At 64.1% G+C, this 49,858-nt stretch carries 48 protein-coding genes and 5 pseudogenes; 22 read left to right on the forward strand and 31 right to left on the reverse strand.

The window, feature by feature from the left end:
- A pseudogene (locus A5634_RS27735) lies at positions 1-346 on the reverse strand (zinc-binding dehydrogenase); the annotation flags it as partial.
- Positions 347-561: 215 nt separating this feature from the next.
- Positions 562-1,167: a TetR/AcrR family transcriptional regulator gene (locus A5634_RS23690; protein WP_065146517.1), complete on the reverse strand. Its 606-nt coding sequence runs from the start codon at positions 1,165-1,167 to the stop codon at positions 562-564.
- An 85-nt stretch (positions 1,168-1,252) separates the two neighbouring features.
- On the opposite strand from A5634_RS23690, the gene A5634_RS23695 reads away from it, so the two are divergent.
- From A5634_RS23695 to A5634_RS23705, 3 genes are all read left to right on the forward strand, one after another.
- Positions 1,253-2,161 (forward strand): haloalkane dehalogenase, encoded by a 909-nt coding sequence (locus A5634_RS23695; protein ID WP_065146474.1) that lies wholly within the window; start codon positions 1,253-1,255, stop codon positions 2,159-2,161.
- Between the two features lie 101 nt (positions 2,162-2,262).
- Positions 2,263-3,735, forward strand: a complete 1,473-nt coding sequence (locus tag A5634_RS23700) for an amino acid permease (protein WP_065146475.1) — start codon at positions 2,263-2,265, stop codon at positions 3,733-3,735.
- A gap of 143 nt (positions 3,736-3,878) precedes the next feature.
- The gene (locus A5634_RS23705; RefSeq protein ID WP_065146476.1) at positions 3,879-4,130 is read left to right on the forward strand and encodes a hypothetical protein; all 252 of its coding nucleotides are present in this window, start codon (positions 3,879-3,881) and stop codon (positions 4,128-4,130) included.
- A 72-nt stretch (positions 4,131-4,202) separates the two neighbouring features.
- Here A5634_RS23705 and A5634_RS23710 read toward each other — a convergent pair whose 3' ends face one another.
- Entirely contained in the window at positions 4,203-4,940 is a 738-nt protein-coding gene (locus A5634_RS23710) for a hypothetical protein (RefSeq protein WP_065146477.1), read from the reverse strand.
- The gene (locus A5634_RS23715) at positions 4,937-5,773 is read right to left on the reverse strand and encodes a hypothetical protein (RefSeq protein WP_065146478.1); all 837 of its coding nucleotides are present in this window, start codon (positions 5,771-5,773) and stop codon (positions 4,937-4,939) included. Before A5634_RS23715 ends, A5634_RS23710 begins: the two co-directional genes overlap by 4 nt.
- Positions 5,774-6,109: 336 nt before the next feature.
- Between A5634_RS23715 and A5634_RS23720 the strand changes: the two genes are divergently transcribed.
- Positions 6,110-6,739 carry a hypothetical protein gene (locus A5634_RS23720; RefSeq protein WP_155769691.1) on the forward strand — a complete coding sequence of 210 codons (630 nt, stop codon included), beginning with the start codon at positions 6,110-6,112 and terminating at the stop codon, positions 6,737-6,739.
- Positions 6,740-6,755: 16 nt separating this feature from the next.
- Positions 6,756-7,502, forward strand: coding sequence for an SDR family NAD(P)-dependent oxidoreductase (locus A5634_RS23725; RefSeq protein ID WP_065146479.1), 747 nt, complete (start codon positions 6,756-6,758; stop codon positions 7,500-7,502).
- Positions 7,503-7,513: 11 nt separating this feature from the next.
- Here A5634_RS23725 and A5634_RS23730 read toward each other — a convergent pair whose 3' ends face one another.
- Positions 7,514-8,419: an NAD-dependent epimerase/dehydratase family protein gene (locus A5634_RS23730; RefSeq protein WP_065146480.1), complete on the reverse strand. Its 906-nt coding sequence runs from the start codon at positions 8,417-8,419 to the stop codon at positions 7,514-7,516.
- An 83-nt stretch (positions 8,420-8,502) separates the two neighbouring features.
- Between A5634_RS23730 and A5634_RS23735 the strand changes: the two genes are divergently transcribed.
- On the forward strand, positions 8,503-10,203 hold the full coding sequence (locus A5634_RS23735) for a sensor histidine kinase (RefSeq protein ID WP_172831772.1): 1,701 nt from the start codon (positions 8,503-8,505) through the stop codon (positions 10,201-10,203).
- Positions 10,185-10,868, forward strand: coding sequence for a response regulator (locus tag A5634_RS23740; protein WP_065146481.1), 684 nt, complete (start codon positions 10,185-10,187; stop codon positions 10,866-10,868). The genes A5634_RS23735 and A5634_RS23740 overlap by 19 nt, the downstream gene beginning before the upstream one ends.
- 29 nt (positions 10,869-10,897) lie before the next feature.
- On the opposite strand, the gene A5634_RS23745 is transcribed toward A5634_RS23740, so the two are convergent.
- Both A5634_RS23745 and A5634_RS23750 read right to left on the reverse strand, forming a co-directional pair.
- Complete coding sequence (locus A5634_RS23745; protein WP_065146482.1) at positions 10,898-12,286, reverse strand: hypothetical protein; 1,389 nt, start codon at positions 12,284-12,286, stop codon at positions 10,898-10,900.
- Positions 12,287-12,317: 31 nt separating this feature from the next.
- Entirely contained in the window at positions 12,318-12,635 is a 318-nt protein-coding gene (locus tag A5634_RS23750; RefSeq protein ID WP_253861858.1) for a PE family protein, read from the reverse strand.
- Between the two features lie 380 nt (positions 12,636-13,015).
- Here A5634_RS23750 and A5634_RS23755 point away from each other — a divergent pair, with 380 nt between their 5' ends.
- From A5634_RS23755 to A5634_RS23770, 4 genes and pseudogenes are all read left to right on the forward strand, one after another.
- A complete protein-coding gene (locus A5634_RS23755; protein WP_065146484.1) occupies positions 13,016-13,645 on the forward strand; it encodes a PE family protein in 630 nt (209 codons plus the stop codon).
- Positions 13,646-13,742: 97 nt separating this feature from the next.
- Entirely contained in the window at positions 13,743-14,015 is a 273-nt protein-coding gene (locus tag A5634_RS23760) for a hypothetical protein (RefSeq protein WP_065146485.1), read from the forward strand.
- A gap of 20 nt (positions 14,016-14,035) precedes the next feature.
- Positions 14,036-14,419 (forward strand): NYN domain-containing protein, encoded by a 384-nt coding sequence (locus tag A5634_RS23765; RefSeq protein WP_065146519.1) that lies wholly within the window; start codon positions 14,036-14,038, stop codon positions 14,417-14,419.
- Positions 14,420-14,447: 28 nt separating this feature from the next.
- Positions 14,448-15,332 (forward strand): annotated as a pseudogene (locus A5634_RS23770) (NAD(P)H-dependent flavin oxidoreductase); the annotation flags it as partial.
- Positions 15,333-15,343: 11 nt separating this feature from the next.
- Here the strand turns inward: A5634_RS23770 and A5634_RS29715 are convergent.
- The 11 genes and pseudogenes from A5634_RS29715 to A5634_RS29720 all read right to left on the reverse strand — a co-directional run.
- Positions 15,344-15,826 (reverse strand): hypothetical protein, encoded by a 483-nt coding sequence (locus A5634_RS29715; RefSeq protein WP_081290628.1) that lies wholly within the window; start codon positions 15,824-15,826, stop codon positions 15,344-15,346.
- Positions 15,827-15,828: 2 nt separating this feature from the next.
- Complete coding sequence (locus A5634_RS23775) at positions 15,829-16,374, reverse strand: mammalian cell entry protein (RefSeq protein ID WP_065146486.1); 546 nt, start codon at positions 16,372-16,374, stop codon at positions 15,829-15,831.
- Entirely contained in the window at positions 16,341-17,681 is a 1,341-nt protein-coding gene (locus A5634_RS23780) for an MCE family protein (RefSeq protein WP_065146487.1), read from the reverse strand. Before A5634_RS23780 ends, A5634_RS23775 begins: the two co-directional genes overlap by 34 nt.
- Positions 17,682-18,824, reverse strand: coding sequence for a virulence factor Mce family protein (locus A5634_RS23785; protein ID WP_155769695.1), 1,143 nt, complete (start codon positions 18,822-18,824; stop codon positions 17,682-17,684). It abuts the gene before it with no gap.
- A gap of 5 nt (positions 18,825-18,829) precedes the next feature.
- Positions 18,830-20,080 (reverse strand): virulence factor Mce family protein, encoded by a 1,251-nt coding sequence (locus A5634_RS23790; protein WP_065146489.1) that lies wholly within the window; start codon positions 20,078-20,080, stop codon positions 18,830-18,832.
- The gene (locus A5634_RS23795) at positions 20,077-21,309 is read right to left on the reverse strand and encodes a virulence factor Mce family protein (protein ID WP_065146490.1); all 1,233 of its coding nucleotides are present in this window, start codon (positions 21,307-21,309) and stop codon (positions 20,077-20,079) included. Before A5634_RS23795 ends, A5634_RS23790 begins: the two co-directional genes overlap by 4 nt.
- Positions 21,306-22,334: a virulence factor Mce family protein gene (locus tag A5634_RS23800; RefSeq protein ID WP_065146491.1), complete on the reverse strand. Its 1,029-nt coding sequence runs from the start codon at positions 22,332-22,334 to the stop codon at positions 21,306-21,308. The genes A5634_RS23795 and A5634_RS23800 overlap by 4 nt, the downstream gene beginning before the upstream one ends.
- Positions 22,331-23,683 carry an MCE family protein gene (locus tag A5634_RS23805; protein ID WP_065146492.1) on the reverse strand — a complete coding sequence of 451 codons (1,353 nt, stop codon included), beginning with the start codon at positions 23,681-23,683 and terminating at the stop codon, positions 22,331-22,333. The genes A5634_RS23800 and A5634_RS23805 overlap by 4 nt, the downstream gene beginning before the upstream one ends.
- A 4-nt stretch (positions 23,684-23,687) precedes the next feature.
- A complete protein-coding gene (locus tag A5634_RS23810; RefSeq protein WP_065146493.1) occupies positions 23,688-24,503 on the reverse strand; it encodes an ABC transporter permease in 816 nt (271 codons plus the stop codon).
- Positions 24,504-24,511: 8 nt separating this feature from the next.
- The gene (locus tag A5634_RS23815) at positions 24,512-25,285 is read right to left on the reverse strand and encodes an MlaE family ABC transporter permease (protein WP_065146494.1); all 774 of its coding nucleotides are present in this window, start codon (positions 25,283-25,285) and stop codon (positions 24,512-24,514) included.
- Positions 25,286-25,525: 240 nt separating this feature from the next.
- Positions 25,526-25,642: pseudogene (locus tag A5634_RS29720) on the reverse strand (nuclear transport factor 2 family protein); the annotation flags it as partial.
- Here A5634_RS29720 and A5634_RS23820 point away from each other — a divergent pair.
- A pseudogene (locus tag A5634_RS23820) lies at positions 25,635-25,901 on the forward strand (LuxR C-terminal-related transcriptional regulator); the annotation flags it as partial. The pseudogenes A5634_RS29720 and A5634_RS23820 sit on opposite strands and share 8 nt — an antisense overlap.
- Before the next feature lie 234 nt (positions 25,902-26,135).
- Positions 26,136-27,338, forward strand: a complete 1,203-nt coding sequence (locus tag A5634_RS23825) for a TetR/AcrR family transcriptional regulator (protein WP_065146496.1) — start codon at positions 26,136-26,138, stop codon at positions 27,336-27,338.
- Between the two features lie 7 nt (positions 27,339-27,345).
- Here A5634_RS23825 and A5634_RS23830 read toward each other — a convergent pair whose 3' ends face one another.
- From A5634_RS23830 to A5634_RS23850, 5 genes and pseudogenes are all read right to left on the reverse strand, one after another.
- Positions 27,346-28,116 (reverse strand): glucose 1-dehydrogenase, encoded by a 771-nt coding sequence (locus A5634_RS23830; RefSeq protein WP_065146497.1) that lies wholly within the window; start codon positions 28,114-28,116, stop codon positions 27,346-27,348.
- Positions 28,113-29,180 (reverse strand): 3,4-dihydroxy-2-butanone-4-phosphate synthase, encoded by a 1,068-nt coding sequence (locus A5634_RS23835; protein WP_065146498.1) that lies wholly within the window; start codon positions 29,178-29,180, stop codon positions 28,113-28,115. The genes A5634_RS23830 and A5634_RS23835 overlap by 4 nt, the downstream gene beginning before the upstream one ends.
- Positions 29,181-29,182: 2 nt before the next feature.
- Positions 29,183-30,232 (reverse strand): alpha/beta fold hydrolase, encoded by a 1,050-nt coding sequence (locus tag A5634_RS23840; protein WP_065146499.1) that lies wholly within the window; start codon positions 30,230-30,232, stop codon positions 29,183-29,185.
- A 14-nt stretch (positions 30,233-30,246) separates the two neighbouring features.
- Positions 30,247-32,759, reverse strand: a pseudogene (locus A5634_RS23845) (FAD-binding oxidoreductase).
- Between the two features lie 24 nt (positions 32,760-32,783).
- Positions 32,784-33,893 carry an LLM class flavin-dependent oxidoreductase gene (locus A5634_RS23850; RefSeq protein ID WP_065146500.1) on the reverse strand — a complete coding sequence of 370 codons (1,110 nt, stop codon included), beginning with the start codon at positions 33,891-33,893 and terminating at the stop codon, positions 32,784-32,786.
- A 216-nt stretch (positions 33,894-34,109) separates the two neighbouring features.
- On the opposite strand from A5634_RS23850, the gene A5634_RS23855 reads away from it, so the two are divergent.
- The 4 genes from A5634_RS23855 to A5634_RS28415 all read left to right on the forward strand — a co-directional run bounded on the left by A5634_RS23855 (position 34,110) and on the right by A5634_RS28415 (position 37,806).
- Positions 34,110-35,060, forward strand: a complete 951-nt coding sequence (locus tag A5634_RS23855; RefSeq protein ID WP_065146501.1) for an enoyl-CoA hydratase — start codon at positions 34,110-34,112, stop codon at positions 35,058-35,060.
- Between the two features lie 14 nt (positions 35,061-35,074).
- Positions 35,075-36,280, forward strand: a complete 1,206-nt coding sequence (locus A5634_RS23860; protein WP_065146502.1) for an acyl-CoA dehydrogenase — start codon at positions 35,075-35,077, stop codon at positions 36,278-36,280.
- A 1-nt stretch (position 36,281) separates the two neighbouring features.
- Positions 36,282-37,316: an acyl-CoA dehydrogenase family protein gene (locus A5634_RS23865; protein ID WP_065146503.1), complete on the forward strand. Its 1,035-nt coding sequence runs from the start codon at positions 36,282-36,284 to the stop codon at positions 37,314-37,316.
- Between the two features lie 340 nt (positions 37,317-37,656).
- Positions 37,657-37,806, forward strand: a complete 150-nt coding sequence (locus tag A5634_RS28415) for a hypothetical protein (protein ID WP_155769692.1) — start codon at positions 37,657-37,659, stop codon at positions 37,804-37,806.
- Here A5634_RS28415 and tpx read toward each other — a convergent pair.
- Positions 37,803-38,300, reverse strand: a complete 498-nt coding sequence (gene tpx, locus A5634_RS23870) for a thiol peroxidase (RefSeq protein WP_065146504.1) — start codon at positions 38,298-38,300, stop codon at positions 37,803-37,805. The genes A5634_RS28415 and tpx overlap by 4 nt on opposite strands.
- A 125-nt stretch (positions 38,301-38,425) precedes the next feature.
- Between tpx and A5634_RS23875 the strand changes: the two genes are divergently transcribed.
- Positions 38,426-39,388: a GlxA family transcriptional regulator gene (locus tag A5634_RS23875; RefSeq protein ID WP_065146505.1), complete on the forward strand. Its 963-nt coding sequence runs from the start codon at positions 38,426-38,428 to the stop codon at positions 39,386-39,388.
- Positions 39,389-39,412: 24 nt separating this feature from the next.
- On the forward strand, positions 39,413-40,156 hold the full coding sequence (locus A5634_RS23880; protein WP_065146506.1) for a DJ-1/PfpI family protein: 744 nt from the start codon (positions 39,413-39,415) through the stop codon (positions 40,154-40,156).
- Here A5634_RS23880 and A5634_RS23885 read toward each other — a convergent pair.
- The gene (locus tag A5634_RS23885; RefSeq protein WP_065146507.1) at positions 40,140-40,622 is read right to left on the reverse strand and encodes a nuclear transport factor 2 family protein; all 483 of its coding nucleotides are present in this window, start codon (positions 40,620-40,622) and stop codon (positions 40,140-40,142) included. The genes A5634_RS23880 and A5634_RS23885 overlap by 17 nt on opposite strands.
- 56 nt (positions 40,623-40,678) lie before the next feature.
- Here A5634_RS23885 and A5634_RS23890 point away from each other — a divergent pair, with 56 nt between their 5' ends.
- Together A5634_RS23890 and A5634_RS23895 are read left to right on the forward strand one after the other, a co-directional pair.
- The gene (locus A5634_RS23890; protein WP_065146508.1) at positions 40,679-41,446 is read left to right on the forward strand and encodes an SDR family oxidoreductase; all 768 of its coding nucleotides are present in this window, start codon (positions 40,679-40,681) and stop codon (positions 41,444-41,446) included.
- Positions 41,447-41,492: 46 nt separating this feature from the next.
- Entirely contained in the window at positions 41,493-41,846 is a 354-nt protein-coding gene (locus tag A5634_RS23895) for a hypothetical protein (protein ID WP_155769693.1), read from the forward strand.
- Here A5634_RS23895 and A5634_RS23900 read toward each other — a convergent pair.
- The 5 genes from A5634_RS23900 to A5634_RS23920 form a co-directional block, all read right to left on the reverse strand.
- Positions 41,840-42,607 (reverse strand): YqjF family protein, encoded by a 768-nt coding sequence (locus A5634_RS23900; protein WP_065146510.1) that lies wholly within the window; start codon positions 42,605-42,607, stop codon positions 41,840-41,842. The two genes, A5634_RS23895 and A5634_RS23900, sit on opposite strands and share 7 nt — an antisense overlap.
- A gap of 28 nt (positions 42,608-42,635) precedes the next feature.
- Entirely contained in the window at positions 42,636-44,474 is a 1,839-nt protein-coding gene (locus A5634_RS23905) for a fatty acyl-AMP ligase (protein WP_065146511.1), read from the reverse strand.
- Positions 44,475-44,592: 118 nt separating this feature from the next.
- Positions 44,593-45,870 (reverse strand): serine hydrolase domain-containing protein, encoded by a 1,278-nt coding sequence (locus A5634_RS23910; RefSeq protein ID WP_065146512.1) that lies wholly within the window; start codon positions 45,868-45,870, stop codon positions 44,593-44,595.
- 72 nt (positions 45,871-45,942) lie between these two features.
- Positions 45,943-47,040, reverse strand: coding sequence for a serine hydrolase domain-containing protein (locus A5634_RS23915; RefSeq protein WP_065146513.1), 1,098 nt, complete (start codon positions 47,038-47,040; stop codon positions 45,943-45,945).
- Positions 47,041-47,180: 140 nt separating this feature from the next.
- Positions 47,181-47,981, reverse strand: a complete 801-nt coding sequence (locus A5634_RS23920) for a lysophospholipid acyltransferase family protein (protein WP_253861866.1) — start codon at positions 47,979-47,981, stop codon at positions 47,181-47,183.
- 156 nt (positions 47,982-48,137) lie between these two features.
- Here A5634_RS23920 and A5634_RS23925 point away from each other — a divergent pair, with 156 nt between their 5' ends.
- A complete protein-coding gene (locus tag A5634_RS23925) occupies positions 48,138-48,602 on the forward strand; it encodes an SRPBCC family protein (protein WP_065146515.1) in 465 nt (154 codons plus the stop codon).
- Between the two features lie 26 nt (positions 48,603-48,628).
- On the opposite strand, the gene A5634_RS23930 is transcribed toward A5634_RS23925, so the two are convergent.
- Positions 48,629-49,792 (reverse strand): LLM class flavin-dependent oxidoreductase, encoded by a 1,164-nt coding sequence (locus A5634_RS23930; RefSeq protein WP_065146516.1) that lies wholly within the window; start codon positions 49,790-49,792, stop codon positions 48,629-48,631.
- Between the last annotated feature and the right edge of the window lie 66 nt (positions 49,793-49,858).

A 49,858-nucleotide genomic window follows, 5' to 3' on the forward strand; every position in this document is an offset into this window, starting at 1 on the left:
CCCGGCCGAAGTGGTCCAGCACGATGAACCCCTGCAGCGTGGCGCGCTGCACCAGTAGGTTGCCGAAGGCGCGCGGGCCAGGCGGCGGGTCGGCCGCGTTGTAACCGGATATCAGACCGCAAAGCGCAACGCGCGCATTGACATTCAGTCGCGCAAAGATGGCGTCCATGATGTGGCCGCCGACATTCTCAAAATCGACGTCGATGCCGTCGGGCGTCGCGGCGATCAGTTGGGAGTGCCAGTCGTCGGCCTTGTGGTCGACCGCCGCATCGAAGCCGAGTTGCTCGGTGAGCAGGGCACACTTGTCCGGTCCACCGGCGATCCCGACGACCCGCGCGCCTTCGGCAACCTACTGGTGCAGCGCGCCACGCTGCAGGGGTTCATCGTGCTCGACCACTTCGGCCGGGCCGCCGAGGCCGCCGGTGAGATCGCCGGCTTGATCACCGAAGGCAAGCTGACGCCGCTCGAAACCATTGTCGAGGGCTTCGAGCAGCTACCGACGGCGATCAACATGCTGTTCGACGGAAAGAACGTCGGCAAGCTGATGGTGAAGCTCAACGGTTAGCGAACTACCGGCTCGGCCAGGTAGCCGCCGATGAAGTCATGCAGCGCGGGCGCGAGATCGGCAACGTTCGAGCCGTGCAACTTGGCGAGCAGGATTAGGCCCTGATAGTGCGCGAATAGCGCGTGCGCCAGCCGATCGGGATCGACGCCGTCACGCAGCATGTGGTCGGCGGCGGCGGCGCGGCAGATTTTCGCCAGTTGCGCTTCCAGCGTGGCCAACCGGTCGGCGAGATGGTTGCGGACGGACTCGTCGGTGGTCGACAACTCGGCCGCCAAGTTGCCGAACGGGCAGCCGACGAACCGGCCGAACTGCCTGTGTAGGGCTGCCTGAATGCCGCCGATCGCGTCTGGAATCGCCGCTAGCTTCTCGGCCGGAGTCTCCCCCGGATTGCTCGCCAACCGCGTCGCAAATACCTGCATGTGCAGATCTATCACCGCGTTGGCCAGGTCGGCTTTCGAGGAGAAGTAATGGTAGAAGCTGCCTTTGCGAACGTCGGCCGCACCGCAGAGTTCCTCGACACCCACGTCGTGGTAGCTGCGCTCGAGGAACAGCCGCGCCGCGCTCGACACGATGCGGTCGCGCGCGTCCGAGGTTCGTGGCACCTGGGAAGCGTAGCCGATAGTTGACTGGTCGGTCAAAATTCCGATACGTTCGGGCGACCGGCCATATCGAACGGAGATCGCAACCATGACGTCCAGCACCCCAGAGGTTTTCCGTACCCCCGAGGAGCGTTTCGAGAACCTTCCGGGGTACGGCTTCGCACCCAACTACCTCGAGGTCGACGGACTGCGGATGCACTATGTCGACGAGGGGCCGCGGGACGGACGTCCGGTGGTGTGTTTCCACGGCGAGCCGAGTTGGGCCTACCTCTATCGCAAGATGCTCCCGCCGCTGGTCGCGGCCGGACATCGGGTTGTCGTCCCCGACTACGCCGGGTTCGGCCGTTCCGACAAGCCCACCGACCGCCGGTGGTATTCCTTCGACCGGCACAGCGACCTGGTCGCCAAGGTGCTCAACGCAGTCGACCTGCACGACGCAACGGTCGTCGTCCAGGACTGGGGTGGGCCGATCGGGCTGCGATGGGCAGTGGAGAACGCTGACCGGGTGGGGGCGTTGATGATCATGAACACCGGCCTTTTCACCGGCCGAGTGTCTCGAGGCTTTCTGGCCTGGCGCGACTTCGCCGAAAAGAATCCGGATCTGCCGGTGGGTTTCGTCATCCAGGGTGCTACAACCACTCAGTTGTCCGACGATGTCGTCGCCGCCTACGACGCGCCGTTCCCGACGGCGGAATCCAAGGCCGGTGCAGCCCAGTTCCCGCTGCTGGTTCCGATTACCGAGGACGGGCCCGGCGCCGAGCAGATGCAATCGATCACCGACGAACTGTCCCGCTGGAATAAGCCGGCGCTGGTTGCCTTTTCGGATGCCGACCCGGTGTTCCCCTACCCGAAGTCCGGACAACAGTTCTGCGAGCTGATTCCCACCGCGGGCGAGCAGGTGCGCATCGAGGGCGCGGCGCACTTTCTGCAGGAGGACCGCGGCGAGCAGCTCGCCGATGTGCTGATCTCCCGGCTAGCCGCTTCCGTCACAGGGTGACCTCCCCCATCACTGGGCGGCCAGTACCGCAGAATTGGGTCCGCGGATCCACGCGGACCGGCACCTAGGCCCGTCGGGCTGCGACGTTTAGTGTCGTCGCCATGGTGGACGACGTCGCTGCCGGTACTGACCAGGAGCCTGTGCCGCATCTGCATCGCGACCTGTCCAACCGCCAAATTCAATTGATCGCAATCGGTGGCGCGATCGGCACCGGGCTGTTCATGGGGTCGGGGCGCACCATCACCCAAGCAGGCCCGGCGGTCGTCGTGGTGTACGCCATCATCGGGTTCTTCGTCTTTTTCGTGCTGCGCGCGATGGGTGAACTCTTGCTGTCGAACCTGAACTACAAGTCGTTCGTCGACTTCGCTGCCGATCTGCTTGGACCGGCCGCGGGCTTCTTCGTCGGCTGGTCGTACTGGTTCGCGTGGGTTGTCACCGGTATCGCGGAAGTTGTTGCTATCACTGGCTATTCGCAGTTCTGGTGGCCCAGCCTGCCGGTCTGGGTACCGGCCCTGACAACCGTTGTTCTGGTGTTGGCCTTCAACCTGTTCAGTGTCCGAAATTTCGGGGAGATCGAATTCTGGTTCGCCTTGATCAAGATCGCGGCGATCCTGGCCCTGATCGTGGTGGGAGTGATTCTGGTTTCCACCGGGTTCGTGTCTCCGGCCGGAGACCGCGCCGCGATCCAGAACTTGTGGACCGGTGGCGGATTCTTCGCGACCGGATTCATGGGCGTGGTCAGCGGTTTCCAAATCGCGTTTTTCGCGTTCGTCGGTGTGGAGCTAGTGGGAACTGCCGCGGCCGAGACCGCCGATCCGCGCCGCACCCTCCCCCGCGCGATCAACGCCGTCCCGATGCGTGTGGCGATCTTCTACATCGGGGCGTTGCTGGCCATTCTGACCGTCGTGCCGTGGCGCAGTTTCGCCGGTGGCGAGTCTCCATTCGTGATGATGTTCGCCCTGGCGGGCCTCGGCGCCGCAGCCTCGGTGGTGAATTTCGTCGTGATCACGTCGGCGGCATCGTCGGCGAACTCGGGCGTGTTCTCCACCGGGAGAATGCTTTTCGGTCTGGCTGACGAAGGCAGCGCACCGTCGCTATTCCGCCGACTCAATCGAGGTGGCGTACCCGCGAACGCGGTGCTGTTGACCGCCCCGCTGCTGTTGATTGCGGTTCCGCTGCTCTACGCCAACCGGTCGGTGATCGGTGTGTTCACCGTGATCACCACCGTGGCATCACTGCTGTTCATGTTCGTGTGGGCCATGATCGTGGTGAGCTACGTCGTGTACCGACGCCGGCACAGCCAGCGGCACGAGGACTCGATCTACAAGATGCCCGGCGGCCTCTTGATGTGCTGGGCGGTCTTGGCCTTCTTCGTGTTTGTGATTTGGACGCTGTCAACCGAATCCGAGACCGCCGTTGCTCTGGCGTGGTTTCCGGCGTGGTTTGTGGTTTTGGCGGCCGGTTGGCTTGTCGTTCGGCGGCGTCCCGGTCACGCCGAGCAATATCGGATGTTTCAGGCTGAGATGAACCAACCCAAGCAGACAGCAGTGAATGAGCATGGCGGATTGTCCTGATAATGCCGCGGTCATCGACGTCATCCCCGCCATCGAGTTGCAGCGCATCTGAAGTTTCTTGGGATCGGTAGCGTTTCTGCGGGTCTGTACTCAGTGCAACGACGACGCCACCAGGGCGACGCGCCACGAAAGGAAGACCGCACATGAACATCGTCCCCGCGGCCATCGAAGCCCAGATCAACCGCGTCGACCGGCAACGGAGCCTGTGGATCGGAATCAGTTTGGCCGTGTTGGCCGTCGGATCGTTCTTTCGGTTGCTGTGGATGCTTTACGTCTCGATGGCCTTCGGTGCCTTCGCGGGGCCGTTGGCCTTCCATGTCGTGTTCTCGCTCATCGTAGGCGCGGCAGCGGCTGTCGGCGCGATCGGATTCCTGACTCGCTATCACAAAGGTTGAGTAGCGCGACTTAGACGCAAGAGCCGCTTGGAACTCCAAGCGGCTCTTGCCGTCTCGCGCCGCCCGCGCTTGTTAGCGCTTGGCGATTCGCCGCAGCGTGCTGTCGAACAGCGTGTCCAACGCCTGCTGATGCGCGGTACTTGCCGTACCGGTAAGGATCAAGCCGTTCGTTCGTGCATATGAGTAGTAGTCGGTACGTATTGCGTCGGCTGATTCACCGGCGATCGTGGTGCTGACTGAATACCGGAAGCGTTGCGGCCCAGCGCCATTGTGGGAGTCTTCGAGAATATGGACGGTGTAGTTGCCGGCCGCGGCGCTGCTGAACTGCAGGCACCGGGACACCAACCCGGTGAACGCTCCGAAACCAGCGGGATCGAATTCGCGGCCGATCATCAGACGAATATCTCTGCGGGCCGCGACATCTGGTGAATCGGCCGGATCATGCGCGAACACCTCGGCGGCATCGTAGGCGCCGGTGGAAGCCACTCCTACGACCGAGAAGCATTCCGGGGGGCTAATGCCGAGGCCTTCGTCATTTACGTGATATCTGATGTAGCCGAACGTATCCGAAAGTTCCTTGATGTCGCTGATCGTCCACGACGGAGGAAAGTCGTTCGATTTGGGCAGCAGTTCGGCCAACTGCTGGTCGCTGAGCGCGGCGAGCTTGGGTGCGAGCACCGTTGAATCATCTTTGCGCCCGGCCGCTTTGAGCACGGTAGGCACGGTGATCAGCACTGCCGCAATCGCGACGACGCAGAAAGCGGCGGTGATCAGCCAGCGCGCCGGTGCAGACAGCGGAGGCGGGCTCATAGCGCGCGCAACCGTTGCACCGTTTGGGCGGCAGCCTGTTTGACCTGCTCGAGTTCGGCGCCTTCCAGGTAGATGGTGCATTCCAGCAGCACCCCACGCACGGCGTAGTACTCCACGTGGTACGTCGAGGCAGGATCACGGCCCGCTATCGGGGTGAATCTACGGGTGACCGTGACGGCGGCATCGGCGCCTTCGGCCGCACGTGCCTCTACCGACGTGGCGACTTCGCGCCGATTCTTGACTTCGCCATCCAGAAAATGGTTGGTGACACGGTAAGAGCCGCACCGATTGAGCCAACTCAGATAATCGGCAATCTGGGCAGGACCGTCGGGAACAACCCAGATAGCGAAACGCGCGTTGGGTCCGTGTTCGTGCGACTCCCCCGTCGACGCGGCGTCGGCGGGGGCGGCGTCCTGAACGAACAATTGGGCGTACCGGTCGACGTGGACGAATGCGGCCAGGACGGCACCCGCGTGATCGAGGATCTTGGGCAGGTTCCCGCAGGTGTCGGGCGCGTACTCCGCGGCGGCCGGATTCGGGGTGCTGGGTGCTGAAGGGGTAATCGTCGAAGGTGCGGGTCGCTGTAGCCGCCCGGTTAGCGAATAACCCCAATCTTGTGGGAAATCTGCGCTGACCGGCAACGCGGTGGCCAGCGTCCAATTGGTGTATGCCGCCAGGCTCGTCGGTGTGGTCGACTTGCCGGGCGCCCTTATCAGCAGGACCGCCGCACACAGACCGAGGACGATAAGAGCGGTGGCGCCCACCAGTCGCAGCCACTGCTGGCCGCGCGCGGCAACCGAATTCGAGGCTCGCCGGGCTGAGATGGCTCTCATTCGCTCTCCTCCCCGCGGACCGATCTGCGCGGCATCCGCATTGCCACCGGGGTTAGCCGGGCGTAACACTATCGCGGGAGGGGCCGCGCAAAGCCGACCGACACAGGGCGCCGGCAGCCAAATCGGCGGCGATAGGCTCGCGGAGTGTCGATTCGCAGCCTCGCGTCAGCAGCCCGCATCGCCGCAGCAGTGCTCGCCACCGCGACGGCATTCACCGTCGGCGGGTGCGCTAAATCGCAGCATTCGGCGGGGAGCCCGACGACCACGACGAATAGTGTTGTATCGCAACCAAAAATGCCATCATGCGATTCAGTCGATCTTTCATACGAGCCCACGTTGGCGGATCAGCACGTGCGCTGCACGCTGTCGATCAACAACCTCACTCTCGAGGTGTCCGGTGATCCCGCCTGGTCGTTCAGTTTGCGAGACCAGGGCGGCGTTATCCAGCAGTTCCAGGAGCCGACCAGCGAGATCGGTCAAACCGGTGTCGCGCCGCTGTTGCAGGACATCGACAGCAGTGGCTTGCCGGTGTTGCTGGTGGTCACTGACCGCGGCGGAAGCGGCGGGGAACCAATGGCCGTGTGGCGGCTTGCCGGGTCACCGCCGCGATTCGTGCGCGCCGGCGAGTTGTTCGGCTTCCGCCAGTTCTACCGAACCACGGAAGGATTGTTCGGCAACTATGCGCACTCCAGCGCGGTGTCCGGGTCCGTAACGCTCTACCGCTGGGTTGACGACAAACTGGTCACCGTCGCGGTGCTCGACACGCAAGCAGCCGAAGCCGCGGTAGGCGACGAAGCTCGGAGTTGGGTACGCAACGGGAATGTGCTGTGCGCACTCAGCACGGACGACTACCTGCCCGGTGCCAGTGCACAACGGACCGCGGCCCTGAAAGCCGCCGGAATCGACCCCGCCACCGCGCAAGAACGGTTCTGCAACCAGGGCTGGGTGGCTTCGATCTATCGATGAAAGTTTGGGGGTGCGGATGCACGAGCGTGTGGCTGTGGTGACTGGTGGCGCATCGGGGATCGGTGCGGCAAGTTGCCAGGAGCTTGGCCGACGCGGCCACAAGGTCGCGGTGCTGGACATCGATGGGGACGCTGCGCGGCATGTCGCCGGCGAGCTGGCGGCGTCGGGCGTGACCGCAGTCGGTGTCGAGGTTGATGTCAGCGACCGGGCGGCCGTCGAGCACGGATTCGACACGGTGCGAGCCGAGCTGGGACCGATTGCAATCCTCGTGACAAGTGCTGGTAAAGCTGCGTTTTCGCGATTCAGTGACATCTCCGTCGAGTCCTGGACCGAGATCATCGACATCAACCTCACCGGAACATTTCACTGCTGTCAGGTGGCGCTGCCGGACATGGTCGCCGCCGGGTGGGGTCGCATCGTGATGATCTCCTCGTCGAGTGCCCAGCGCGGGTCTCCCAACATGGCGCACTATGCGGCGGCCAAAGGCGGCGTCATCACGCTGACCAAATCGCTGGCCAACGAGTATGCGCCCAACGGGATCACGGTGAACAACGTGCCGCCGTCCAGTATCGACACGCCGATGTCGCGACGGTCCCAGGCCGAGGGCAAACTCGGTCCGCCCGAACAGGTAGCCAAGCGAATACCCATGGGACACATGGGTTCCGCGGAGGATATCGCCGCGGCGGTCGGATTTCTGTGCTCGGATGAGGCGGGCTACATCACCGGTCAGGTGCTCGGCGTCAACGGTGGATCGGTGATGTGATCCGCTGTCAGCTACGCACTCACCAGGTCCGGGTGGAACTTCACGGCCATCCGGCGTAACCCGTCCTGCCAATCCACCGTGCTGCCACCGCCAACCAGTTCGTGTAACCGGGTGACGTCAACGGGGTTGCCGCGCAACGCCTGCGCGCTTTCGCTGAACACCGGCTCATGGCCGATCAGCTCGCCGAGGTAGGTGCACCACTCCTGGATGCTGACGATCTGGTCGCCGGCCCAGTTCACCGTGGTAGCCGGAATCGATGCGGCCGCAAGTAGTTTCGGTATGGTGGCAATGATGTCGTCTTCGTGTATGGGGTTGTAGCGGGCGGGTTCCCCGGGCGGAACCGGGATCGGGATGCCGCCCAACACCATCTCCATGTGGTAGAACATCCACCCGCCGTTGTCCCCGTACGGAACATTCAGCCGCGCGATGGTAGTAGGCAGTCCCAGAACGCGCGCCGTTGACCGAACCACCGCTTCGCCGGCGATCTTAGAGATCGAGTAGGTGGGGAAAATGGGTTTGTGGTTGTCGCCCAGAGCTGCTCGCTCGGTGCGCAATTCGTCGTCGGGCGGGTCGTAGACCGCGGCCGACGAGCAGTGTAGGAACGCTTTGGCGCCGCGACAGTGCGCCATCAACAGGCCGACGGAGTCGGCGTTGGCCGCGAGATCCTTGTCCCACCGCCCGCTCTTGGCCACCGCCAGATTCAGGACGTAGTCGAAGTCCGATGGCAGGGCGGTGAAGTCCCCGGTCGCCAGGTTGACCGTTTCGCAGCGCACACCCGCGCCTTCCAGGGCGGCTCGGGCGGCAGCGTCGGTGAATCGGGCAATGCCCCAGACTTCGTTTTCGGCCGCCAGGGCTTGGGCAATGGGCGTGGCGACTTGGCCGGTCGCCCCGGTGATCAGGATCTTGGAGTCGCGCATGCGCTGATGGTATCGCCGGACCTGGCGCCTACCGCACCGCCAGTTTTGCGCATTCTGCTCATGCGCCGTGGTAGGGTCCCCACATGCCCACCAGGGGTCGCATCGACTTGCGGCTCGCCAGCCGGGTACTGCTGTTGCAGCTGGTGCTCGTCACCCTGACGCTGATTGTCGCCTTCGTACTGTTCGCCCAGTTCAATCGTCATCGGCTGGATCTCCAATACGGCATTCACGCAATGGATGTCGCTCGCGTGGTGGCCTCTTCGCCGACGGTGCTCACCAACATCGGACGCTACGACGCGACGGACTTGACGGCGAACCCCACGTTGGTCAACGAACTCGCTACCGGGCCGCTACAGACGGTCGCTTCCCGCGTCGAACAACGCACCCACGTCTTGTTCGTCGTCATCACGAACACCCAGGGCATCAGGCTCGCGCATCCGCATCGAGACGAGTTGGGCCGCGAAGTCAGTACCGACCCTTCCCAGGCCTTGGCCGGGCACGAGCAGGTGGTCCACCAATCCGGCAGCCTCGGGCGGTCGATCGTCGCCAAAGTTCCAGTGGTGGAACCGGGTACGAATCGGGTGCTGGGCATGGTCAGCGTCGGCATCTCCACCAAGCAGTTCGATGAGCAGTTTTCCAAGAATTTGCGCGTGCTGGCGCCGCTGGGCGGTGCGGCGCTGTTGATCGGTGTCATCGGTTCGGTGGCGCTGGCCCGCCGGTGGCGAGGGCTGACGCTGGGACTGCGGCCGGCTGAGATGGCCGAGCTGGTCCGCACCCAGGCGGCGGTGCTGCACGGAATCGGCGAGGGAGTGCTGGCGGCCGACGAGACGGGTCGCATCACCTTCGTCAACGACGAAGCCTGCCGACTGCTTGAAATCGGCACCGATCTGGGCCGCCATATCGACGAGATCGGTTTGACCCCACGTGTTCTCGACGTGTTCAGAGCATCCAAACAGGACGATACCGCCCCCACTCTGGCCACGGTCGGTCAACGGATCGTCGTGGTCTCGGCACGCAAAGTCCAGCGCGACGGCCGCGAACTGGGCACCGTGTTGGTAGTGCGCGACCGCACCGACGTTGAGTCCCTGACCCGTCAACTGGACGCCGTGCAGGTGATGAGCACCGCGCTGCGGGCGCAACGCCACGAGTTTGCCAATCGTCTGCACCTGTTGAACGGGCTGTTGCACACCGGTCACCTCGAGGAAGGGCTGCAGTACCTTGAGGAACTGCTCGGCTCAGGCCCGCTCGGGTCGGCTTTGCCCGGACTCGATTCCATTCGTGATACGCACCTCAAAGCATTCCTCGCGGCCAAGGCGGCCACTGCCCGGGAGGCCGGTGTGACGCTGAGGATCGGTGAAAACACCTGGGTCTCAGGCAGGCTCGAACTTCCGGTCGATGTCACGACCGTGGTGGGCAACCTGATCGACAACGCGATCGACGCCGCCCGCAGTGGCGAAAATGCCGCCAAAGAGGTGGAAGTCGAGCTGTTGCAAGAGGATTCGACGCTGCACATCACGGTCGCCGACAGCGGCGACGGTGTGGCGCCCGATTTCGCCGAGCACATGTTCACCGAGGGCACGTCGACCAAGTCGGACTCGGGAATTCCCGGCGGGCGCGGTATCGGGCTTGCCCTGTCCCGCCAGATCAGCCGCGCGCTCGGTGGGGACCTGCGACTGTCGAGCCCGGGTGATCCGGCGGCCCGGCAGGGATTGAGCGGCGCGGAGTTCATCGCACGACTGCCGGGCGTGATGAGCGAGGAGGAACAATGGGCGGACCAGAGTTGACCGTGCTGGTGGTCGACGACGACTTTCGGGTCGCCAACATGCATGCCGGGATCGTCAACGCTTTGCCTGGTTTCGCCGTGGTCGCCACCGCCAACACCCTTGCGGCTGCGCGCCAGGCGGACCCCGTCGATTTGGCACTGGTCGACGTCTACCTACCCGACGGCTCCGGCATCGACTTCGTGCGTGAACTCCGCGGAGACAGCATGGTATTGACGGCCGCCACCGAGGCCGAGACCATCCGCGCAGCCATGGCCGCCGGAGCGGTGAGCTATCTGGTCAAGCCGTTTGCGACAACCGAACTGGCGGCACGTCTTTCGGGTTACGCGCGTTACCGCAAAATCCTGTCCAGCCCGAACCTCGGCGCAAGCGACGTCGACGCCGCCCTGGACGCGCTGCGTCCCCGCGTCGTTGCGGCCGCGTCCCCCACCACGGTGGCATCCCCCACCAAAAAGCTTGTGCTGGAAGCGTTGCAGAAATCGGAGTCACCGATGTCAGCGGCGGAAGTCTCTGCGGCGATCGGCATTTCGCGGGCGACCGCGCAGCGGTATCTGGCGACTTTGTCCGCCACCGGTGAAGTCACCGTCGGACTGCGATACGGGACTACCGGCCGGCCCGAGCAGGAATTCGCCGCAACCGGTAACCGGGCGGCGCGGTCTTCGCGCTAGATCACTGGGATCTCAAACGGGTCAACACGTCAGGCGGCTTCGTCCAGCGGCCCCGGGTTTGACCAGTCGGTGCCGGCGTCGAGGCAGAACTCGCGCAGTGTGCTCAACAGGTCCTGTCGCAGAACGTCATTCGAATTGAGCCGATCCGGCTGATAGCCGAGGACAGAGATGAAGATGCGGCCGTTGACCCGTCCTGACGCCAGGGCCAGCCGTCCGCCGGTGGCTTGCATCATCGTCGTGGTCACCCCGGGGAACAGTGACATCAACGCGAAGTGATTGGCCGCGCTGCCGTCGGCGCAAGCCACTGCCGGATCGATCACGCCCAGATTCGACGCGACAACGGTGCTAGGGGTGCCGGCGGCAATGCCGACAAGGCGCTTGACCAGTGCCTTGGGCAGCAGTGGAACCAGCGGCATCAGCGCCCATCGTTCGTTGGTCGCCGCATCCTGACCGGTGGAGTGGCGGATCAACGCCTGCTTGATGATCGCGCGGATTTCGCGCAGGTCGGTGGTCGTGGGTACCCGCTGTAGGAAGACATCCGCGTTGCTCACCGCGTTGGCCCGGGTGTCGCCCGGTACGCGCTCGTTGACCGGCATCGCCAACGTGAGTGAGCCGTCGGCGGCGACTCGCCCCACGCGCTGGGCCAGGCGAGCCGCCACCGCTGCGAACAACGCGTTGCTGGTTCCCCCGGTCGTCCGCGCGCGGGCATCCCACGCGTCGCCGTCCAGGAACACCGTCGTCATCGGCAGTACGACGGGTATGTCTGGACCGGCCTTCGGTGTCGGCGCGGTGGTGGCACGCTCACGCCAGGCGAGGCGGGCTGCCGCGGCGACCGCGCGCCCGACCCTGGGGGCGTCCCGCATGGTCTGCCGAATGTCCTCGCGAAGCACCCGGGAGCGCCGGCGCGATCCGGCCGCGGGCCAGCCAATCACGTCGCGGCGAGTAGCGGCGTCCGCCAGCGCTTCGCACAGCCCGAGACCGTCAGCCAGGCAATGTGACAGCACCAGGCTCACCCCGGCCCCGCCGTCGCTGAACGGGAGGACCGCGAGGTGCCATGGCGGCCCATACTCCGCGTCCAGCGGTGTGTTGGCCTGCTCGATCAGCCAGGCGTCGAACTCAGCGCGCGGCCGCGCCGACTGTGCGATCTCGAGATCGGAGAAGCGCTCGGGAGATACCCAGCGATGACGGCCGAAAGGCAGCGGTGAGGTTTGGATGCTGCGGCGCAGCCGGCCCAGCCGCAGGTGGTGGTGGAATCGGCGCAGGCCGTCGAGGTTGAGGGCTTTGTCGTACACCCAGGCGCATTGCAGCAACCCGGTGGCTCCGGTAGCGCGCTCACCGAGAAACATTGCCTGATCGGCAAGATCGATCACATTATTCGGCACCGACTGCCATTGATTGGCGCTATTCAACTCGACCATTTCTATATCTCTTTTCGAGGATCGATCGTGATTACCACCGGCTGGCGGCCGTGACCGCGTTGAACACCAGAGATTTGGCGGCCGTCTGGTCGACATCGGTGTAGGTCTGCGCGATCTGGGTGAACGCGGCACCCGCGCGCATCAGCTCTTCCTGGGCAGCTCGGTTCAGGTCCAGCAGTGCTGCCGCTTCCTGGTGAAAAGCCGCTGCAGCCTGCAGCGATACCTCGTCCGCGCCGGCCGGAATCAAGCCGGTTATCGAGGTCTGCGCGTGGTCCCCGGCGGCCAGGCTGCTGGTGCCGATCTCGATAACCTGTGCACCGATGTCGCCGACGATCGGGTGAAATGTCATGGATTGCATTTTCGTACTCCTCTACGTGCAGTGCCGAATTTCCCCCGCAGTGCGAAAACCGGCTGACACTGCCTGTCACGAAAAGCTTCCGGCTATTCCGATCGCCGTTCGTGTCGCAAATTGCGATATTTGCTGAGATCGAACCTATGCCGCTGCCGGCGTGGTGTCGCGCTTGTGGGCGATAGACGGAGTAAGTGACGATTGCGAGGTTTTGCGCATTGTGCTCACCGGCTAGGTGGCTTCGATGTTCAAATGGCAAAAAGGTGCCTCGGGACCCTGGTTGGAGACCTTAGAATTAGAGCGTTGTAGAGCACGGTTGGACCGCGGCGGTTGCGGCGGTAGTCGCGCACGAAACACACAGGAGCAGCACGCAGATGGCAATGGATTCCATGTCCCACGATCCGGCCGCTGGCGACATCGGTTCGCAGTTGGTCGACATCGCCAGTCAGGGCATCAGCTCCGGCTCGACCGCGGCCATGTCCGTTATGAGCGGGTTGATACCAGCCGGGGGCGAAGAGGTGTCGATGCAGGCGGTAATGGCTTTCGCCCAAGAGGCCGCCACAATGCTGGCTTCCAACACCGCAGCTCAAGAAGAGCTGATGCGGGCCGGTACTGCGTTGACCGACATCGCCCGCATGTATGGCGACTCCGACGAGACCGCAGCCGGTGCGTTGGCATTCAGTTCCTCGCCGATGTCCAGGCTGGGAGGCGCGGCTGGATCAAGTGGTGTCGGCGGATTAGGTGCTGCCGGCGTGCAGAGCCCGCTCGGCGCCGCGGCCACCAACCCGCTGGTGGCCGGAGCGACCCAAGTGGCGTCATCGCCGATCACATCGGCGGCCGCTAGCGCCGGACAGTCGGCGATGAGCGGCGGGGCTCCGCTGGGCAGCGGCATGGGTGCGGGCACGTCGGCCGCCGGCAGCTCCAAGCCGAGTTTGGCCTCTTCCATGGCGCAGGACGGCGACGACAGCCAGCGCGAAGACCAGGACGAGCCTGCCGAGCGCATGCTCTGACGATCGTGCTCGCCACGGGGTTGGCTAGTGATGGCCCGAAGACCCCGGATGATCTCCTACGCTAACGACTAACATTCGACAGCGAAGGAGCGGCGTTGTGACCGATGAGCCTGACATGGCCACCATCCTGCGGCAGATGAAGGTCCCCGAGCGGATGAAGGGCAGTCAGGCGCTGCGGGATTTCCTGCTCATCTACGTCGACGACGAGGAGTCGATCGCGGCCAACCCGGATCGGCTCAAACAGTTGAACGGCTTGATGATCCTGTCGCAGTTGGAGGTCATCAACGCGCTGGGCGCGCTAGAAGAGAATGCCGTCAACCAGTATCGCGCCGCGGTCGAGCGGCGAGGTCGCAAGCGCCGGTGGTTCTGACGCGCTGGATCGTCGACGGCATGAACGTTATCGGCAGCCGCCCGGACGGCTGGTGGAAGGACCGCGGGCGAGCAATGGCTGCGCTTGTGGAACGGCTTGACGGGTGGGCCGCAGGACGCGGCGAACCCGTCACGGTGGTATTCGAGCATCCGCCCAAGACGCCGATCAGCGCGTCGGTGATCGAGGTGGCATACGCACCCCGGGCGGCAGCGAACTCGGCGGACGACGAAATCGTCCGACTGGTGCGGGCCGATCCGCAGCCAGCTGAAATTTGTGTCGTGACTTCGGATAAGACGCTCACCGAGCGGGTGCGCGGACTGAGCGCTTCGGTGCGCCGCGCCGAAGGTTTCCGCGACCTGGTGGATCCGCGTGCACCCAAATCGCAAGGGCAGCATGTCGATTGAGCCGAGCGCGGTGAACCGGGTGTGCGCGATGGCGGGCATCGACATCCCGATCATCCAGGCGCCGATGACCTACATCGCCGGCGCGCAACTGGCCGCGGCGGTATCCAACGCCGGGGCGCTCGGCGTCATCGAGACCACCTCCGAGCAGGGTCGCGCAGATGTGCGCTGGGTGCGTGATCTCACCGACCGGCGCGTGGGTGCCAACATCGCGTTGTTGTTCAACCGCGATCCGGCGGTGGTGGACCTGTTGGCTGACAACGACATTCGTTTCGTAACCACTTCTGCCGGCGACCCGTCCCTATTCACCGCCCGGCTGCACGACGTGGGGATCACGGTGTTCCACGTGGTCGGCACGCTGGCTGCGGCAAAGAAGGCGGTAGACGCGGGCGTCGACGGCCTGGTGGTCGAAGGCGTCGAAGGCGGCGGGTTCAAGAACCGGTTCGGAGCTTCGACCATGGTGCTGTTGCCGTTGGTGGCGGCGCACGTCGAAGTGCCGATCGTGGCGGCGGGCGGCATTTGTGACGCCCGATCGATGGCTGCTGCGTTGGTGCTCGGCGCCGATGGCGTGCAGATGGGCACACGGCTGCTCGCCTCGGCGGACTCCCCCGTACATGGCAACCTCAAGGAAGCCGTGGTTCGGGCCGACGAGACAGGTACCGTGCTACTCCCCCTGGACGGTCGACGGATGATGCGAGTCATTCGGACACCGGCCGCTGAGAAGCTGGATGCTGCAGCCTCTTTCGAGGCTGGCGGAGCCGCATTGCAGCGCGTGCAACGCCTCTACTTCGACGGCGACATGGACGCCAGTGTCGCCAACACCGGTCAGGTTGCCGGCCGGATCGAGGACCTTCCGCCGGCTGCCGAGATCATCGAGCGCATGTGGAGCGGATGCCGGGAGGTGCTGGCGGGTAGTCACTGCGAACCTCAGATCGGATCGAATTGCGAGATCAGCCAGCGCCCGTCGATCTTGTCCAGTGTGAGCCGAACGTTGGACGCGGTACTCCTCGGAGCTTCCTGGCCGACGACGATGGTCTGGCTCACAAACAGCAGCACGACGGCGTGCGTAGCGGTCGCGGACACCGAAGCCGCGCCCGGGACCGTGGCCACGGCCGAAATCTGCTTCTGCTTGGCACCGGGTATCACCACGTCGTGAACCAATTGGGTGTAGGTGCTGAGGAACGACCCGCTCAACCGGGTACGTGCGGCATCCAAATCCCTTGCCACCGTGCCAGGTTGGTAGGACAGCAGCGCGATCGTGCCGTCGGTGGCCGCCCGCACGGATTCGGTGCGAGCCTGCGTCGCCTCCCGGATGGAGCTGTCCTGCCACTTCAGCCAGCCGGCGCCGGCCGCAATCGCCAACGCCAGCGCCGGCAGCAAGCCGTGGCCGAACACCCGTGACCAACGGATACTCATGGCACGAACCGGACGCTGGACACTTTGACCTGGTCGCCGACCTTCGCGACAGTGATGCGCATTCGCCAAACCCGCGGAACAGGTTCGGCCGCGCCGGCATTGGAGGTCTGCACCGACACTTCCACCAGCGCCTGTGCCGTGTCGGCGGTCTGCGACTCCAGGCCGGACTCGGTGACGGAACCGACCGTGCTGGATTGGGCCTGTCGCAGCACGTCGATGAACGGACCTGACCGCCGAGCGAAGTCGTCACGGAACTCACCGGTCGCGCCGTCCAGGATGCGGTGCACGTCAGCGTCGGCGTGTCGCCAGTCGATCGTGGTCAGATTCACTGCGCCTTGCGTGGCGACTTGCAGGAATTCACCCCGTTGGGCTTGCGTCTGCTCCGCTTGATGAACACGAAAGCCTAACCAAAGCAACAATATTGCTAATGCTACGACCAAGGTCAGGCCAAGCAGGATGGCCCGGCGCGGAGTTGGGTCCGATTGTGGTGCAATCGGTTCGGAATCATTCAGCTGCCCGGCGGCAGCAGCATCGATTGCCATGTCTTGTCCCTCGATACGGTTGGCGGAGGTGCGGGTGGCAGTTGCGGAATGCCCTGACCGGAAAGCGTGGCGTTGGGGTCGCCCTTCCAGTTGAAGCCGTCATTGAGCGGCACGTATTGCTCGGCGCTCTCGCACAACTTCACGGTGGGCGCGCGCTTGCCGGGCACGGTCTCACACGGGATGTTGCGTGCGCCGCGCACGTTCAATGGCGACTCCTGCGGCACCCGGCAATACAGGTCACCGGCCGCCCGGGCCGGATTGTCCTCGAAGGTCGGCACCCGCAGCTGCTGGGCGGGCAGGAAACCAGTGGTGCACGGGGGCGGCAGGTTCAGGTTGAGATTGAAACTCAGATACTGACCCCGGTATGCCTGCTTGGTATTCAGATTCGCCAAGATGCCGGCCTGCTCAGCGCCGATTGCCATGGGGAACACCACCAATAGCTGTTCGAGGTCGTTCTGATAGTCGAGCGCGACCTGGCCGATGCTGACCAGATTGGCCAACAGAATCGGCAGCGTCGGCTGCACGCGCTCAAAGAGCTGACGCGTCTCGGCAAGCGCTGGACCGCCCCGGTCCACCACACCGCCGATGGCCGCGTCATGGGACTGCAGTTCCGCGGTGACCGCGGCGAGGTGGGCCGCCCACCCCGCAATCGCATCCGAGGTACGGGTCTGCGAATCGAGCACCGGCTGTGCCTGGTCGATCAGCGCCAGCATCGGATCGAGGTTCTTTCGGGCGTCGATTGCCAAGCTGGTCGAACCCGCAATCAGCCGAGATAGCTCCGGGCCGAGGCCGCTAACCGCCGTATATGACTCGTCCACCACAGTTTTTAGATTCTCCCGAGGAATCGCCGTCAGCGCGGTGTTCGCGGAGCTGAGCAAGCCGTTGATGTCGGGCGGTACCGAGGTGTTGGCCAGCGCAATGACATCGCCGTCCCGCAGCGGCCGCGAAGTGCCGTTGCGAGGCAACAATTCGACGTACGATTCGCCGATCGCTGTGTGGCTATGCACCTCGGCTTGCAGGTCGGACGGGATGTCAATGCCCGATTTCAGCGAAAGCACCGCTACCACACCGGAATCGGTCAGTCGCACCGCCTCGACACGTCCCACCTCGAAGCCGCGATAGGTGACGTTGCCGGTGCTGTATAGCCCGCCGGCCTCGGGTAATTGCATTGTCACGGTGTAGCGACCGACCCCGAACAGCATCGCGGGCAGTTTGACGAAGTGTAGAAACGTCACGGCGACCACGGCCACCGCGATGACGGCGAAGACGGCCAGCTGAACGATGACTCGACGCGGTAGGTGCAGCATCTACGGTCCCTGGTCGCCGTGATACGGGATGGTCAGCGGATTGCCCGGGGTGCCGCGGAAACCACCGGTGCACGGACTGGGGAATTGGCCGATGGTACGACCCCACTGCAATTCAAGCTGGGTCAGATGGCATTCCCAACGGGTTCCGGTGAACAGCCCCTGGTCGATTCGGCTCAACGTGAGGTCGACGATCGCGGTCAAGTTGGCGTAATCCCCGCGCTGGAAATTCTGGAACGTCTCGTTTGGGAATGGGAAGGTGGCCAGCAGGGACAATGACCGGGTCAGGCTCGGCCCGGCGTTGGCCAGCGACTCCAAAACCGGTCCAAGATCCCGTAATTCGTTGAGCAGGTTGGTCTTCGTGCGGTCCACGGCGTCGACGGTCAACGCACTGAACTTACTCAACTGATCGGCGGCCTCGACGAGCTTGTCCCGCTCCTGGTTGAGCACCGCGAGCGCGTCCGGAATGGTCGCCAACGCACGGTCCAGCACCGACTGCTGAGCGGCGAACTTGCCGGCCAGCCGGTTCAAGCTTTCGGTGGCCGCGATGATGTCACCCGACTGATCGTTGAGGTAGCCGGAGAACTTGTCCAGTTGCCCGATCAGTCCACGCACATCGTGTTCGCGTCCGCGAAAGGCGGTGCTCAATGCCTCGGTAATGTCCTGGATCTGGCCCAGCCCACCGCCATTGAGCACCAATGAGAGCACCGCCAACGTTTGTTCGGTGCTCGGGTAGGCGCCACCACGGGACAGCGGGATAACCGAACCGCCGCGCAGCTTGCCCTGCGGTGCTTCGTCTTTCGGTGCCGCCAGCTCGATGTGGTAGGAACCGAGCAGGCTCGTGGTACCGATCTTGGCGGTCGCGTTGGCCGGCAACACGACATCACCGTTGAGCTGCATCGTCACCAACGCGTGCCAGCCCTGACGTTCGATCTTGCTGACATGTCCGACTGTCACGTCGGCCACCCGCACCCGCGAGTTCGCTTGGATGTTATTGACATCAGGCATCTGCGCCTGGATAACGAACGACCCGCGGCCCTTGCCCTCGGTGCCGGGCAGCGGCAGCGAGTTCAATCCGCGCCAGCCGCAGCCTGGCATCACGGCGAGGACCGCGACCGTCAGCGCAACGGTGAGAACCCTTTTCATCAACGTCATGAGCCGACTCCCGGCGGCAACATCAGGCCGGGCAAGCCGGCCGCCGGATCGATAGGTGCCGGCCCCGGTGGAACGAAATCCGGCCGCATCCAGGCTTCGCTGTAGGTGACCTCGTTGGGACGGGCCTGCGCTCCTACGAACAGATTCTCCCCGATCGGCGGGAAGTTGTATTGCCGGTTCTTCACAATCGGCGCCATGTACTGCGCGCAGAGCTTCGCCGCCTGCTCCCCGCCGAGGCGGGAAGCCGCTTGAATTGCACCACACAGGAACGCAATTGGGTTTGCCATGTTGTTCCCGGCCAGAGCGCCGGTCAATGCACCATTGGCGGGTTCGAAAATGTTGTTGAAGTTCTGCAGGACGGTGGGGCTGATGTGCAGGGTTTGCTTGATGTCGTCGAGGCTGGCCACCAACGCCTTGCTGATGGAGGCGAGCTTGTCCGATGCTGTCCCGATCACCTCGCGGTTGTCCGCGCTGAAGCTCTGCACGTCGGCGACAACAGCGTTGAGGTCCTCGGCCGCCTCGGCGACCTTGTGCGGGTCGTCGGCGAGCACCGCCGATACTGCTGCCAAGTTGTGGTTCAGCTGCTCGAGCAGATCCGCGCTGTCGTGCAGCGCTGTGACGAGCGTCGACAGATTTTTCAGTGTGGCGAAGATGTCGTTGCTGTGATCGCCTAGCGCGGAAACCGCCTGGGACAGTTTGACTATCGTGTCACGGATGGTGGGCCCTTGGCCGCGTAGATTGTCGGCGGCGGTATTGATCAGCGCGCCCAGGGTACTGACACCGCCGGGCCGGGTGGGTTTCAGCAATTCGGTGAGCCGCTGAAGTTGAGCCCGTAGGTCATCCCACTCGACGGGCACCGCCGTGCGGTCCTGCGGGATGACCGCACCGTCGTTCATGGCGGGTCCGCCGGCATAGGGAGGCGTCAGCTGGATGGCGCGACCGGTAACCAGTTGCGGCGACAGGATCGCCGCCTTGGCGTCGGCGGGAACCTTGTGCTTGCGGTCGAACCACAACGTGATCTTCGACCGCAGCGGTTGCGGCTCGATCTTGACGATCTTGCCCACCGGCACCCCGCGGATACGGACGTCGTCGCCGGCGAACAGACCGCTGCTGTTGTCAAAGTAAGCGACCACTGTTGTTCGGGCGGTGTCGCCCGCCGTGCGCATCGCGACTAACAGCCCGGTGATCAGCATCAGGGTGAGGGCGGTCGCCAACGCGGAGCGGCCTCGTCGCAGTTTCGTTGTCACGGTTGGCCTCCCGGCGTTAATGCGGGCGGACCGGGCGGCGGACCGCCCGGCGGCGGAGCCGGTGGTTCCGGGCGGGGCGGGTAACGCGGATCGTCGGGATTGCCGGTGATGGCGTCGGGCAGATTCAGGCGCGGCTCACCGCCCTGTCCCGTCCGCGGGTACGGGACCGGTAACGGCGGGGTGCCGGGCTGGCCGACCGGCGGGTCGGTCAGCTGCGACGGCAGCAATGTGGCCGGGTCCAGTCCCAAGTCGGAGAATGCGGCGCCGATGAACGGTTGCACGAACTGCCCCGGCAGCAAATTCACCACATACGCCTTGAAGAATGGTCCCGACGACAGCGACTCGCCGAGCGACATCACGTACGTGTTGAGCAGTGGGATCGCTTGCTGCACACGTTCTTTGCGGTTCTCTACGACGGCCAGCACCGCGTTGAGCTTGTCCAACGCGGGCCGCAGCTGCGCGCGGTTTTCGGCGATGAACCCCTGCAACTGCCGCGAAACGGCCGATATGTTTGCCCAGAGGTGATCCAGGGCGGCACTTTGGGTCCGCAGTTGCGCCAGGATCGCGTTGGTGTCGCGGACCAGACTCACGATCTGGTCGGTGCGCTTGGCTAGTACCCCGGTGGCTTTGGCCGCGTTGGCGAGCAGGCTGCGCAGTTGGGCGTCGCGCTTGTCGAGGGTCTGTGCGAGCCGGGCCACACCGCTGACCGCGTTGCGGAAATCGGTTGGCGTGTCGGCAAAGGTCTGCGCCAGGGTGTCCAGCGAGGTGGACAGCTGGCTGGTGTTCAGTCCGCTGATCGTGGTGGCCAGATCGCCGAGTGCATCGGGCAGCTGGTAAGGCGACATCGTGCGCTCGATCGGGATCGGGCCGGTCAGGTTGCCGTCACCGCGAGGCAGGACGTCGAGGAACTTGCTACCCAACAGGCCTTTGGTCTTGATCGCAACCTCGGTGCGATCTCCAAGCCGAATTTCGTTGTCCACGTTGAACTTCACCAGCACGCCCGGCCCGTGCAGCTCGATGCTGGACACTTTGCCCACCGGATAGCCGGAGACCTCGACGGTGTTGTCGGTGCGCAGCCCGCCGGCGTCGGCAAAATACGCGGAGACGCTTTTTCCGTGATCGAAGAAAGGCAGCTTTTGGTACTGCAAGGCGCCCAGCACGGCGCCGGCAGCGAGCACGATGCCGGCCGCACCGATGACCAACTGGTTGCGTTCAGCGAAGGACTTCATTTCGGTGCACACCGTCCGGTGGGCTGGCCGGCCACCTTGACGTACACGGGTTGACCGCCCTTGCCATTGACCTTGAGCACCACATCGCACAGATAGAAGGCGAAGAAGTCGCCGTACATGCCCTGGCGGGCCAGTGCCTGGTACTTGTCCGGCAGCGTATTGAGCAGGTTGTCGAGATAATCATGGTCGGCCGCCGCGATCTCCGCGACCCGATCGGTTTCGTGCACTACCTTCGACAACGGCGCCCGCGCCTGCGCCAGTAGGTCGGCGATCGATCCGGCCGCGGCGTTGGTATAGGCCACTGCGTTGGAGATGTCGGCCTTGCGTTCGGCAAGGCCGTGCACCAATTGGGCCAGCGACAGCACCGCCTGGTCCAACCGATCGCTCTGGCCGCCAAGCGAACCCATAACGACGTTGAGGTTGGTAACTACTTCTCCGATGAGCTGATCGCGGTCGGCCAGCGTGTTGGTAAGCGCCGCAGCCTGATCCAGAAACGAGGCGATCGTCGGTCCTTGTCCCTGGAACACCTGCAGCAACTGCTCGCTGAGCGCGTTGACCTGATCGGGGTTGAGTGCACGGAACAACGGTTTGAAGCCACCGATCAAAGCGTCGAGATCCAGTGCCGGCTTGGTGCGGGCCAACGGGATCGTCTGACCGGGGCGAAGAACGTTGAGCCCGCCAGGGCCTTCCTCCAGCGCAAGGTAGCGGTCGCCGAACAAGTTGTCGTAGCGGATCACCGCTTGGGTCCCTTCGGTGAGGGTGACCGAGTCCTCGGCGGTGAACTCGACTCGCACTGTGGCATCGGGGTTGATCGAGATCCTTTTGACCTTGCCGATTTCGACACCGGCGATGCGAACCAACTTGCCCTGCCGCAGGTTTGACACGTTGGTGAACTCGGCATAGTAGGTGTTGCCCTCGGCGAATCGCACTTCCCCGAACACGGCGATCAACAGGACCGCGGTCAGCACGCATACCGTCAAAAAGACACCGAGTCGCACCATCACGCCCGTGAGGTTTTCTCTCATGGGTGCTCCTCGGGTTGCCCACCCGGTGCCGCGGGCAGTACCCCGGGCCATAAGGGGACTCCGTCTGGACCGTAGAGGGCCGCACCGTAGGGTGGGCCGCCCGGATTCGGGCCCGGCGCGGGCCCGGGAAGGCATTGGCGGATCGATGGCGGCCTGGGCTCGGCGCGGGTCACCGGGAGGTAGTCCGCCCAGCACGGGTGCCCCAGGCCCGGGTTGGGTCGGATGTCCAGGCCGGTACCCCATCCGGTGTCGGTGATCAGTTGGCGTACCGGGAAGTTCTTGCTGGCGTCCGGAAGCGACCCGCAGCCGGGCTGTCCGCCGGGTCCGCCTTTGGCCGCGACCAGCGGCAGATTATCGGGAAAGACGTACGGGTCGTTTCCCAATAGCAGTGCGACGTCCAGTTGCAGGGTCCGGCCGTCGGCTCCGCCCCACGCCGAATAGCCGCCGTTGTCCAAATACCATTTGGTGCCCTGCAGAAAGCAGGTGTATTCGGGGCTGTATTTGGTCAGCAGGTTCGTGGTCGGTTCGAGGATGTTGACCGATGCGATGAGATTGTCCCGGCTGTAGCCGAGCAGGGTGGTCCCCGTCTTTGACAGACCAATCACGTTGAGCAGCAAAGTGTCCAGTTGTGCCGAGTGGTTGACGACGGTGGTGCTGGTGGTGCTGGCGGCGTTCATGATCGACAAGATGTCACCGGCGGCAGCGTGATAGGTCTCGGCGAAGCTCTCCAATGAGTTCCAGTCCCGACGCATGGTTTCGCTACGCGCGTTGAGGGCAGCCAGCACCTCGTTGAGGTCGGTGGTTGCCTGCCCGATCCGTTCACCCTGCCCGCGCACGGCATCAGCCACCGCGGTCAATACCGCGTTCACCTTCAGCGGGTCGATCACGTTGAGCAGCGCCACGACGTTTTCGAACACCGTGTTGATCTCGGTGCTGACATTCTTCGAATGCAGCACGGCGCCCGCAGACAGTCGGTCACGACTCGGGTTCGGCGGCATGACCAGGTCGACGAACTTGGCACCGAAAGCGGTGGTGGCACTGATCTGTGCCTCGACATTGGCTGGAATGTAACGGATTTGGCTTGGCTCGATTTCAAGTGCGAGCTTGGTCCCGTTGTTGTCGTCACCGATCCGGCTGACCCGGCCGACCTGTACACCGCGCAACATGACCTTCGCTCCGGGGTCCATTACCAGCCCGGAGCGCTGCGCGGTAAGCGTCACCGGCACGAAGGATCGCAAGGTGCCGTTGAACGAGATCGCTGTGACCAAGACGACGACACCGATTACGGCCAAGAGCATCAGCGTCCACCATCCGTCGTGCAGACGGTGTCTTCCCGGCCGGTGCTTCATCTCGCTAACTCGCCAGGTGGAAGTTCGGAGACTGGCCGTAGATTGCCAGGGTCATGATGACGATGGCTATCGAAGCGACGACCATCGAGGCGCGGACAGCGCGGCCCACCGCCTCACCCACACCGGCCGGCCCGCCGTGCGCGGCGTAGCCGTAGTAGGTGCACACCAGCATGATCATCAGCGCCACCACAACGACTTCCAGCGACGACCACAGCACGTCGCTCGGGCGTAGAAACGTATTGAAGTAGTGGTCATACACGCCGGAGCCCTGGCCGTAGATGGCCGTGGTGCCGATGCGGGCGGCCAGATAAGCGGTCATCAACCCCACACAGAAAAGCGGGATGGCAACCACCACGCCTGCCAGCACCCGGGTGCTCGCGAGGTAGCTGACGCTGCGGATGCCGATCACTTCGAGCGCTTCGATTTCCTCGTTGATCCGCATTGCGCCGAGTTGCGCGGTGGCGCCGGCGCCGACGGTTGCCGCCAGCGCGACCATCACGGTGCCCGGCTGAATCTCTCGGGTGTTGAAGAAAGCCGAGGCGAAGCCGGTCAGTGCCTCCACGCCCACCGAGGCGAATTGGTTGTAGCCCTGTACCGCGACGATTGCGCCAGTGGTCATCGCCAGAAACCCGACGATCACGACCGTTCCCCCGATTACTGCCAGAGTTCCTACGCCCAAACCCATTTGGGCGATGACACGCAGCAGTTCACCGCGGTAGTGCATGATGGCGTCCGGAATCCCGGCCAGCGTGCTGACATAGAACCGCATCTGTGAGCCGAGCCGATTCCATTCTCCCGCAATCGATTCTGTTACCGTCATGGTTCGCCTCACGAAACCATGAACGGCATGCCGACGGCGGTGACGATGATGTTGATGACGAACAGGACGATGAAGGCGAATACCACGGTCTCGTTGACTGCCCGGCCTACGCCGGCCGGACCACCACCGACCGACATGCCCTTATAGCAGGCGATCAAGCCTGCCATCAGCCCGAACAGCGTTGCCTTGATCATCGAGATGAAGACGTCGATGGTGTGGGTGAGGGTGGTCAAGCCCGACACCCAAGCCCCGGCCGAGACATGCATGAGAAACACCGAGCAGAAGAACGCACCGATCAATCCCGTCGCGGTCACGATCGAGCTCAGCGCCAGCGATACCGTGGTGGCCGCCATTACCCGGGGCACCGCCAGCGCCTGAATCGGGTTGATGCCCATCACCCGTAGCGCGTCGAGCTCCTCACGGATGGTTCGCGCCCCAAGATCGGCGCACATAGCCGTGGATCCAGCGCCCGCGACCACTAGGACCGTCACGATCGGGGCGCTTTGGTCCACCGTGAATATCGCGCAGCCGGTGCCGGAGAAGTCCGCGGCACCGATGTCGGTCAGCAGCACATTGAACAGGAAACCCGATATGACCGCCCAGGGGATGGTCATCAGGATCCCGGGAAGGGTGGAGACTCGCGCCACAAACCAGCACTGGGAAAGGTATTCGCGCCAAGCGAAGGGCGGCCGGAACATGGCTACGAAGGTGTCCAGTGACATTGCGAAGAAGCCGCCCATCGCCCGCACCGGCTTTACCGCTTGGTCGAGCGCGATCACCATGGTGTCCCGCACCCCCGGACAGGTCGAAGTGGACGTGTGACACCTGCGAGGTTACGCGGCACGCAGTCCATATGTCCATAGCTGATACGCATCGTACCGAGCAGATGTCCTTCAAATAGCCAAGCAGATCGCCACTTATCTAAGACGATGTATTTTGTCAGTATCGTCTGATGGTCACGTGTGCGGATCGTCTGGTGGGTCAACCGGGGACCCATTTCAAGTCGTCGTCGGCCGGGACTTTCATGTCATGAACGCTTGGAGGGCGAGCGCCGAATTCGCGAAGTCGCGAAAGTGCAGCCAGCGAGCGTCCCGCAGCGTGATGATGTGGGCGAACTCCGTTTCCCACTCGTGTCCGGTTATGCCGACCGGCAAGGTAATCGGATTCCTGCATGCCGGTCGGCTCTATTCGGGCCGCGTCGTCGACGAGATCGACCGGGACACGGTGTGGGCGTTCGCCGAAGGCTTCGGATATGCCTACGAACGCACCGTCCTGCTCGAGCGCATGCGGCGCCAGCATGCGGAGGTGCTGCGGGCGCTGGCGTCCGCGGACGAGGCCGCCCGCGCGTTGCAGGACGCGGATCTGGACCTGCGCAAGATCGAGCCGGTCGAACGTAGCTATGTGCGACTGGCCAGTGTCCCCGAACTGGCCTGAGGCGCACCTGTCAGGGCCATGTCTATAACCGTTACGGCTGGAGCGCAGGCTTGATCCAGTCAATCACGTTGTAATAGAGTCTATTTACCCATTTATGTATCTGGATGATCTCGGTAAAAGAGGCTCGCGCAACGGACACGTTCAGGCACAGAGCTGGTTGAAGCTGTAAGTAGTACTTGTCTGGCAGGATTTGCATCGATGGAGACAGCCGCCGCGCCGGTGAGGCGCCGCCCGAAGGACCGCAAGCAGCAGATTTTGGAGCAGGCGGTCGGGCTGTTCATCGAGCGCGGCTTTCACTCGGTCAAATTGGAGGACATCGCCGAAGCGGCTGGGGTGACCGCACGCGCTCTTTATCGTCACTACGACAGCAAGCAGGCGTTGCTCGCCGAAGCGATCCGGGCCGGCCAAGACCAGTACCAGAGCGCTCGTCGTCTCACCGACGGCCAGGCTGAGCCGGCACCACGTCCGTTGAATGTCGAACTTCCCGACTTGATTACCGCGGCGGTCGAATCACGCTCGCTGATGGTTTTGTGGCAGCGCGAAGCGCGCTACCTCAATGAGAACGACCGCGCGGAAGTGCGGCGTCGCATCAACGCGATCGTCGCCGGTATGCGTGACAACTTAGTGCTCGAGGTGCCCGGTCTGAGCCCGCAGCAGTCAGAGTTGCGTGCGTGGGCGGTCGCCAGCACGCTGACCGGGCTCGGCGGGCACAATCTGACGCTTCCGGCTGACGAGCTCGAAGTGTGTCTCTCCCAAGCGTGTATGGCCGCGGCGCGGACTCCTGCGGCCGGTGAGCTAGAGCCGATCGAAACCTCTGTCGACCCGGATGCAGAGGCCGCGGTGCTGTTTTCGCGATACGAGACCCTGCTTGCCACCGGCGCACACTTGTTCCGCGCGCGCGGTTATCCGGCCGTCAGCACCAGCGAAATTGCCAAGGGCGCCAACATCGCCGGCCCGGGCCTCTACCGGTCGTTCTCGTCGAAGCAGGCCATTCTGGATGCGCTCATCCGCCGACTCGACGAGTGGCGCAGCCTGGAAGCCGTCCGTGCAATACGCGCGAATTCCGAAGCGGTGCAACGGCTGCGGGGGCTGGTAGAAGGGCATGTGCGGATCAGCCTGGACGCACCGGACCTGGTGGCGGTGTGCGTCACCGAACTCTCTCACGCCTCTGTCGAGGTATGCGACGGTTACCTGAGGAACAAGACCGACCGTGAGACGGTCTGGATCGAGTTGATCAACCAATTGGTGCCCGTGACGACGACCACCGAAGCGCGGATACTCACCGCTGCTGCTATCACTTTCATCGAAGATGTCTCTCGCACATGGCATCTCACGCGCTACGTGGGGGTCGCCGACGAAATCACCGCGATCGCGTTGTCGATCTTGACGAGTCGGTCCTGAGCGACGCTCACCAGAGCGCGGCGATGGTTCCGCCGTCGGCGATTTGCGTGGTCCCGGTGATCATCGACGCATCGTCGGACAACAGGAACGCCACAATGCTGGCCATCTCCTCGGGTGCTGCCATGCGACCCTGCAAGCGGGCGATCATGCTGCGTGCACCGCCCTCGCCCAACGTTTCGTCGAACATGGTCATCGCGGTCTGCTGCATGGGGGTGTCGACGAATGCCGGCAGCAGCGCGTTGGCGCGGATGTTCGAGGAGCGCAGTTCCGCGGCGGTGATCCGGCTCAGCTGACTGATCGCGGCCTTGGACATACCGTAGGCGCCGGATCCGCCCACCGCGATGTGCCCGGCCAGCGATGACATGTTGACTATCGCTCCCCCGCCACGCTGGATCATCTGCGGCGCAGCATGTTTGGTGCACAGCCAGGCGCCGCGCAGGTTGATCGCCATCACGCGGTCGAAATCCTCGACGGTGGTCTCGATGAGCGAAGCGAAGTGAACGACGCCGGCGTTCGCGACGAGTTTGTCCACGCCGCCGAAGGATGACACGCAGGCCGCGACCATGCCGGCGACCTGTTGCTCGTCGCTGATGTCGGCCTGGTGGGCAACCGCACCGGAACCGATCTTTGTCGCGGCGGTTTCAGCGGCCGCGGCGTCGATGTCGGCACACAGGACCTGACAACCCTCGACGGCGAGTCGCTGCGCCACCGCCAGCCCGATGCCTGCTCCGGCGCCGGTGACAATCGCGGTCTTACCCGCCAGGTCAGGATGGTTCACCCTGCTGCCGCCAACGTTTGCGTCGCTATCCCGTGCTCGCGAATGGCGCCGAACAGCACCAGACCGAATCCTGGTGTCTCATCGGAAAGTTCGAGGGCGTAGACCCCGAGATCACGAAGGATCCAGCTCACCGTTACCGCCATCTCTGTGGCACCGCTGCGTGGAAACAGCCCGCAGGCGCGCGGCGTCCCGGACGGCCGCAGGTACAGCACGACCCCGCTGCCCTGCGCCGACATCCGGGACAGCGCGCCGTTGAGGTCGCTGCCGCAGCGACACGCTTTGGAGCCGAACACATCTCCGGTCAAGCATTCGACGTGGACATGCAAGGGGACGGGGATGCCGGCGTCGGCGGTGCCTAGGATCACCGCCAGATGTTCACCACCCTCATGCACGTCTTTGAAGCCAATCACCCGGGAATCACCCGCCCACGTCGGCAGCACGGTCTCTGTCAACCGAACCACCTGCGGCTCGGTCCGCTTTCGATACGCGAGCAATTCGGCCATGAATACCACTGGAAGTGCGTATTCGACGGCGAATTCGACCAATTCGGCGCCACGGGCGATCAAGGTCGGATTACGCCGCGAGACGATTTCGCAGAATGCGGCGGCCTGGACCCGTCCCGCCAGCTGTGCCAGGTCGACTGCGGCCTCGGCGGGTCCGCATCGCTGCAGAAGCCCACCGGACTCGGCCCGGACCGGGACGACGTGGCCCGGACGCTGGAAATCCGCAGCCGTGCTCCGGGCCGACGCGAGTGCCGCGATGGTCCGCGCCCGGTCCGCCGCCGAAATGCCGGTACCGGTCCCGCGCACGTCGACCGACACGCAGTGCGGCGTGTCGCCGTGACACATGGGCGGCAGGTCCAGCCGTCGACACTCGTTGCCCGGCAATGCCACTCGCACATAACCGGAGGCGTGGCGGATGGTGAAGTGAAGTAGTTGCGCAGTCGCGGCCTCGGCCGCGAACACCAGATAGCCGTCACCGTCGGTACCGTCGGCGAGGACCACGGCCCGCCCCGCGGCAATCGCGGTCAGGGCGCGTAGCACTCGAACGTCGGTGGTTTTCACGATTAGCGCAGCCCGTCCAGGAACTCGGTCAGCAAGCGGTTTGTCTCCTCGGGTGCTTCCTGCTGGATCCAGTGGCCGACGTCGGAAACCATATGTGTGCCACGGTAGTCCGACATCACCTCGTCGGCACGTTCGAGCGCCTCGGCGCCCCAGGTGGTTCCGACGTCGTACTGTCCGCCGATAAACAGTGCGGGCGGTGTGAGTGGCTTGCCCTCCTGGTCGGCCAGGTCGTGCCAGTCGTTGTCGATGTTGTGGTAGAAGCTAAGCGGTCCGCCGAAGCCGGAACGCTCGAATTCCGCTGCGTAGAAATCGAGGTCGGTGTCGGTGAACCAGGACGGCATCGGTTCGGGATAAACGAATGCGTCCTTGAGTCGGGCCCCCTCGGCCATGCAAAGCGGGCCGGCCCGGATCACGTCGACAGGGTCCATTGCGGCCAGGTCGACTCCGGCGTCCACCGCCGCCTTGGTCGCGGCGATCATCGCTTCGCCGGAGACGGTATAGGTGAGTCCGAGCAGCCACCCCCGCACATCCTCTTCGATCTCGGCGATGATTGCGTCTTGCGCGGAGAAGTAGTCCTGGTACCAGACGCGACCTTCGCCGGCGAGTTCAATGTGATAGTCATTGGGCCGTTGCTCGCCGAAGGGGCTGCCCGGCAACCCGATTACGCCGCGGCCGGCGAACGGCACACTGATGCCGACCACGCCGGCACACCGGTCCGGGTGCAGCCAGGCGAAGGTCCAGGCTACTGGCGCACCCCAGTCATGACCGACCACGAATGCCGTGTCCGCGCCGTAAGCGTCGAGCACACCGACGACGTCACCGACCAATTCCTTGATCCGGTAAGCGGAATTCAAGAAGTACTTCGACGAACGCCCGTAGCCACGCTGATCAATCGCCACCGCGCGGTAACCGGCGGCGGCAAGCGCGGGAAGCTGATGACGCCACGAATACCAGGACTCCGGAAAGCCGTGGATCAGTACCACCAGCGGCCCGTCACCCTCCTCCACGGCGTGGATACGGGTGCCCCGGCAGTTCAGGATTCGATGAACCATGCTCGCCTCTCTCGTCAGCGTCCGTGGCCGGCGGCTGCGCCCACCAGTTGATTCGCGGGTTCGGCGGGTACCGCTCGATTTTCGTAATTGCGGGCGATCAACGTCTTCTCGCCGGACAGCCGGGTGCGCGCCCACTTGCCGATGACCCGGCTGGCGATACCCGGCTTCATCAGCGCCAGTGGCGGTTTGACGAGGTGAACGACGGCCAAGAACTCGCGGTAGGCGTCGAGGTCGTCATGCACCAACTCCAGCAGGCGGTCCATGTACCAGGTCAGCACCCCGAAGTAGAACGGGCGCTTCTTGTCTACGTCCTTCATCCAGTCGAAGCGTAGGTTCTGCTCGCGGATTACAAACCACGCCGTGTCGGCCATCTTCGCGATGGAGCGGTAATACCGCCGCGGCAGCTGGCGATGCCCTGGACCGTACTTTGCCAGCAGCAGTTGCATCTCGCGAACTTCCTTGAGCGCCAGACTCATACCGAGCCCCGAGACTGGGTCGGCGCTGGTGTACGCGTCGCCGACGGCCAACAGGGCCCGTGGCAGATTGCGCTTGTCCTCGTAGTGCAGCCGCAGCATGTTCGGATAGCGGAAGTTGTAGATCGGCGAGGCGGGTTCGAGCCCGTCGATGTTCTCCCCCACCACCGGCGACGGCATGCGATTGGCGATTCGCGGAATTCGGTTGCCGTGCGCGGCGGCGAATAACAGTTGTAGGCCACCAGCGAAGTGGACAGCACGGTACGCGAGCTGTCGACGTAATACTGTGCGGCATAGGTGTCCTCGAACGGCCGGTAGGCGTAGCAGATGACCATCACCTTGTCCTGCCATTGCCGTTCGGGCGGCACCCGATGCTGCATTGTCGAGTAGAAGCAGTTGATGATGTCCTGTTCGACCTCCGGTGCTCCGATGCCCAGACGGTCCAGGAACTCCGGTACCCGAGTGTTCTTACCGGAGGCGTCTACCACGAACTCCGCCGGTATGACCTCCGCGTCTTCTCCGACCGCGACACCTATCACGCTGTTGTTCGCCCGATCGAACACCAGGTCGGTGACCTCGGACTCGTACCGGAAGTCGATCCGGGGCTCGTCGTCGAGTCGGCGTCGCACGCACCATTCGAGCAGTGGTCTTCCGGCACAGATGATTTCGATGTCACTGGTGCCGGGCTTCTTCCAGGAACCGCCCAGCCGGATCCGATACTGGGCGGCCATGTCGACCTTGAAGGCACCCTCGCGAACCATGTCGTCGACGATCCCGGGGAATAGGCGTTCCAGTTCGATCTGTCCCGCGGTGAGTAGGTGATGCAAGTGCCAGCCCTGCGCAGCACCGGGCCTACCTTCCCGGCGGCGATGCGGATCGTCTTTCTCTAACACGATGACACGTTCGAACGTCTCGCTACACACCTTGGCCGCGGCGATGCCCGCAATGCTGCCACCGATCACCACTGCGGTACCGCGACCTCGGCGCCGCACCTCGTCGATGTCTACGCCGGCATGGTCCAGCCGCGCCGGGTTGCGCCGGCGCGCCGCCCCGCTGGCCACGAACTTCTCATAGTAGAGGCCGACCCGGTGAAAACCGTTTTGATCCAGCCAGTTTCGGCTGGCTTCCACCATCGGTGCCGGACCGCACAGATAGACATCGCAATCGCCGTCGGCCAGCATTCGTTGTTCCAGGAGATCGGTGACCAGTCCGGTGCGTCCATCCCAGTCGGCTTCGGGACTGGCAACGATGACGTGCACGTCCAAGGCGGGGACGCGACGGCGTAACGCCTTGAGCTCGTCGAGTTTGCACAGGTCCTGGCCGGAGGTCACTCCGTAGAGGAGATGAACGGGTTGGGTGGTGTCGGCTGCCAGACTGTCCGCCATCGCCAGGATTGCCGACAGGCCGGTGCCGCCGGCAACCAGGATGACCGGACGCACGACCGGACGCAGATAGAAGCTGCCCTTGCTGCACCGCATGGCAATGCGATCGCCGGGTTGCGCGCGGTCGCGTAGATAGTTCGACATCACGCCGTCGGGCAGCAATCGGATGATGAATTCCAGTTCGTCGCGACCATCCGGATGGGCGTAGGAGTAGTTGCGCCAGGTGCCCGTGCCGGGCACCCGCAACTGGGCGAACTGGCCAGCCTTGTAGCGCAGCGCAGACCCCAGTCCGGAGACGTCGACCCGCAGGATGGCCGTGCCGGCTGAAACCAGGTCGACAGAGGTCACCACGCCGTCGCCGGTGATCAGCAGGGCGGCATTGTCGTCGGCCGGGTACTGCAACTCGATACGACAATCGGAAGTCGCGAATGTCTGGCAGGTCAACACTTTTCGTGCGGCCCGCTCCACATCGGACAGGCCTTCGGTGCGTCCCATCTCGTACTGGCCGGAGGTACAAGTGGCCACGCAGGTACCGCAGATACCGCTCTGGCATTCGTTGACGATGGCGACACCGTGCTCCTCGGCCGCCTCCAGCATCGATTGGTCCGGCAGCACCGGCATCGTCTTGGCGGTCCCGTCCGAATAACCGACGGTGACTTGGCGAACCGACATCGTGGTGCCCTCTCTTGCGAAGCGCTAAACGACCAGGGCCACCGGTTTCTTGGCGATGCGGGCGTTGAGTCGGGGCATGACCTCCTCGGCCAGCAACCGCAGCGACTCTTTCCACGGCCCGGGATTGTCCCGGTAGTCGAAGCCGAGCACGAGCAGATGGCCGAATCCGCCCACCTGGTCGTAGGTGGCCTCCAACTTGTCGACCACCGTTTCGACCGAACCGACCACAAAAGTGTTCTCGGCCAGATATTCCGCCGTCACGTCGTCGTCAGGAACCGTCGGATTGTGCTTGTAGAACTTCGTCATGCCGAACATGCGGAACGTGGGCAACGTGTACTCGCGCATGGCGCGTCCCATTGCCCCGTCGACCGCGTAACGGAATGCCTGCTCATCGGTTTCGGCTACCAGCACTTCGCGTACCAGCCGCCAGTCGCGTCGATCCGGCGTACGACCGCTGCGCTCGGCCCCTTCCAACACTGCATCCCAGTGCGTGGCAACGTATTCCGCATTAAGGTCCAAACTCATTGGCAGATAACCACGTTCGCCGGCCAGCTTCAGTGTCTCCGAGCCGGCGCTGAACCCGGTGACGCCGATCGGGGGGTGCGGACTCTGGAAACACTTGATGTGACGCTTCATCAAGCCCTCGAACATCGGCGCAATACCGTTGGCGTTCCAGTATTTTCCGCGGTGCTCCCAGGGCGCGTCCTCGGTCCAGATGCGCAGCATGATCTCCAGCGCCTCGCGGGTCATCTCGCGGTGCTCGCCGTTCTTGCCGTCGACGTCATACAGCGCCCAGTCGCCGGGAATACCGCTGGCGCCCACGCCCAGCATGAAGCGACCCTGCGCGAGGTGGTCGAAATAGGCTACGCGGTGCGCCAATTCGACTGGATGATGGTAAGGCAACAGGTGCGCGCCAGGTGCGAGCTTGATGTTCTTGGTTCGCAACAGCGCCTGCGCCAGCAGTAGATCGGGCGCACAGATTGGCTCCCACGGCACGGTGAAGTGCTCGCCGACCCACGCTTCGACGTACCCGAGCTGGTCGGCCAGCTCGATCATGTCGAGGTCCCACTGGGTCGCGTCGTACAGGGTGCGCTCCGGTGGGTGGGCCGGCATGAGGAAGATTCCGATCTCCATCGTTAACCCTTCTCTGGTTGTCCGCCATCCGCGTCTCTGTTGGTATATCACAGTACTAGCAAGATACTTCGTTGTACACAAGATGCTTTTTGCTTGGTAATTCTCGGGGCACTCTGACCTACACGCCCGTAATGGCTATGGACATAATGACGAATGCGCGCGTAACGTCGCACGGGCCACCCGTTCAGCGCGCGCAGCGAGCAGCAAGGAGCCGCCATGAGTGTCACCGGGGTGAGTCCGGTCGATCACCGATCCAACGGGGACCGTCCCGGTACGGACTTCAAGTTCATCCGGTACGAGACGGTCGATGACGGCTTGATCGCTGCCATCACGCTCGATCGCCCGAAGCAACGCAATGCGCAGACCCGCGGGTTGCTGGTGGAGTTGGGTGCCGCGTTCGAGCTTGCCGAAGCCGACGACAGGGTGCGGGTAGTCATCCTGCGGGGCGCGGGACCGGCGTTCTCGGCGGGACACGATCTCGGTTCAGCCGACGATGTCCGCGAGCGTGCACCCGGACCGGACCAACACCCCTCCTATCAGTGCAACGGCGGAACCTTCGGCGGCGTGGAGTCACGCAATCGACAGGAATGGCACTACTACTTCGAGAACACGAAGAGATGGCGCAACCTGCGCAAGATCACCATCGCCGAGGTGCACGGCACCGTCCTTTCGGCCGGCCTGATGCTGGCCTGGTGCTGCGACCTGATCGTCGCCAGCCAGGACACCGTTTTCGCCGACGTAGTGGGCACCCGGCTGGGCATGTGTGGAGTGGAGTACTTCGGTCATCCGTGGGAGTTCGGACCGCGCCGGGCCAAGGAGCTCCTGTTGACCGGGGATTCGATCGGCGCCGATGAGGCCCACGTACTCGGGATGGTTTCCAAGGTGTTCCCCGCCGGCGAATTGACCGAGCGCACAATCGCATTCGCTCGCCGAATCGCCAAAGTCCCGACCATGGCGGCCTTGCTGATCAAAGAGTCGGTGAACCAGAGCGTCGACGCCATGGGCTTTACCACCGCACTCGACGGTTGTTTCAAGATCCATCAACTCAACCACGCGCACTGGGGCGAGGTCACCGGCGGAAAGCTGTCCTACGGAACCGTCGAGTACGGACTGGACGACTGGCGCGGCGCGCCGGAGATCCAGCCCGCCAGCAAGCAACGACCCTGACCCGAGGCGCCGACGTGGATGTCACCTACCCACCCGAGGTGGAAGCATTTCGGGATCGGATCCGCGATTTTCTGGCCGAGCATTTGCCCGCGGGCTGGTGCGGGCCAGGCGCGTTGGCGCCACCGGATCGCGACGCCTTTGCCCGGCAGTGGCGCCAATTGTTGGTAGCCCACCGGCTGGTCGCCGTCTCCTGGCCCACGGAATACGGCGGCGGCGGGCTGTCCCCGCTCGAGCAGGTTGTCGTGGCCGAGGAGTTCATCCGTGCCGGCGCGCCGGAGCGGGCCGAAAACGATCTGCTCGGGATCGACCTCTTGGGTAACACGTTGATCGCCTTGGGTTCTGTGGAACAGAAGAGCCGGTTCCTACCGCGCATCCTGTCCGGCGCGGATCGATGGTGCCAGGGATTCTCCGAACCCGAGGCCGGCTCGGACCTGGCGGCCGTGCGTACCCGTGCGGTTCTTGACGGCGACGGGTGGGTGATCAACGGCCAGAAGATCTGGACTTCTGCCGGCACGACCGCGAACTGGATCTTCGTGCTGGTGCGTTCGGACCCCAGCGCGCCCAAACACCGCGGCCTGTCGTTGCTGCTGGTTCCTATGACTCAACCGGGGGTTACGGTCCGGCCGATCGTCAACGCCGCCGGTCACTCGTCATTCAGCGAGGTGTTCTTCTCCGATGCCCGCACGGCGTCCGACAACGTGGTGGGCGGGGTGGGCAACGGATGGCCCACCGCGATGACCCTACTGGGTTTCGAACGCGGATCCGCGGCCAGCACGGTCGCCATCGAATTCGACCGTGACCTACAACGGCTGTGCGAACTCGCCCGGGCCCGCGGCATGAACACCGAACCACGCATCCGAGATGGGTTGGCACGGTGCTTTTCTCGTGTGCAGATCATGCGCTACCGCGGTTATCGCGCCCTCACCATGTCGCTCAACGGCCGCCTGCCCGTTGCCGAGGCTGCGATCAGCAAGATCATCTGGAGCGAATACTTTCGCAGCTACGCCGATCTTGCCGTCGAGATCCTCGGACCCGAGGCGATCAGCCCGGTCGGCACGGGCAACGGCGGAGCTCGGGTGGTGCCGGAAGCGGGCACACCCAATACCGCTTCATGCTGGATGGACGAGCTGTTGTACTCCCGCGCCGCAACGATTTACGCCGGCAGCTCGCAGATTCAGCGCAACGTGATCGGTGAGAAACTACTCGGACTGCCGCGCTGACATGGACTTCCGATACAGCACCGAACAAGACGACTTCCGCGCGTCGCTGCGCGGTTTCCTGTGCCAGCACGCCGCAACACCCGGGCTTTGGGAAAAGCTTTGCGTCGACCTGGAACTCCCCGGACTATCCGTCCCGGCCGAATACGGTGGCGCGGGTGCCACGCTCCTCGAGGCCGCGATCGCCTGCACCGAACTCGGACGAGCGTTATGCCCGGTGCCGTTCCTCGGCAACGCATTTGCCATCGAGACGATTCTGCGAATGGGCGACTCTGGGCAATGCAAGTCGCTGCTTCCCGGCCTGCTGTCCGGTGCGCGGGTCGCGGCTTTCGCCGGTTCCGAACCGGGGGTGGCGGCTGACCTAAGGCACGGGAGCAGTGTGCTGACCGGCGAATGCAGCCCAGTCCTGCACGGCCACATTGCCGACCTTTTCGTGGTGCCGGCGGTGCTGGGCGGTGAAACGGCCGGGTATGTCGTGCGGGCCGATACGCCGGGTGTCGCGGTGGGGCAGCTGCCGTCGTTCGACCCCACTCGCCCCGTCGCCAAGCTGCGCCTGACCGACGCCCCGGCCGAGGCACTGACCGGGGGCACCGCTGCGGACCTGGAGCGGGTGTTCGACGTGGCCAGGGTCCTAGTGGCGGCCGAGATGCTCGGCGGTGCCGAAGCCTGTCTGGACATGGCGGTCGAATACGCCTGCAATCGAAAACAATTCGACCGGCCGATCGGTTCCTTCCAGGCGATCAAACACGCGTGTGCTGACATGATGATCGAAATCGACGCCACCCGCGCTGCGGTGATGTTCGCGGTGATGACCGCGGTTAGCGGGGACGAGTTGCACATCGCCGCTCCGCTGGCGAAAGCACAGGCCGCCGACACCTTCGTGCAGTGCGCGGAAGCTGCTATCCAGATCCACGGTGGTATCGCGTTCACTTGGGAGCACAGCCTGCACCTGTACTACCGGCGAGCCAAAACCACCGCAGCGCTATTCGGCAGCAGCGCGCAGCACCGCGCCTTGCTCGCCGACCGTGCCGGTTTATGAGCACGCGTTACGTCCACATCGTTGACAAATCTCGATGACCGCGGCGGGAAAGTTCGCAAAGTCGACAAGGGTGCCGAAAATGTCGTTTTGTTGGCTTTCTAGATGCTAAATCCAGTTGGTGAACACGCGTGTCCAATTGTTTGACAATTTGTCTGTACCAGTCGAATCTTGGTTATTAGCAAGGGATTTCGATGTAGCAGACGCCGAGTGATATTCGCATAGCGGCACCGTCACACAAAATCTCAAAATAATCTTGCGCGGCTATTCCCAAATAGCTTTTGGTGACGATAACATCTCGCCAACAAAACTCGCCAACAAAACCCGATCCCAGGAGCGTGCAATGACAGACAAAAACCGAGTGCGACTGGTTCGAGTGGTGCTGGGTGTGTTGATGGCAGTCGCCGGTGCGTCCACCCTCGCGGGCTGCCCGGCGAATACGCAACCGCCGCCGCTCACCCCCCGCGCTGCGAGCGTCAGCGTTATTGACTAGGCGCTCAGTGCGTTGATCGCCGCGTCGTAGTCGGGCTCTTGGGCGATCTCGGGCACCAATTCGGTGTGCACCACCTTGCCGTCGGCGCCAACCACCACGATGGCGCGCGCCAGCAGGCCGGCCATCGGCCCGTCGGAAATAGTCACGCCGTAATCCTCACCGAAGCTGTCCCGGAACGCCGACGCGACGGTGACGTTCTCGATGCCTTCGGCGCCACAGAAACGCTGTTGCGCGAATGGCAGATCCTTGGACACGCACAACACAGCCGCACCGGTTCCGGCGACGCGCTCGTTGAAAGTCCGCACGCTGGACGCGCACACCGGGGTGTCCACCGACGGAAAGATGTTGAGCAGCACAGCCTTCCCGCCGAATTTGTCACTGCTGACCGGGGACAGATCGCCCCCAGTCAAGGCGAAGGACGGGGCTGGCGATCCGACCGAAGGAAGGTCGCCGACTGTGTTGACCGCATTTCCGCGCAAGGTTATCTGTGCCATGCTCACAGTCTGCCAAGGACGGTTGCGCGGTCATAAGCGGGGTCCACAGGGTCCACACCCGATGTCCTAATGTGTGGGGTACACGACATAGACGACATCGCCGCGGTTGGCCGACACTTGTCCTCATGGCGCGCAAAGTGTTGATCGCCGGGTTTCCGGGAGTGCAAGCGCTCGACCTGGTCGGGCCGTACGAAGTCTTCACCGGTGCATCCATGCTGACCGGGGGTGGTTACGAGGTCGTCGTGGCTTCCCTCGGCGGGCAACCCATCACCACCGGTGTTGGCGGGTCGAACGGCCTGGGCTTCGCCGCCGTTCCACTGCCCGATCCCAGCGAGCCGGTCGACACCGTCGTACTACCCGGTGGGTATGGCGTCGACGCGGCGCGGTCCGACCGGCAACTGATGGCGTGGATCAAAGACATTGCCCGATCGGCCCGCCGCGTGGTCACCGTCTGCACCGGCGCGTTCCTGGCCGCCGAGGCGGGGTTGCTGGACGGTCATCGCGCCACCACCCACTGGGCCTTCGCCGACCGGCTGGCCGAAGAGTTTCCCAACATCGAGGTCGATCCCGACCCAATCTTCATCCGCAGTGGGAAGAAGATATGGACCGCCGCCGGCGTCGCGTCCGGAATCGATCTCGCGCTCTCGCTCGTCGAGGACGATCACGGCACCGACGTCGCTCAGACGGTCGCCCGCTGGCTGGTGCTCTACCTGCGTCGCCCCGGCGGACAGACGCAGTTCGCCGCTCCGGTGTGGATGCCCCGAGCCAAGCGGCCGTCGATCCGCGATGTGCAGGAAGCCATCGAAGCACAACCTGGCGGCGCCCACAGCATCGACGACCTGGCCCGCCGCGCAGCGATGAGCCCACGGCACTTCACCCGGGTGTTCACCGAAGAGGTCGGCGAGGCGCCCGGCCAGTACGTGGAGCGCATTCGCACCGAAGCCGCGCGCCGTCAACTTGAGGAGACCGACGACACCGTCGTGGCAATCGCGTCACGGTGTGGTTTCGGTACCGCAGAAACCATGCGGCGCAACTTCATTCGCCGCGTCGGCATCCCGCCCGACCAGTACCGCAAAGCTTTCGTCTGAATCCGACCAGTAAGGAGCGCACCGATGACCCAGATCGCCTTCGTGGCCTACCCCGGCTTCACCGCCCTGGACATGATCGGCCCCTACGAGGTGCTGCGCCAAATGCCGGACGCCGACGTACGGTTTGTCTGGCACGATGCCGGGCCGATCACCGCCGACTCGGGGGTGCTGGTGGTGGGCGCGACCCACTCACTGGCCGAAACCCCTTCGCCCGACGTGATTTTGGTGCCCGGCGGACCGACAACCCCGGTGCACGCACGGGACGAGAAGCTGCTCGAGTGGCTGCGTCAGGCCAGTCGCACCGCCGCTTGGACCACCTCGGTGTGTTCCGGTTCGGTGATCCTGGCCGCCGCCGGGCTGCTGCAGGACAAGCGGGCCACATCGCACTGGGTTGCACTCCCGGCCCTGAAGATGTTCGGCGCCATTGCGGTGGGTGATGAGCGGATTGTGCACCAGGACAACGTGATTACCAGCGCCGGCGTATCGGCGGGACTGGACCTTGCGCTATGGCTGGCTGGCCGGATGTGCGGCGAAGGTCGAGCCAAGGCGATTCAACTGGCCATCGAGTACGACCCGCAGCCGCCGTTCGACTCCGGGCACATGTCCAAGGCATCGGCCACCACGAAAGCCGCCGCTACCGCACTGCTGTCCAAAGACAGTGCGAAGCCGGCCAACCTGAAGGCGGCGACGCTGCTGGCCTGGGAACGCGCAATTTCGGCGGCCCGCGCACGCCGGCGCAAGCGGCAGCCGGTCAGCTCGTCGGTTTAGGGCCGGGGATCGCGTCGGTCGCGAGTTTGCCGCCGGCGCGCATCCACTCGCCTACCACGCGGGGCGCGTCGCGCTTCGGGTTGTAGATGTCCTCCTCGCTGGAGAACAGTCCGTCGCCGGCGTAGACCAGCCGGGTCCAGTTGGGAAACCAGAACGGTTCGCCGTTCGGATCGGTCGGATGGTCGAGCAGATTCTTGATCATGATGACCACAGCGTCGTTGTCCTCGTCGTAGGCGATCCACTCCGAGGGAAAGCGCATGTGCGGGAACGGCGCCATGACGTCGACGATCCACTCCCGCACCGCCTCGCGGCCGTGGAAAACCCCGTAGTGGTGCTCGATGTACACGACATCCTCGGTGAACAGGTCGGCGAACGGACGCCAGTCCCCCGACTCCGAACAACCCGCCGCCACGGCGGTGTAGTGCCGGACTGCATCTTCGATCTCTGCTTTGGCGAACTTGCCCATACCGGACACACTAGAACGTGTTCGGCGTCCGCGGTCACCGTCTGAGGGGTTGCGAAATGAGCGTGTTGGACCTGTTCGACTTGCATGGCAAGAAGGCGCTGGTGACCGGTGCGTCGAGCGGCATCGGCAAAAAGGTGGCCCTGGCCTACGTGGAAGCGGGCGCCGAAGTTGCCATTGCGGCAAGGAGTTTGGACACATTGACGGCACTCGCCGATGAGATCGGCGCCGGCGGCGGCAAAGCGGTGCCCATTGCCTGCGACGTCACGCAGCAAGATCAGGTGACCGCAATGGTCGATCGGGTGACCGCCGAACTGGGTGGGATTGACATCGCGGTCTGCAATGCCGGCATCGTTTCGGTCACTCCCATGCTGCAGATGTCGCTGGAAGAATTTGAGCGCATCCAGCGCACCAACGTCACCGGCGTCTTCCTCACGGCGCAGGCGGCGGGCAAAGCGATGGTCACGCAGGGCCGCGGCGGGTCCATCATCACCACCGCGTCGATGTCGGGTCATATCATCAACATTCCGCAACAGGTGGGCCACTACTGCACATCCAAGGCGGCGGTCATCCACTTGACCAAGGCGATGGCCGTGGAGTTCGCACCGCACAATATCCGCGTTAACAGCATCAGCCCGGGCTACATCCTCACCGAACTGGTCGAGCCGCTCGCCGACTACCACCGAGTGTGGGAGCCGAAGATTCCGATGGGGCGCATCGGCCGCCCCGAAGAGCTCACGGGCCTCTACCTCTATCTGGCCGGTGCGGCCTCTAGCTATATGACCGGCTCCGACCTGGTGATCGACGGTGGCTACTGTCTCCCCTGAGTTTCGTTGCGCGATCTGTGGCGAGCCGGCCGGTCGCGTCCAGTTGGTGACTCCTGCCAACGCGGTTGACGACACTCACGGCCCAGCCGCACAGGCGGTGGTCGAGTTGGATGTCTTGCACCGCCCAGATGACCAGGCCGCGTTGCTGGTACAGACCTTCTTCGGCGTCAGCAGCCACTCCGTCCCACCCGAGCGCCTGCAGTGGGTAAGCCAGGCGCTTGCCGACACCGACGCGGCGGCCCTACACGCCATGACCTACAGCTACGCGCCATTCTTCTGTCCGGAGTGTGCGGCTTCTTACTGTGGCGCACAATGGAATTGGCGCGAATTCGACGACGATCCTTTTAGCGGTATCGAAGGCGACTGCCCACACGGGCACTTTCACATTTTGTCCTACTGAACGCGGCAGGGACGTCCGAAATAGGTTTGTACCCCGGCGGAGTACATCGCGCGAAGCCGGTCGCCGATGGGTTGCACTCCCGCTGCGCTCACCAACTCGTCATGCAGCTCGATGATTTCGGCCGACTGTAACGGCCACTGTGTGTGTTCATTTGGAAGCCACCACGTTCGGCCGGCTTTGCGGGTGTGCGCGCCCCAGCGGGCGGTCAGCCACACCTCCAGCGGAGTCGGCTCGATCACGCCTCCGACGGTGACCGTCATCAGGCTGCGCAGTCCGCGCCGCGGCCAGCGCCGCACACTGTGATAGGTGATCTGGTTGTCGCAGCGGCTCATTCGCATTTTCGCCCAGGTATAGGGCACGCCGAGCCCGATTCGGGTGACCGGAACGACCGCCAGTCGGGCGGTCTCAAGCGAGCGGAACAACACGCCGTGACGTCCGGCGTCATCGACCGAATACAACCGCACGTTCGTCTCCAGGAAGCGACCGAAATACGGAAGTGGAAGTGCGGTACCGAGTTTGGTGTAGGTCATGGCGAACGGAACCAGCCCTACATAAGTCGCGCCATCGGCGAATACATCAGGACGGGTGCCCGGCGGGTAGAGGTGCGCGACGCTTTCCGGGGCCACCGGCCAGTGCACGAAAGTCAGGTCACGCCAGTGCTGATCGAAGCTGACCGGGCGCGGTAGCGGTGGTGCTGCGACCGGGTAGCCCGCCAACTCTGGGATGCGCTCGGGCTCGGCAGCAGATGGCGTCGCGGTCATCGGACCATGGTGGCACGTCATGCGGCGCTTAATGCACGCCCAAGGTCCCGTCGAGGTATTCGGCGCGGCAGGCCACCCGAGCCAGCTTGCCGCTGGTGGTGCGCGGAATCGCGCCGGCGGGCAGGAAATGCACGTCGGCGACCGTCAGACCGTGTCTGCTCTGCACCGCAGTGCGAATCGCATCGACAGCCGGCGCGGGGTCGGCGCGGCTAGTGCCGGTGGCGCGCTCGGCGATGATCACCAAAACTTGGCCGTCATTCCGCGGCACGGCGAATGCCGTCACATATCCCCGTCGCACCATGGGTGATGCCTGTGCGACGGTCGCCTCGATGTCCTGCGGGTAATGGTTTCGACCGTTGACGGTCACCAGGTCCGCGATCCGGCCGGTGACGTAGAGCTCGCCGTCCAAGTAGACGGCCAGGTCGCCGGTGCGCAGCCAGTCGCCGTCGATCTTCGAGCCACTGGCATGGCTGCCTTCTGCGAGAGTTCCCGCCAGTTTGGCGCCAAACGTCAGCCGTGTGTCCTCGGGCCGTCCCCAATAACCGCGCCCCACGTTGTCACCTTGCAACCACACTTCGCCGACCTGACCGTCGGGCAGTTCGGTACCGGATTCGGGGTCCACGATCACAAGCCACAGACTGCGCGCCACCTGGCCGCACGAAACCTGAACCACGGCATTTGGGTCCTCGGCCGCGACCCGGACCGCTCGACCCGCGCCGAGTTGTTCTCGGTCGAGATGGATGACCGAGGTTTCGGCGGCGTGGTCGATGGTGGCGATCATCAACGTCGCCTCCGCAATCCCGTACGACGGCTTGAATGCCGTGCGGGGCAATGCGTAGGGCGCGAACGCCTTATTGAACGACGTCACCGCGTCGATGCTGACCGGCTCGGAACCGATGATCAGGATGACGTTGCTGAGGTCGATATCCTCACCGGCTGCCGGCTGCCCACGTTGAGCGGCCCACTCGTAAGCGAAGTTCGGCGCCGCGGTGACCACCTGGCCGATCCTCGAACTCTCCGAAAGCGCCTGGATCCATCGCTGTGGCCGGCGCACGAACGCCGTCGGCGACATCAGCGTGGTGTGGCCGCCGTAGACCGTCGGAAAGCCGATCATCGACAGGCCCATGTCGTGATACAGCGGCAGCCAGCTGACCCCGTGGGTGTTCCGATTGAGCAGGTCGATGGACAGGATCATCTGGGTCAGGTTGGTGGCGACGGCGCGGTGCGTGATCTCCACCCCGACCGGGGGGCGGGTCGCGCCGGAGGTGTACTGCAGATACGAAACGGCGTCCATGTCCAGCGTCACGGGAACGAACTGCTGCGCGGCCTCGTCCGGTATCTGGTCGATGACCAGCATCTGCGGAATGCGCAAGTCGGTGAGGGTGGCCAGAAAGTTCTCCACGGCTGCTTTGCCTGCTGTCGTGGTCAGCACAACGCACGGCTCGGAATCGCGCAGCGCCGTTTCCAGCCGTTCGGCGTGGCCCGGCAGCTCGGGGGCGAACAATGGCACCGCAATGGCGCCCGCCTTGATCGCGGCGTAGTAACCGACGACCCAGTCGATGCTTTGCGGGGCGAGGATCGCGACCCGGTCACCAGAGCCTGCCAGCTGCTGCACGCGGGCAGCGACCGCGCGCAAGCGGACCCCGAACTGGGCCCACGTCACTTCGTCGACCTGCGCCTCACCCGCGCCGCTGTGGTCGAGGTAGCGGTAGGCGACAGTGTCACCAAGATGCCGGATGTTGCGGTCGATCAGCGAGATCAGCGTGGTGTCCGGCGGCAGCACGATGTTGCCGTCGGCGTCCAGGCAATCCTCGATTTGCAGCAGCCCGTCCCGCACCGCGGGTTTCGACCCGGCACCCCCATTCATAGCCGCAGTCTATAAACCGGCGCGTGCCACCTTTGGTGACGCCGTCGCGCAGACCGTGCGCACGATGCCAAGCCGAGCGGCTGTCGCTGTGCATCTGCGCACGTTCGAGACGAGGCAGCTACTGCCCGGCGGCGGGCTCGTAATCGCCGGGGTCGTGATAGGCCGCCCCGAAATGTGGCACCTCGAGTGGCCCCTCTTTGCGCGCCGTGTTTACGGCGTTGGTCAGGAGCGGGGCCAGACCCGCAAACGACCCGACGTCAAAGAGCAGCAGGGTGAGCAGGCGGTTGTGCACGTAGCCGAACGAACTGCCCGACGCCGGATCGGCCCACCCGACGGTTCCGCCCAGACCGATATGGCCGTAGCCCTCCAAAAACCCTGGGACGGGCGATGATTGGTACCCCTGGTGATAGGTGAAAGGAAGCCCGAGGTTCAGGTCCGGCCACAACTCGGCCTTACCCTTCATGCTGCTGACCGCGTCCGGCGACAGCAACCGGGTGTCCCCGATGCTGCCGTTGTTGGCCATTACCGCGTAAGTCTTGGCCAGCGCGCGTGCGGTCACCACACCGTTGACCGCGGGCAGTTCACCGTCCAGAAATGGCATGTCGCCCTGCAGCATCGACATGATGCCCGGAAAGTAGATCGAACCGAGCAACCCGGAGAACGACAACCCGGCCACCTTGGGCGCGATGAAGTCGAGCAGCGGTGTCGGAATCTTCGCCTGCGGAAGCAGTGTCTGCGCTGCCGTCGTGGGCGAATCGGCCGGTGGCCGACCCAGGTGCAAGCCGTCCATACCCAGCGGTCGCGCGAGTTCTTCGCGGAACAGTTCGCGCATTCCTTTCCCGGTCACGGCGCGGGCCAGACCGGAAAGCAGCCATCCGTAAGTGATCGCGTGGTACGCCATCTTGCCGTGCGCATGGTCCACCGGGGCCGCGGCAAGCCGCTCCTCCATCAGCAGATGATCCATGATCGTTTTCTTGTCCACCCCCTTGAGGTGCGACAGGCCGGCGCGGTGCCGTAATACGTCGCTGACGGTGATCTCGGCCTTGCCGTTTGCCCCGAACTCTGGCCAGAATTCGGCGACCGGAGCGTCGTAAGCCAGCAGACCGCGGTCAACCAGCAAGTGAATTATGGTGGCGGCCAACCCTTTTGTAGCCGAGAACACCATGGCGCCGGTGTCTTCGGTCCACGGCACACGGCCCTTGCGGTCTGAATAGCCCGTCCAGACGTCAACCACCGGGCGACCGTCGATGAAGACCGATAATCCACCGCCGCCGAACATCTTGCCGGGGTAGAGCCCGGCGAATGCGCGAATGACATTCAGGAAGCGTGAATCGCACGCACCTTGCACGCCGGAGGGAAGGCCATTGTCAGCGGTGAGGACAGACGGTTGCGCCATACCGTGAATGATTGCAGCCTCACCGCCACCCGGTGTATGGGAATGGCATATTTTCTGTTCAGCGCGAGCGTGTCACATCCAAATGCGGCCCAGGGCGTCGGCCAGAGCCTCCGGATCCTGCTTGTCGACATTGCAACTGATCGCCACCGACGTGCGCCGGTCGCTGCTGACGTGAAAAGCCGTGACGAAGCCAGCCCACCCGCCGTCGTGATCGAGCATGCCGTTGGCCAGGGAAAAGATCCCCGCACCGTAGCGGTCGCCGCCGCCGGGCTCGGTCTCGACGGCGCCGGCCAGTTGCGCATCCAGCAGTTTCGGCCCGCCGACCTTGCCGGTGCGGTAGTTGTCGGCCCAGCGCACCAACTGGGTGGGCGTGGTCTGGATACCGCCGTCGCCCACCTGTTCCCACTTCGAATCCGCGACCCGGTAGTCGGACCCGGTATAGGACACGGCTTTATTCGGGATGCTCGCAGTCGGATCCATCACCATGGTCAGGTTCAGTGGCTGAAAGATCTCCGCATTCAGGTAGTCGGCGAGCGGCTCTCCGGACACCCGTTGCACGATCTCGCCGAGCAACAGATAGTTCGAATTCGAGTACTGATACCGGGAGCCGGGCGTGAACACCAATTCCGGAGCGGCAGCCAGCGCCTGCAACGCCTGGGCCTGGCTTGTGCGGTCGGCGTAGCTGTAGCCCTGCTCCTGCAGAAGTCCGACATAGTCGGGAATGCCACTGGTGTGGTGCATCATCTGCGCCACAGTGACTTTGGAGGCCCACGGGGGCATTTCGGACATGTATTGAGACAGCGGATCGTCTAGCGCCAGTTTGCCGGCGGCGAACAGCAACAGGATCGCGGTTGCGGTGAATTGCTTGGACACCGAGGCAATGTCGAAGACGGTGTCGGCGGTGATTTTGGCTCCGTTGCTGATGTTGGACAAACCGGCAACCCCGGTCCAGGCGACCTTGCCCTCGATGCCCACCGCCGCCGAGCAGCCCGGCCCGTCGGCCCTGACGGCGGAGTCCAGCACGCCTTGACTGCTGCTGGCCTTGGCCGCAGTGGTTTCGGTCGTTGCGCCGCTATTGGTACCCGAGCTATGGCTGGCGTGGGGGTCGGCGCACGCCCCAAGCACCAGCAACGCGAGAAGCGCCGCGGGAATCGAGTATTTCGACGTCATGCGTGAATTAGCTTGTCCCGCAGAGAGTTTTGCCCGGTGAGCCTTCGGTTATTGGTCCGCGCTGGTACGAAAGCAGCCATAGTGCGGGCAAGACTACGCTGCTCGACGTCGACAGGTGGCTGCACCTGTCCGAAGGACGGCTATTTGTCGGAGCGCAGCAGCCTGCCGACGACTGACCGGTTCGGATCCGCTTCGCGTTCGGCAAGCATCAACTCGATGCCCTGCTCGACCGCCGCGGCGGTGCGCTCGCGCACCTTGCGTGCGGCGTTGTCGTCGGCTTGTTGCCCGCTGAACTCGGTGGTCTCGATCGGCTCACCGAACCAGTAGTACTGCCGCTCGGGTCTGGGCACCGGGGTCAGGCCCACCCCGCGCACCAGCGGTGGCCCGTCAGGCGAACCCAGCAACTTCTCGGTGAGAAATTGCATCGGCGCCAGCAATGGTGATTCGTTGTCCAAAATGATGTCGATGCCGTGTTCGGCCCCCACCGACGCGAACGGCACGATCGGGTAGCCGTGTTGAATTGCCAAGCGCGCGAAGCCGAGTCGGTTCTTCCACACCAATTTGTACTGCTCGTTCTTGCGCTTGTTCACTTCCCGCCCACCGCCGGGGAACACCATGATGAGTTCACCGCGCTCCATCAATGCCGACGTGATTTCACGGGTGCCCTCGACGACACCCATGCGCGTAAGCGCGTCGCGCCAACCGGGCACCTTGAAATGCGCGTGATCACCCAACGATCGGACCATCCTGCCGCGCTCCCAGAGTTCGGCGGCCAGCAACGGGGAGTCGACCACGCCCAGCGTGTTGTGATTGCCCACCAGCAATGCCCGTTCGGTCGGCACGTTGTCGATGCCAAAAACCTTGGGTTTGATCAGCTTGCGCAGCGGCTTCATCAGGTTCAGCGCCGCACTGATATCGGCCTTGGTGGGGGTGGATGGTATCGAGACGGTGTCGGCGTTTGGCACCTCGTGAGTATGCGCCTGTCGGCCGTCGCGCGGGAGCCGTTTCTGCCGGTCAGGTACCCCGACCGGATGACAACTGGGTGCGCGGTAGGGTACCCGGCAGCACATTGGGAATCGCGCATTGGGGAGTCAGGGATGTCGGGTCGAAAGTTCAGCTTCGAAGTCAACAAGACCACCAGCGCTCCGCCAGCCACGGTGTTCCGACTGATGGCCGACGGTGGCAACTGGTCGGCTTGGGCGAAGCCGATCGTCGTCTCCTCGAGTTGGGTCCGGCAAGGCGACCCCGCCCCCGGCGGCGTCGGTGCTGTGCGAAAGCTGGGCATGTGGCCGGTATTCGTGCAGGAGGAGACCACCGAATACGAGCAGGACCGCCGGCATGCGTACAAGCTGGTCGGTCCTCGACAGCCCGTGAACGACTACGTGGCCGAGGTGGTGCTCACCCCAAACGCGTCGGGCGGCACCGACATTCGTTGGAGCGGATCGTTCAGCGAAAAGGCTCGTGGCACCGGCCCTGCGGCGCGTGCCGCAATGGGCGGGGCGGTCAAGTTTTTCGCCGGCCAGCTGGTCAAGGCGGCCGAACGCGAGGCCGGCACCGCTTAACTCTCTGCGGTGTAACGCCTTTCGCGTTACTTCGAACTGACTTCGTCCTGGTACTTCTTGGTCATGTGCTCGATGGCCTGAAGTTGGGTCGCAGCGAGGTCGTCGCGCTGCTGGCCGGCGCGCGCGGCGGCATCCAGGGTCGGTTGAGCTTGGCCCTGGAAATGCGGAATCACTTCGGCGGCGAACAACTCGGCGGATCGTCTGGTGGCTGCGGGGTTGGCCCACTCGTGACCCATTTGCAGCATGCAGCCGAACCCGCCGGACTGGTCCCACAGCCGCTGTACCTGCTCACGGGCTCGCTCGGGCGTGCCGATCACCCCGGCCCCGTTCTCGTTGATCATGTCGATCATTTCGTCGAGCCGATCCCCCGGCATCGTCATCTGCGGGAAGGCTGCGACCTTTTGGAAGTAGCGGAACCACGGCTCGATGCCGAACTTCACGTCGGCTCGGGCTTGTGCGTCGGTCTCGGCGATGTGCATCGGACCGACCAAGCTCCAGTTGCTGCGGTCGACCCGGGTGCCGAACGCGGCGGCCCGCTCTTCGACGATGCCCCAGTGATAGGCGAGCGCATCAAAGCCCTCGATTACCAGCGTTGCGCCGATGGAGAGCAGCCCGATGCCGTGCTTGCCCGCCAATCGCGCGCCCGTCGGCGAAGCGACTGCAGCAACCGATAGCGGTATCCCGCCCTCGGAATACGGTGCGAGTTGCAACTTCGCGTCGAAAAGTTGGTGAGTGGCGGTCTTGGCTGACACGGTCTCCCCCGCCAGCAGCCGAACGACGATGTCAAGGTTGGTCTCGAGCAGCTCGCGCGTGTCGGTCGGGGTCAAGCCGATCATTGACGAATCGGTGGGCAGCGAGCCCGGTCCTACCCCGCCGATGATGCGACCGTGCGTCAAATGGTCGAGCAGCATCAACCGGTCCGCCACCCACAGCGGATTGTGATAGGACAACGAAATTACGCCGGTGCCGAAATGGATTCGCTTCGCGCGCTCCGCCGCGGCCGCGATGAAGACTTCGGGCGAGCTGATGATTTCGCTGCCCGCGGAGTGATGCTCGCCTATCCATGCCTCGTCGAAACCGAGTGCATCGAGGTGCTCGACGAATTCCAGGTCGCGCTGCAAAGCGAGCGTGGGATTGGTACCGGCACGGTGAAACGGCGCAATGAAGTATCCGAACCTGAGCTTCGCCATTGGTGCTCCCTCGCGATCGGTGCTAGGCGAACCATAACCCCGACCAACAACAAACGAGGACCGGGC

The organism is Mycobacterium asiaticum (assembly GCF_001673365.1).
In the GTDB taxonomy this organism is placed as follows: domain Bacteria; phylum Actinomycetota; class Actinomycetes; order Mycobacteriales; family Mycobacteriaceae; genus Mycobacterium; species Mycobacterium asiaticum_A.

Excerpts from the sequence above, each read along its gene's own strand:
- A5634_RS23705 (WP_065146476.1), top strand. The coding sequence starts at position 3,879 with ATGAACATCGTCCCCGCGGCCATCGAAGCCCAGATCAACCGCGTCGAC.
- A5634_RS23810 (WP_065146493.1), bottom strand. The coding sequence starts at position 24,503 with ATGACGGTAACAGAATCGATTGCGGGAGAATGGAATCGGCTCGGCTCA.
- A5634_RS23815 (WP_065146494.1), bottom strand. The coding sequence starts at position 25,285 with ATGGTGATCGCGCTCGACCAAGCGGTAAAGCCGGTGCGGGCGATGGGC.
- A5634_RS23735 (WP_172831772.1), top strand. The coding sequence starts at position 8,503 with ATGCCCACCAGGGGTCGCATCGACTTGCGGCTCGCCAGCCGGGTACTG.
- A5634_RS23910 (WP_065146512.1), bottom strand. The coding sequence starts at position 45,870 with ATGGCGCAACCGTCTGTCCTCACCGCTGACAATGGCCTTCCCTCCGGC.
- A5634_RS23930 (WP_065146516.1), bottom strand. The coding sequence starts at position 49,792 with ATGGCGAAGCTCAGGTTCGGATACTTCATTGCGCCGTTTCACCGTGCC.
- A5634_RS23710 (WP_065146477.1), bottom strand. The coding sequence starts at position 4,940 with ATGAGCCCGCCTCCGCTGTCTGCACCGGCGCGCTGGCTGATCACCGCC.
- A5634_RS23855 (WP_065146501.1), top strand. The coding sequence starts at position 34,110 with ATGAGTGTCACCGGGGTGAGTCCGGTCGATCACCGATCCAACGGGGAC.
- A5634_RS23795 (WP_065146490.1), bottom strand. The coding sequence starts at position 21,309 with ATGAAGTCCTTCGCTGAACGCAACCAGTTGGTCATCGGTGCGGCCGGC.
- A5634_RS23780 (WP_065146487.1), bottom strand. The coding sequence starts at position 17,681 with ATGCTGCACCTACCGCGTCGAGTCATCGTTCAGCTGGCCGTCTTCGCC.
- A5634_RS23775 (WP_065146486.1), bottom strand. The coding sequence starts at position 16,374 with ATGGCAATCGATGCTGCTGCCGCCGGGCAGCTGAATGATTCCGAACCG.
- A5634_RS23865 (WP_065146503.1), top strand. The coding sequence starts at position 36,282 with ATGGACTTCCGATACAGCACCGAACAAGACGACTTCCGCGCGTCGCTG.
- A5634_RS23925 (WP_065146515.1), top strand. The coding sequence starts at position 48,138 with ATGTCGGGTCGAAAGTTCAGCTTCGAAGTCAACAAGACCACCAGCGCT.
- A5634_RS23715 (WP_065146478.1), bottom strand. The coding sequence starts at position 5,773 with ATGAGAGCCATCTCAGCCCGGCGAGCCTCGAATTCGGTTGCCGCGCGC.
- A5634_RS23805 (WP_065146492.1), bottom strand. The coding sequence starts at position 23,683 with ATGAAGCACCGGCCGGGAAGACACCGTCTGCACGACGGATGGTGGACG.
- A5634_RS23730 (WP_065146480.1), bottom strand. The coding sequence starts at position 8,419 with ATGCGCGACTCCAAGATCCTGATCACCGGGGCGACCGGCCAAGTCGCC.
- A5634_RS23740 (WP_065146481.1), top strand. The coding sequence starts at position 10,185 with ATGGGCGGACCAGAGTTGACCGTGCTGGTGGTCGACGACGACTTTCGG.
- A5634_RS23890 (WP_065146508.1), top strand. The coding sequence starts at position 40,679 with ATGAGCGTGTTGGACCTGTTCGACTTGCATGGCAAGAAGGCGCTGGTG.
- A5634_RS23745 (WP_065146482.1), bottom strand. The coding sequence starts at position 12,286 with ATGGTCGAGTTGAATAGCGCCAATCAATGGCAGTCGGTGCCGAATAAT.
- tpx (WP_065146504.1), bottom strand. The coding sequence starts at position 38,300 with ATGGCACAGATAACCTTGCGCGGAAATGCGGTCAACACAGTCGGCGAC.
- A5634_RS23885 (WP_065146507.1), bottom strand. The coding sequence starts at position 40,622 with ATGGGCAAGTTCGCCAAAGCAGAGATCGAAGATGCAGTCCGGCACTAC.
- A5634_RS23765 (WP_065146519.1), top strand. The coding sequence starts at position 14,036 with ATGAACGTTATCGGCAGCCGCCCGGACGGCTGGTGGAAGGACCGCGGG.
- A5634_RS23785 (WP_155769695.1), bottom strand. The coding sequence starts at position 18,824 with ATGAAAAGGGTTCTCACCGTTGCGCTGACGGTCGCGGTCCTCGCCGTG.
- A5634_RS23825 (WP_065146496.1), top strand. The coding sequence starts at position 26,136 with ATGGAGACAGCCGCCGCGCCGGTGAGGCGCCGCCCGAAGGACCGCAAG.
- A5634_RS23915 (WP_065146513.1), bottom strand. The coding sequence starts at position 47,040 with ATGACGTCGAAATACTCGATTCCCGCGGCGCTTCTCGCGTTGCTGGTG.
- A5634_RS23880 (WP_065146506.1), top strand. The coding sequence starts at position 39,413 with ATGACCCAGATCGCCTTCGTGGCCTACCCCGGCTTCACCGCCCTGGAC.
- A5634_RS23840 (WP_065146499.1), bottom strand. The coding sequence starts at position 30,232 with ATGGTTCATCGAATCCTGAACTGCCGGGGCACCCGTATCCACGCCGTG.
- A5634_RS23875 (WP_065146505.1), top strand. The coding sequence starts at position 38,426 with ATGGCGCGCAAAGTGTTGATCGCCGGGTTTCCGGGAGTGCAAGCGCTC.
- A5634_RS28415 (WP_155769692.1), top strand. The coding sequence starts at position 37,657 with ATGACAGACAAAAACCGAGTGCGACTGGTTCGAGTGGTGCTGGGTGTG.
- A5634_RS23850 (WP_065146500.1), bottom strand. The coding sequence starts at position 33,893 with ATGGAGATCGGAATCTTCCTCATGCCGGCCCACCCACCGGAGCGCACC.
- A5634_RS23750 (WP_253861858.1), bottom strand. The coding sequence starts at position 12,635 with ATGACATTTCACCCGATCGTCGGCGACATCGGTGCACAGGTTATCGAG.
- A5634_RS23900 (WP_065146510.1), bottom strand. The coding sequence starts at position 42,607 with ATGACCGCGACGCCATCTGCTGCCGAGCCCGAGCGCATCCCAGAGTTG.
- A5634_RS23700 (WP_065146475.1), top strand. The coding sequence starts at position 2,263 with ATGGTGGACGACGTCGCTGCCGGTACTGACCAGGAGCCTGTGCCGCAT.
- A5634_RS23695 (WP_065146474.1), top strand. The coding sequence starts at position 1,253 with ATGACGTCCAGCACCCCAGAGGTTTTCCGTACCCCCGAGGAGCGTTTC.
- A5634_RS23725 (WP_065146479.1), top strand. The coding sequence starts at position 6,756 with ATGCACGAGCGTGTGGCTGTGGTGACTGGTGGCGCATCGGGGATCGGT.
- A5634_RS23800 (WP_065146491.1), bottom strand. The coding sequence starts at position 22,334 with ATGAGAGAAAACCTCACGGGCGTGATGGTGCGACTCGGTGTCTTTTTG.
- A5634_RS23755 (WP_065146484.1), top strand. The coding sequence starts at position 13,016 with ATGGATTCCATGTCCCACGATCCGGCCGCTGGCGACATCGGTTCGCAG.
- A5634_RS23905 (WP_065146511.1), bottom strand. The coding sequence starts at position 44,474 with ATGAATGGGGGTGCCGGGTCGAAACCCGCGGTGCGGGACGGGCTGCTG.